We start from the raw sequence: 57,671 nt of genomic DNA, 5'->3' as shown, positions 1-57,671 counted from the left end.
CCCTGCACCTGGAGACCCGGCTGGTGTCGTTCAAGGCGGCGCTGCTGCTGGGCATCACCAAGCACTTCGGCGGAGCCCCCGACCACCTGCGGGTCGTCACTGCCACCATGCCGGGCGGCACGCAGGAACTGCGCCGCCGGTTCCTCGTCCTGCACGACTCCATGCCCGGCGGCACGGGCTACCTGGAACACCTCGCCGACCGCACCGTGCTGCACCGGGTGCTGACCCTCGCCCAGACCGCGCTGCGGGACTGCCCCTGCGGCAAGGAGAACGTCCGCACCCCCTGCCACCGGTGCCTGCTGCCGCACGTCAGAAGCGACGAGCACCCCCACGCGTCGCTGCGCGTCGCCAAGGAACTCCTCGACGAGATCCTCACCGACTGGGACACCGAGGACGTCGACACCCTGTCCGGCGTGCGCATCGACCAGCTCGCCGACAGCGAACTGGAGGCCCAGTTCGTCCGCACCCTCGTCGAGTGGGGCAGCCGCCCGCAGGAGACCGGCACGGTGACGCCCCGCGCCGGTGAACGCGGCATGGAGTACGAGCTGCGCTTCACCCGGCCCGACGGCGGTACCACCCGTTGGCTCTTCCAGGACCACGTACGCCAGCTGACCTCCGCACCCAGCGAACCGGACTACCTGCTGACCCGGATCGACGGGCCCTCCACCCGCATCGCGGTCTTCCTCGACGGCTACGCCTACCATGCCAGCGCCGGCATCAACCGGATCGCCGACGACGCGGCCAAGCGCGAGGCGCTGCGCGCCGACGGCACACAGGTGTGGCAGTTCACCCACGCCGACGTCATGGCCTGGAAGGCGGCCGTGGAGGGGACCTCGGCCGACCGAGAGGTGCGCACGCCCGCGGAACCGCTCCTCGGCGACAACGCGCTGAAGACGGCCCGGCAGATCCACCAGTCCCTGATCGGCGGTCCGCGCTCGGAGGACACCCTGGACCCGGTGCTGCGCAATCCGATCGAGACCCTGCTGGCGGTACTGGCCGACCCTGACGCGGAGAAGTGGTCCCGCAAGGCCGCCGCCCTCATCGGCGGCTTCGCCGGCGGCGGGGCGTCGCGACAGCCGGTCGACCGGCAGGCCGTGGGCGAACGACTGCCGCGGATACTGGCCGGTGACCCCCTGCCCACCCCCGTCGGCCAGTCAGCCCCCGACGCCATGGCGCTGGACGCCCGCACACCGGGCGGACTGCGCGTCATCGGCCTGCTCGACCGGCGGGCCGAGCCCTCGACCGGACAGCCCGGCATGTCCGCCTGGTCGGCCTTCACGGTCCTGGACGACCGCGACGAGGCCGTTGCCGAGCCCGCCCACCGCCGGCGCTGGGCCGACTGGCTGCGCTGGTCCAACCTTCTGCAACTGCTGACGGGCACCCACGGCCCCGCGCTCCCGCGCTCGTTCCACCAGGTTGCCGTGTCCACGGCCGGACAGGCGGACGCGCACGCGGTCGCCCTGCTCGCGGGCGCGCTGCCCACCACGAGCGGCGTGCCCGAGCAGCTGCCGCAACCGTGGGCAGAAGCGGTCGAGTGGGCTGCACCGCAGGTCGAGGAGTTGCTGTTCGCCCTGGTCAAGGAAGCCCACACGCGTCGCTACGGTGCTCCGGAGGTCGGCTTCGAACTCGACGAGCGGTTGCCGGACCAGGCGGAACTCGCCTGGCCCGACGCCAGGGTGGCGGTCTTCCTCGACACGAACGAGGACCGGGACGCGTCGTTCGCGGCGGCCGGCTGGCACGTCGCCCACGCGGAAACTGTTGATGTGGCCGAACTGGCCGAGCGTTTGGAGAACCGCTGATGTCCAAGGCCCAGGTCGTCATGGCTGACGTCTTCGGCAAGTACTACGACGCCCTGGACGGAGCCGTCCAGGCGCAGGTGCTGCAGTTCATCATGAAGATGCAGCGCGACCCGGACGCCAACGGACTCAACCTCAAGCCGCCGAAGGGCGGCCGGGACAAGCGGGTCCGCACGGCCAGGATCAACGACAACTTCCGGGCCGTGCTGATGCACTACGCCGACCGGATCTACTACCTGGTCGCGGTGCTGCCGCACGACGACGCCTACACCCTCGCCTCCCACATCATCTTCGACATCAACAAGGTCACCGGCGGTGTCGAGCTGATCAACCTGGCGAGCGTCGAAGGCACCCTCAGCGGACAGCCCGCTAAGGCCTCCGCCGAGCCGGCCGAGCCGTCGGTCTTCGCCGAGGTCTCCGACGCCGACTTCGACCGGCTCGGCGTCCACCCCTCGGTCGTCCCCGCCCTGCGGGAGATCCGCAGCGTTGACGCCATCCTCGGCTTCGTCGAACACCTGCCGAAACTCGCCCGGGACGTGATCCTCTGCCTCGCCGACGGCATGACCGTCGAGGAGGTCTGGGAACAGGTCAGCTCGGTGGCCGCCACCAGCGACACCGTCGACCCGGAGGACTACGAGGCCGCCAACGAACGCCCCGCGACCAAGGAGTCGTTCGTCATCACCGGCGACGTCGCCGAGTTCAAGCAGATCATGTCCGAGCCGCTGTCGGCCTGGCGGATCTTCCTGCACCCGGCGCAGCGCGCCCTGGCCGAGCGCAAGACCCCCAACAAGGGCTCGGTGCGCGTCACCGGCGGCCCCGGCACGGGCAAGACCGTCGTGGCCCTCCACCGGGTCAAGGCCCTCGCCGAACGGATGCCGCCGGGCCAGGCGATCCTGCTCACCACCTACACCACCACCCTCGCCGAACTGCTGCGCTCCCTGCTGGAGGACCTCGGCGGCGCACAGCTCACGGCGAAAGTCGACGTCCGCAACATCGACAAGGTCTCCTACGGCATAGCCAAGGACATCTTCGGCACCAAGACCCCGAAGCCCCTCGGTGACGACGAGATCCGCAAGCGCTGGGAGGAAGTCGCCGACGATCAGCAGTCACACCGCTGGGACGCACGCTTCCTCGAAGCGGAATGGAAGCAGGTCGTCCTGGCCCAGGACGTACGCAGCCGCGACGAGTACTTCGCCGCCAGCCGGGCCGGCCGCGGCCGACGCCTCAACCGCCCCGAGCGCGCCCAGGTGTGGGGGCTGATCGAAGCCTTCGAACACCGCCTGGACGCGGCCGGCGAGGTCGGCGTCACCCAGCTCGCCGCCCAGGCCGCCCGGATCGCCTCCGGCTGGAACGACGAGACGCGCCCGTACCGGCACATCGTCGTGGATGAGGCCCAGGACCTGCACGCCGCACACTGGAAGCTGCTGCGGGCACTGGTCCCGGACGGTGAGGACGACCTGTTCATCGTCGGCGACGCCCACCAGAGGATCTACGGCAACCAGACCCCGCTGAGCGCCCACGGCATCAACGTGCGAGGCAAACGCTCCAAGCGGCTCACCCTGAACTACCGCACGACCCGGCAGATCCTCGGCACATCCCTGAGCCTGCTGGGCGACGCGAAGTTCGACGACCTCGACGACTCGACCGAGGACCTGGCGGGCTACCGGTCCGTCCTCGGGGGAGCCAGGCCGGAGCTCGTCGAACACCCCTCCACCGCCGCCGAGATCGCCGGCCTGATCACCCGGATCGAGGGCTGGCTGGGCGAAGGGCTGAAGGAAGACGAGATCGTCGTCACCGCCCGGACCAACAAGCTCGTCAAGGCGGCGGTGGAAGCGCTGAACAGCGCGGGCATCAAGGCCGTCCAGGTGATGTCACGGCAGACCCCGGAGATCGGTGCCGGAGTGCATGTGATGACAATGCACCGGATCAAAGGGCTGGAGTACCGCGCGGTCGCGATCATCGGCGTCGGTGCGGACCATGTACCTCAGCCCGGTGCCATGACCCCCGCGTCCGAGGATCGCCTGCAGCACCAGCGTGACCTGCAGCGCGAGCGCTCCCTGCTGTTCGTCGCCGCCACCAGGGCCCGCGAACAGCTCGCCATCACCTGGGCGGGCACCCGCAGCCCGTTCCTGGAGGGTGGTCACTGACCTGGGATGTTTTGTCGGATCAGCACGTTACAGTCGCCGCGGAGCCGATCGCACATCGGCTCTCACCTCGGATCGGGATGCGGGCGGACGGGATATGTACCTCAAGAATCTGCGCCTACGGAACATCAGGTCGTTCCACGGCGCGCGCACAGTCGACCTGGACCTGACCCGACCCGACGGCTCCTATGCCGGCTGGACGGTACTGGCCGGCCGGAACGGCTCGGGCAAGACGACTCTGTTGCGCGCGCTCGCCCTTGCGATCAGTGGACCGGCCGTCGCCCGGAGCCTTGTCCCCGGGTTCGACACCTGGGTCGCCAGAGACGAGAGGGTGGCGAAGGCGGAGGTGTGCTTGGTCCACGACCCGGAGCAGGACGATTTCACCATGGAGCGGCGGCCGGCCCTGCCGATCTGGGCCGGGCTGCGGTGGACCGCGTCGAATGACGGGTCGCTGTCCGGCAAGCCGGGCTCCAGCAGGACCGGTCAGCCGTCGCTGATGCCCATCGGCTACCAGAAGGAGCGCCCCGTCGCTGTGCGCGGCCCATGGGCGGACAACCCTGTGGGATGGTTCTGCGCGGGATACGGCCCCTTCCGTCGACTGGCCGGTGGCTCCAGCGACATCCAACGGCTGATGTCCACGTCGGGTCCGGTCGCCCGGCTGACCAGCCTCTTTCATGAAGATGCTTCCCTCGCGGAGGGCGTGAGCTGGCTCATCGAGCAGCATCTGCGCGCCTTCGAGGACCGCGAGGGCGCCCAGGACCTCAAGGCTGCCGCCTTGGCCATCCTCGGCGACGACTTGCTTCCCGACAACTACCGCATCGACGGCGTCGACTCCGAGGGTCTATGGGTCATGAACCGGAACCACCGGTTCCCGCTGCGTGAGATGAGCGACGGATACCGGACGGTGGCTGCCCTGGTCGTGGACATCCTCAAGCAGATTCACGACGCCTACGGCGAACTCGTCCTCGATGCGACGGACGGTGTCCCGAACGTTCCGAGCACCGGAGTCGTCATCATCGACGAGATCGACGCTCACCTGCACGTCTCCTGGCAGAAGCGGATCGGTGGCTGGCTGAAGGCACACTTTCCGAACATCCAGTTCATCGTCACCACTCACAGTCCCTACATCTGCCAGGCGGCGGACCCGGGCGGCCTGATCCGGCTCCCGGGCCCGGACGAGGACAGCCCGGTGGAGGTCGTGCCTCAGCACCTCTACGACCGCATCATCTTCGGCAGCGGGGACGACGCGGTCCTCTCCGACCTGTTCGGACTCGACACCCCGTACTCGGAGAGGGCCGAGCAGAAACGGGAGGAGCTCATCGCCCTGGAGCTGGACGTGGTGCGCGGCCGCGCCAATGAGGAAGAGAAGGCCCAGTACCGGGCTCTGAAGCGCAAGTTGGCCAGCTCTCCGGCGACCCGTGTCGACGAGATTACGGCCCGGCGCCATTCGGGCCGCACACGAGGTGATTCGTGATCCGGATCACGCGAAGGGCCCTCCCGCAGCAGACCCTGACGGCAATGTCCGGCCACACGGACGACATCAGGCAGGCACCCGTCCCACGGCAGCGGGCCAAGCAGTTGTGGAAGCACACGACTGTACGGAGACATGTACACCCGGCCCTGCGCACAGCCCTGGCGGAGATGGCGCCAGGGCTGGAACGCTGCATGTACTGTGGAGACAGCCAGGGCACGGACATCGACCACTTCGAGCCCGTCCGCGAGAATCCGTTACGGACCTTCGACTGGAGCAACCACCTCCTGGCGTGCTCCTTGTGCAACAGCCACCTGAAGCGCGACGTCTTCCCGCTCGCCGACGACGGCACGCCCTTGCTCATCGACCCGAGCCGTGAGAACCCTGCGTCGCACCTGCACCTCTCGCTCGCCACCGGCGTCTACGTGCACCTCACGGACAAGGGCAAGGAGACGATCAAGGTTTTCGGTCTCAACCGCGGCCTTCTCGTTCGAGGGCGCCGCAACGCCTACCGGATCACCCCACTTTTACTCAGGGAATGGCGCGTGGCCGTCGACAAGGGCGACCTGGAGGACGCCGTGGACTGCGCGGCTGCCATCTGGGAGCAGCCGACCGCCGATGTCGTCCACGCCATGTTTCACCAGGCGCTCGCCCCGGGCGCCGAGGACATCTTCATGGACGAGCCCGAGGTCCTCACGCTGCTGTGTGACCCGGATGTCCGTACGGCGCTGCTTCCGGGACCTTGATGCCCACGCCTGCCTGCGTGAGGCCTGCCGACCGCTTGAAAAGCGAAGAAGGACCCTTGGTGGTCAAGGGTCCTTCTTCGATCCTGCTGGTGTCCGAGGGGGGACTTGAACCCCCACGCCCGATAAAGGGCACTAGCACCTCAAGCTAGCGCGTCTGCCATTCCGCCACCCGGACAAGGTGTCTTTCGCGCGGGTTTCCCCCGCGGCGACGACGTAAACATTACCAGGCTTTCCGGGGTGCCCGATCACAGCCCGCTCGACGCCCGATCAGGGCCCGCCCTCAGGGTCCGCACTCGGGGCCCGCACTCGGGGCCCGCCCGCCACCCGCCGTCCGCCGCGCCCGGCGTGAACGGCGCGTGACGGGCCGGGACCGGTCTTGGGCGCGGGCGCCGGGGAGGGGGAGGATGAGGGGAACCACCAGCAGTGACAGCGGGAGGAACCAGCGTGAGCGCGACGGACGACACGGCCAGCGGCGTCACCGGCGAGGACGAGGTCGTGGACCTCTGCCGCGAGCTGATCCGGTTCGACACCAGCAACTACGGCGACCACTCGGGTCCGGGCGAGCGCAAGGCGGCCGAGTACGTCGCCGAGAAGCTCGCCGAGGTCGGGCTCGAACCGAAGATCTACGAGTCCCACCCGGGACGCGCCTCCACCGTGGCCCGCATCGAGGGCACGGACCCCTCCCGGCCCGCGCTCCTCATCCACGGTCACCTCGACGTCGTCCCCGCCAACGCGGCCGACTGGACCCACGACCCCTTCTCCGGAGAGGTCGCCGACGGGTGCGTGTGGGGCCGGGGCGCGGTCGACATGAAGGACATGGACGCGATGACCCTGGCGGTCGTCCGCGACCGGCTGCGCTCCGGGCGCAGGCCGCCGCGCGACATCGTCCTCGCCTTCCTCGCCGACGAGGAGGCGGGCGGCACCTACGGCGCCCGGCACCTCGTGGACCGCCACCCGGACCTCTTCGAGGGCGTCACCGAGGCGATCAGCGAGGTGGGCGGGTTCTCCTTCACGGTGAGCGAGGAGCGCCGGCTCTATCTGATCCAGACGGCCGAGAAGGGCATGCACTGGATGAAGCTGAGGGTGGCCGGCACCGCCGGGCACGGCTCGATGATCCACCGGGACAACGCGATCACGGAGCTGTCCGAGGCCGTGGCCCGGCTCGGCCGCCACACGTTCCCGGTACGGGTCACCAAGACCACCCGGGCCTTCCTCGACGAACTGGGCGACGCGCTGGGCACCCCGCTGGACCCGGAGGACATGGAGTCCACCCTCGCCCGACTCGGCGGCATCGCCAAGCTGATCGGCGCGACCCTGAGCAACACCGCCAACCCCACGCAGCTGAACGCCGGCTACAAGGTCAACGTCATCCCCGGCGAGGCCACCGCCCACGTCGACGGGCGCTTCCTGCCGGGGCACGAGGAGGAGTTCCTCGCCGACCTCGACCGGATCCTGGGCCCGAAGGTGCGCCGTGAGGACGTGCACTCCGACAAGGCCCTGGAGACCTCCTTCGACGGGCCGCTGGTGGAGGCCATGCAGTCCGCCCTGCTCGCCGAGGACCCCACCGCCAAGGCGATCCCCTACATGCTCTCCGGCGGCACCGACGCCAAGTCCTTCGACGACCTCGGCATCCGCGGCTTCGGCTTCGCCCCGCTGAAGCTGCCGCCGGAGCTGGACTTCGCCGGCATGTTCCACGGCGTCGACGAGCGCGTGCCCGTGGACGGCCTCCGGTTCGGCGTCCGCGTGCTCGACCGCTTCATCGACGCCTCCTGAACGGCACGCCTCGTATTCGGCAGCATGTGCGGGAGCGACTGGAAAGAGTGAATGCGCCGATAAGCACGTAGCCCCATTACTTCCTCGTCGTTAGTGCTGGTGCGACCCGTTACCGGGGATCGCATTGCCAACAAGGAGGAATAATGCTCAAGAAGGTCGTTGCTGCTGCGGCTGCCACCGGTGGTCTGGTTCTCGCGGGCGCGGGCATGGCCGTCGCCGATTCCGGTGCCCAGGGTGCCGCCGTGCACTCCCCGGGTGTCGCTTCCGGCAACGTGATCCAGGTGCCCGTCCACGTTCCCGTGAACGTCTGCGGCAACACGATCTCGGTGATCGGGCTGCTGAACCCCGCCTTCGGCAACGTCTGCATCAACAAGTGACGTCGACCCGCTGAGGGGTCGTCCACACCGTCGGCCCCGGAGCGCACGCCGTGTGCTCCGGGGCCGACCGGTCTTTTCTCCTGCCATTCGTGCGAAATCCGAATGACATGAGAAAGGGAAGCGAAGAAGTCGTAGCACCCGGAAGCCTCGCGAAGCTGGAAGGATGCGAGCGATTCGGGACGAGAGTGAAAGCAGGGATTCAGGAATGCGACAGGTCACGCGCAAAGGCCTCATGACGGTGGCGGCGGCGACGGGGGTGATCGCCGCCGCAGGCGGATACGCCCACGCCGACTCCGGCGCGAGCGGCTACGCCTCCGACTCGCCCGGCGTCCTGTCCGGCAACAACGTCCAGGCGCCGGTGAACGTGCCGGTCAACGTGTGCGGCAACACCGTCGACGTCGTCGGGATCCTCAACCCGGCCATGGGCAACTCCTGTGCCAACCGGAGTACGGACCACGGCGGCGGCAAGGCCGGCGGCGGCAGCCAGGCCGGGCACGGCGGCGACTACGGCGGCTCCGGCTCGCACGGCGGCTCGGGCACACACGGCGGTTCCGGCTCGCACGCCGGCCCGGGCGGCGCGCATGCGGGCGGCCACACCGCCGGTTCGCCCGGCGTCGGCTCCGGCAACAACGTCCAGGCGCCGGTGAACGTGCCGGTCAACGTGTGCGGCAACACCGTCGACGTCGTCGGCATCCTCAACCCGGCCATGGGCAACGACTGCGTCAACGACAGCGGCCCCGGCCGCGACTACGGCACGCCTCCCGGCGGCGAGGAGGAGACACCCGTCACACCGGGCCCCGGCAAGCCCAGCCACCCCCAGGACGAGGTCACCCCCGCCAAGCCGGGGCACGCGACCCCGGCCGGACACTCCTCCGTCCACTCCCCGCAGCTCGCCCAGACCGGCAGCGGACTGCCGCTGGGCCTCACGCTCCCGGCCGGCGCCGGCGCGCTGCTCGCGGGCGCGCTCCTCTACCGCAAGGCGCGCGCCGCGGCCTGACGGTCCCCGGCACCGCACAACGGAGCGGGCCCCGCCTCGGCGGGGCCCGCTCCGTTTCCGTCATCTTCGGCTCACCACGTGGCGCGTACCTGACGGATGATCCGCCGGCGCAGCCGCACTCGGCGGCTGCCGTCCCGCAGCAGGCTCAGACGGTCCAACTCCCAGTGTCCGTACTCCGCATGGTCGGTCAGCAGACGTGTCGCGTCCTTGCGGGAGACCCCGCGCGGTACGTACACGTCGACAAATTCGTATTCCGGCATCGCATCTATTGTGCGGGCTGGGGCCCGGTACGGATAGCGTCTGCACTATGTCTGATGCTGCGCAGCCCACCGCTGCCGAGGTACGCGCCGCCGCCGAGGCGGTCAAGACCGCGCTCGACCGCCACCTTGCGGCGGTCGAACGCCGGACGGGTGAGGACGACCCGGCCGTCTACGAGGCGTTCAACGAGCTGGCCGCTGCCGCGGAGGCGTACGACGAACTGCTCTACGACCGTTACGACGAAGTCACCCCCTTCGAGATCCCCGGCGCCGACGACTCGCTGCCGCCCTACGCGGGACCCGAGGAGCCCAACGCCCTGAGCGTCCTGATCCGCCGCGACTACGCGGTGGTGGAACCGCAGCGGCTGCTGGCGCAGGCCCAGCGGGTCGAGGCGGCCGAGTTCGAGGACGGCGCGGACGCGGAGGCATCCGGGACCGTCCACGGCGCGCTGAGCCTGCTCTTCGGAGAGTTCGAACCCGACGAGATCGCCTCCCGGCACAAGGAGTTCGGCCTGGAGGAGGGCGACTCCACCCTGTGGGTGCTGGCGGCCGACGAACCCGCCGAGCCGGGCGAATGGCTGGAGACGCCCTTCGAGCAGCCGGACCCGCAGCAGGTGGTGTGCCGCTTCGACGTCAGCTCGGTCTTCGACGACGACATCGAGGACGAACTGGCGGACGACGAAGAAGAGGAAGCGGAGGACGACGAGGACGACGAAGCGGGGGAAGAAGAGGATCTGGAGCCGTCGGACGCCGAGCGGGCCGACCGCTAAGCGGGGAGGCCGCGTCGGACGCCGCGGGACGGCGGCGCACGGACGGCGACAGGCGGGAGACGGGGGGGGGGGGGGGGGGGGGCGGGGGGGGGGCGCCCCCCCCCCCCCCCCCCGCCGCCGTCCGCTTCTTCGCGACCGTCAGTCCGCCGCCGGGACCTGCGTGCGCAGCAGGACCGGCAACCGGGTCGTGCGGGGCTTCGCCGTGATCCCGGCGACCGCTCCGGGCAGCGCCTGCTCGACCCCGTGAACCACGGACAGGTGGCGCTCCGCCCGGCCGAAGGCCGTGTAGACCCAGGGGCGGGACAGGAGCTGTGCGGCATCACCGGGCAGCACCACGACCGCCGCCGGCCACCGGCTCCCCACCGCCTGGTGTGCCGTGAGTGCCCACCCGTGCCGGACGGAGTGCTCCACCCGCTCCTTCGGTACGACGACGGCGGCACCGGCGCAGGACAGGTGCAGCCCCTCCGCGTCGGCCGTCACCACCCGGCCCGTCACCGTACGGCCCGGGACGGGGGAGTAGGCGATCCGGTCGCCCGGGTCGAAACCGCCGAAGCGGCCGGGACCGGGGTTGAGACGTTCCTTCAGCGCCGCGTTCAGCGCGCGGGTGCCGGCCGCGCCGCCGTGGCCCGGGGTGACGACCACCGTCTCCTCGGCGGCGATGCCGAAGGCCCGCGGCACGGAGTCCGAGACGAGCTGCACCGTCCGGTGCACGGCCTCGCCGGCGTCCCGCACCGGCACGATCACGATCTCCTTGCCGGGCGCCTCGACCTGGTTAAGCTCACCGACACCCACTCCGGAGACCAGCTCGCCGAGCGGCCCCGGATCCGGGATGCGGGAGGCGACCTGCGGGCACACCCGGGCGGCGAGGAGGTCGGCGAAGACCCGGCCCGGCCCGGCCGACCAGAGCAGCGCCGGGTCGCCGCTGAGCACCAGCCGGGCGCCGTCCGGGAACGACTCCACCACCATCGCTGCGCTCTCCACGTCCAGCTGCGGCGCGTCCAGCAGGATCAGCAGGTCCAGGGCGAAGGCGCCCTCGGCGTCCCGGCCGGGGCCCTCGGCGCCGGACAGCAGTCCGGGGAGGGTGACGACGAAGCCGTCCGCCGCGTCGTCCGCCGCCTCCAGGTGTGCCGCCAGCCGGCGCCGCCCGTCCGGTGTGTGGCAGGCGGCGAACGCACGCATTCCCAGGGACCGGGCGGTGGCGAGCAGGGCGGCCGGTTCGGCGCGCGCCGCCTCTCCGCCGGTGTGCACGACGAGGCCGTGCCCGGCGACCGCGCGGATCAGGTCGGCCGTGCTGCCGGACACCCGGGCGGCGGCGGACTCCCACGGTGTCGAGGTCTCCTTGGCCAAACCGTTGGCCACACGGGCCAGCCCGTCGGCGAGGCTCTCCTCCGCGAGCGCGTACCGCTCGAGACCGACGAGGACCCGGACCGGGCCGGTCTCCTCGTCGTCGTCCTCGGACTCCTCGGACTCCTCGGTCTTCTCGCTCGCGGCCACCGGGGCCGGGGCGGCGCCGGGCTCCTCCAGGGCGTCCTGGAAGGCGAGGGCCTCGCCCTCGGCGAGGGTGCTCTGCACGGCCGCGTCCGCGTCCGGCACCCCTTGCCGGACGAGCGCGGCCGTCAGCGTCGGCAGTTCCAGGGCGGTGTGCCCGGCCAGGGCCGCCTGCTCCAGCAGCCAGACGGTCACCGCCCGGCCCCGCCGCTCGTCGTCCGGGGCGCACTCCGCCCCGAGCAGCGCCCGTGCGAAGCCGTCCGCCTGCTCGGGGCGCACACCGGGGACGCGCAGCAACTGCCAGGGGTCCTCGCCCAGGGCCTCCGCGGCCCCCTCGCCGAGAGCCGCCGCTGCCTGCGGCGCCAGCGCCTCGGGAGCACCGCCACCGGCCAGCACACGCCGTACGGACGCGACGGTGTCCGGTGCCGGTGCGGTGGCGACGGGATCCGCGGCCGCCGGCTGCGGGCGCCGCACGGGCTCCGGGGCGGCGCGGGGCGGGGCGGGCTCCGGATCGGCGAACACGGTGGCGGTGGGCTTCTCCCCGCTCTCCACGGCCCGTACGGCCGCGAGGAGGTCGGCGGCCCTGCCGCTCAGCTTGGTCCCGGCGGGGATGGGCCCCTGCTTCTCCGCCTTGCGCCGCTCGATCCGCTCCCGCTCCAGCTTCTGGGCGGCGATTTCGGCCTCGGCCTCGGACAGCTTCCGGGCGGACTCCTCGGCCGCGGACTCCGGCACGGCGGCGCCGTCGGATCCCGGCACGGTGGCGTCGGCCGTCGCGGACCCGGGCGTCGTCCCGTCGCCGCCGGCCGGGGCCGCCGCGGAGCCGGTCCGCGGTGAGTCCTCGGCGGGCGGGGCGTCGTCCGGGGTGCCCGGCCCGGTGTTCTCCGTGGTGCTGGGGGGCTCCGGCTCCGTGCTCACAGCGTGCTCCAGTCGTGATCGGGATAGCGGTGCACGGGCGCCGACACGTCGTCGAGCGCCCGGCAGATCTCGTCAGGAAGACTAAGGGCCTCCACCGACAATGCGGCCGTGAGCTGCTGCGCGTTGCGCGCGCCGACGATCGGGGCGGCCACCCCGGGCCGGTCGCGGACCCAGGCGAGGGCGACCTGGAGCGGGCTCACCGCGAGCCCGTCCGCCGCGGTCGCCACGGCGTCCACGATGCGGCTCGCGGTCTCGTCGAGGTAGGGCTCGACGAACGGCGCGAAGTGGTCGGAGGCGGCGCGGGAGTCCGGCGGCAGGGCATCGCCGCGGTACTTGCCGGTGAGGACGCCCCGGCCGAGCGGGGAGGAGGGCAGCAGACCGATGCCCAGGTCCAGCGCGGCCGGCAGCACCTCGCGCTCCACACCGCGCTGGAGCAGGGAGTACTCCATCTGCGTGCTGGCCAGCCGGGTGCGCGCACCCGGTGCCGCGATCTGCCAGGTGGCCGCCTTGGCGAGCTGCCAGCCGCAGAAGTTGGAGATGCCGGCATAGCGGGCGCGACCGCTGGCGACCGCGATGTCGAGGGCCTGGAGGGTCTCCTCCAGCGGGGTGTCGGGGTCGAAGGCGTGCACGTGCCACACGTCGACGTGGTCGGTGCCGAGCCGGGCGAGCGAGGCGTCCAGGGCCGCCAGGAGATGACCGCGCGAACCGTCGAAGCGCCGGTCCGGGGCGGGCACGCTGCCGGCCTTCGTGGAGATGATCAGGTCCCGGCGCGACACCAGGCCTTCCATGAGCCGCCCCAGCACGTACTCGGCCTGCCCGTCGCCGTACACGTCCGCCGTGTCGACGAGGGTGCCGCCCGCCTCCCAGAACGTCTTCAAGAGGTCCGCCGCGTCGTGCTCGTCGGTGTCACGGCCCCAGGTCAGGGTGCCGAGCCCGATGCGGGACACGCGCAGGCCGGTGCGACCGAGATGCCTCTGCTCCATGGACGCCGAGATTACTGGCCGGAACTGGGCCGCGGGTTGCCTGTGGACAATGGAATTCCGGGCGGGCCGGGACCGGTTCGGGCAGGCCGGGACCCCGCGGGCCGCCGCGGCCCTCGCCGCACCGCCCTCCCCCGGGGGCCGCCCCCGCGCTACTGTCTCCGCAACAGCGTCGTTACTGATCAGTAAGGGGAATCGGCCATGCAGCTCGGGATCAACCTCGGCTACTGGGGTGCCGGAATGGACGGGGACAACCTGGCCGTGGCGCAGGAGGCCGACCGGCTGGGGTACGCGGTCTGCTGGGCCGCGGAGGCCTACGGCTCGGACGCCGCCACCGTGCTCAGCTGGGTCGCCGCCCAGACCGAGCGCATCGACGTCGGCTCGGCCATCTTCCAGATCCCGGCCCGCCAGCCGGCGATGACCGCGATGACCGCCGCCACCCTCGACTCGCTGTCCGGCGGCCGCTTCCGCCTCGGCCTCGGCGTCTCGGGCCCGCAGGTCTCCGAGGGCTGGTACGGCGTCAAGTTCGACAAGCCGCTGTCCCGCACGCGCGAGTACGTCGAGATCGTCCGCAAGGCGATGACGCGCGAGCGGCTGTCGTACGAGGGCGAGCACTGGACGCTGCCGCTGCCGGGCGGCCCCGGCAAGCCGATCAAGCTGACCGTGCACCCGGAGCGCGAGCACATCCCGCTGTACATCGCCGCGATCGGCCCGAAGAACCTGGAGCAGACCGGCGAGATCGCCGACGGCGCCCTGCTGATCTTCCCGTCCGCCGACCACATCGAGGACACCGCGATCAAGCACCTGCGCGCGGGGCGCGAGAAGGCCGGCAAGACGCTGGACGGCTTCGACGTCTGCCCGACGCTGCCGCTCGCCGTCGGCGCCGACGACGACGTCGAGCGCCTCGCCGACACCTTCCGGCCCTACACCGCGCTCTACGTCGGCGGGATGGGAAGCCGCAAGCAGAACTTCTACAACCAGCTCGCCCGGCGCATGGGCTACGAGCAGGCCGCCGACGAGATCCAGGACAAGTACCTCTCCGGGGACAAGCAGGGCGCCGCGGCGGCCGTTCCGCACGAGCTGATCGACCGGACCACGCTGCTGGGCTCCAAGGAGCGCATCGCCGACCGGATGAAGGCCTACGCGGCGGCGGGCGTCACCACCCTCACCCTCGCCCCCGCCGGCTTCACCCTCGACGAGCGGCTCGCCTCGCTGCGGGCGGGAGCCGAGGCGCTGGAGCTGGCCGGGCTGGCGTAGCGAGGGGGGAAGTCAGCGGCCGTGGTGGGGGCTCGGGGGTCTTCCCCGCCACGGCCGTCACGGGGAACAACGCCCCGCGGAGCGCGCGGTTACGCCTTCGGCGCGAGCTTCTCGGGTCATCCGTTCGGCGCAGTCGTTCCGGCACAGCTGTTGCAGCGCGCCTCTCTCCGCACTTGACTCGTTCTTCGCGGAACCTGCGGAATCCCCCGGGATGCGGAGAGGTGCCCCACGATGCTTTCGGCCAAGAGTCTGTTCCAGGAGATCCTGGACGACGACGAGTCCTTCCGGCTGTTCTGTTCCATCGCCGCGAGCGGGGAGTCCCAGGGCGGCTGGGAGAACGCCAGGATCGCCGCGCTCCTCCCACCGGACCAGCGCGACCTCGCCCCCAAGGTCACGCGGCACGGCGCCGACGAGGACAAGCACGGGCGGATCTTCCACGCCCTGCTGAAGAAGCGCGGCCTGCTGCCCGTCCCCGTCCCGCCCGACACCGACTACACGATGCTCCTGGAGCGTGGCGGCATCGGCCTCGCCCACGACAAGCTCAAGGCCGACCGGCCGCTGACCGTGCAGGACGTCGTCACCTACCTCGCCCACAGCCGGGTCACCGAGCAGCGCGCCTCCGAGCAGATGGAGCTGCTGCGCAGGCACTTCGCCGACCACCCCGACATCGGCCGCGCGGTGCGGATGATCTCCCACGACGAGGACAACCACCTCGCCTACTGCCACGAGGAACTGCTGCGCTTCGCGCGCGCGGGGCACGGCCGCGCGATCCAGCGCACGCTGCGCGAGTCCGCGCTCGCGGAGATCCGCGTCTACCGCGACGTCAGCCTGGCCGTGATGTCCCACATGGGCCGCATCCTCGGCTGGTCCCGGCCCAAGGCGGCCCTCCTCGCCGTCGGCATCCACGCCGTGTACACGTGGGAGCGGCTGGCGGGCTGGCGCCGCATGGTCACCCTGAGCATGCCCGAACGCCGCGACGCCCTGGGCGGCCCGGCCACCACGGCCCCCGAGTTCGCCTGAGCGACGCGCCACCACCCGCGTGTGGCGCTCGAACCGCCCGGTACCGGCGTGTGGCGCTCGAACCGCCCGGTACCCGCGTGTGGCGCCCTCGCCTCCTACAGCCACCCCCGCCGCTTGAACATCCGGTACAGGACCACCTCCAGGGCGGCCATGATCGCGATCACCGCCGGATACGACCAGGTCCAGCGCAGCTCCGGCATGTGCTCGAAGTTCATGCCGTAGATCCCCGCGATCATGGTGGGGACCGCGGCCATGGCCGCCCACGCGGAGATCTTCCGCATGTCGTCGTTCTGCCGGACGCTCATCTGCGCCAGGTGCGCCGAGAGGATGTCCGACACGAGCCGGTCCAGGCTCTCCACGGACTCGTTCACGCGCGCGAGATGGTCGCTGACGTCACGGAAGAAGGGCCGCGCCTTGTCGTTCACGAACGGCAGGCCCGTCCCGGACAGGCCCGCCCCGGACCCTCCGGTACCGGCCAGCCGGGACACCGGGGGCGCCAGCGGGACCGTGGCCCGGCGGAACTCCAGGACCTGCCGCTTGAAGGTGTAGATCCGGGAGGCAGTGTTCCGTGACCCGCCGCCGTCCGGCGAGAACACCTCCGCCTCCAGTTCCTCCAGGTCGGTCTGCAGCTCCGTCGCCACGTCCAGGTAGTGGTCGACGGTGGCGTCGGCTATCGCGTAGACCACCGCCGTCGGTCCCTTCGCCAGCATCTCCGGCTCGTGCTCCAGCCGCCGCCGCACCGCTGCGAGGGGCGCGCCCTCGCCGTGCCGGACGGTCAGCACGAAGGAGTCGCCGAGGAAGACCATGACCTCCCCGGAGGACACAGCGTCGCTCTCCGGCTCGTACACGACCGGCTTCAGCACCAGGAACAGCGAATCGTCGTACACCTCCAGCTTGGGCCGCTGGTGGGCCTTGAGGGCGTCCTCCACCGCCAGTGGGTGCAGCGCGAACTCCTGCGTGACGTGGGCGAACTCCTTCTCGGTGGGCTCGTGCAGCCCGATCCAGACGAAGCCGCCCGCGGTACGCGCCTCGTCCAGCGCGTCGGAGAAGTCCTGCGGACCCTCCGTCCGGCGCCCGTCCCGGTAGATGGCGCAGTCGACGATCACGAAGCACTTTCTCCCTTCCGCGGTTCCCCGTGCTCCCAGGAGTACCCCTACCCTGGGCGGCATGCCCACGCTGATCCTGGTCCGGCACGGTCGGTCCACCGCCAACACCTCCGGAGTGCTCGCCGGCTGGACGCCCGGCGTCGCCCTCGACGAGCGCGGCGCCGCACAGGCCGCCGCGCTGCCGGCCAGGCTCGAGGGCCTGCCGATAGCCGAGGTCGTCGCCAGCCCGCTGCAACGCTGCCAGGAGACGATCCGGCCCCTGCTCGACGCCCGTCCCGGCCTGCCCGTCCACTCCGACGAGCGGATCGGGGAGGCCCACTACGGCGACTGGTCCGGACGCAAGCTCGCGGAGCTGGCGGACGACCCGCTGATGGAGGTCGTCCAGGCGCACCCCTCCGCGGCCGTCTTCCCCGGCGGCGAGTCCATGCGGGCCATGCAGACCCGCGCCGCCGAGGCCGTGCGCGAGTGGAACGCGCGCGTGGAGCGCGACCACGGCCCCGACGCCGTCTACCTCATGTGCTCGCACGGCGACATCATCAAGTCGCTCGTCGCGGACGCGCTGGGACTGCACCTCGACCTCTTCCAGCGCGTCTCCGTCGAACCCTGTTCCGTCACGGTGATCCGCTACACCCGCCTGCGGCCCTTCCTCGTCCGCCTCGGCGACACCGGCGACTTCGCCTCCCTCCTGCCGCGCGAGGAGCCCCCGCAGCAGGACGCCGCGGTCGGGGGTGACGCGGGCGCACCGTGATCGTCGACCGCAGTAGGGTGAAGCGGTCCGCATACGCGCGCGTTCACGCATGGACGTTCCGTACCCACGATTCCCATGGAGACAGGACGTGTCCCGTCAGGTGTTCCTCTACGACCCCCCGGACCGCTTCGTGGCCGGTACGGTCGGACTGCCCGGGCGCCGTACCTTCTTCCTCCAGGCCACGGCCGGCTCCCGGGTGACCAGCGTGGCCCTGGAGAAGACCCAGGTCGCCGCGCTCGCCGAGCGCATGGACGAGCTGCTGGACGAGGTCGTACGCCGTAGCGGCGGAAGTGCCGCGGTACCCGCCGTCACACCCACCGAAGTAGCCGACTCCGCCCCCCTCGACACCCCCGTCGAGGAGGAGTTCCGGGTCGGCACGATGGCCCTCGCCTGGGACGGCGAGGAGCAGCGCATGATCGTCGAGGCGCAGGCCCTCGTGGAACTCGACGCCGAGACCGACGAGGACCTCGCCGAGGCCGAGGAACGGTTGCTCCAGGACGAGGAGAACGGGCCCCCGATGCTGCGGGTCCGCCTCACCGGCGCGCAGGCCAGGGCCTTCGCCAAGCGTGCCCTCGACGTCGTCAACGCCGGCCGGCCGCCGTGCCCGCTGTGCAGCCTGCCGCTCGACCCGGAAGGACACGTATGTCCGCGCCAGAACGGATACCGCCGCGGGGCGTGACGACCACCGGCCGGGCCGACGCCGACCTGCTCGCGCGAGGCGAGCTGACCGTGCGCGGCCGCATCCGGGAGGCGTCCAACGCGGCCCTGTACTGCACCGTCGCGCACGAGGGCCGCGAGGCGGCCTGCGTCTACAAACCGGTCGCCGGCGAGAGACCCCTGTGGGACTTCCCCGACGGCACCCTCGCCCGGCGGGAGGTCGCCGCGTACGCGGTCTCCGAGGCGACCGGCTGGGGGCTCGTCCCGCCGACCGTGCTGCGCGACGGGCCGTACGGCGAGGGCATGTGCCAGCTGTGGATCGAGGTGTTCCCGCAGGCCGAGCTGCTCGCCCTGGTCGACGCCGAGGAGCCCGAGCCGGGCTGGAAGGCGATCGGTTTCGCCGAGGCCGGTGAGGGGCGGACCGCGCTGCTGGTGCACGCCGACGACGAGCGGCTGCGCCGGCTCGCCGTCCTCGACGCGGTGATCAACAACGCCGACCGCAAGGGCGGCCACCTGCTGCCCACCGCCGACGGGCGGCTCTACGGCATCGACCACGGCGTCACCTTCAACGCCGAGGACAAGCTGCGCACCCTCCTGTGGGGATGGGCGGGGGAGCCCCTGACCGGGGAGGCCGTCGAGGTGCTCAAGGGCCTTTGGGACGCCCTGGAAGCGGGCGGGGCGCTGGCGGCCACCCTGGCCGCGCTCGTCACCCCGGCCGAGGTCGACGCCACGCGCGCGCGTGTCGGAGCGCTGCTGGAGTCCGGCAGGCACCCCGAGCCCGGCGGCGACTGGCCGGCCATCCCCTGGCCACCGGTCTAGCCCTGCCCGTCCAGCCCAGCCCAGCCCGTCTTGCCGGCCCCGCCCGTCCGGTCCGTCCCGTCTGGTCCGTCCCGTCTGGTCCGTCCCGTATGCAGGCCCCCTGTATGCGGGACGGAACCGTACAAGAGTGCCTTCCCGGTCATCCGGCCCGCTCCGGTTCGTACCCGGCGGAGCCCTCCGGTTAGGCTCATGACATGCATGCCTGGCCCGCTTCCGAGGTCCCCGCCCTGCCTGGTCAGGGCCGCGACCTGAGGATCCACGACACCGCGACCGGCGGCCTCGTCACCCTCGACCCCGGTCCCGTCGCCCGTATCTACGTCTGCGGCATCACGCCGTACGACGCGACCCACATGGGTCACGCGGCGACCTACAACGCGTTCGACCTGGTTCAGCGCGTGTGGCTCGACACCAAGCGGCAGGTTCACTACGTCCAGAACGTCACCGACGTCGACGACCCGCTCCTGGAGCGCGCGGAGCGGGACGGCCTCGACTGGGTCGCCCTCGCCGAGAAGGAGACGGCCCTCTTCCGCGAGGACATGACGGCCCTGCGGATGCTGCCGCCGCGGCACTACATAGGCGCCGTCGAGGCCATACCCGGCATCGTCCCGCTCATCGAGCGGCTGCGCGAACTCGGCGCCGCCTACGAACTCGAGGGGGACGTCTACTTCTCCGTCGGGTCCGACCCGAACTTCGGCAAGGTCTCCGGTCTGGACGCCGCCGCCATGCGGCTGCTGTCCGCCGAGCGCGGCGGGGACCCGGACCGGCCCGGCAAGAAGAACCCGCTCGACCCGATGCTGTGGATGGCGGCCCGCGAGGGCGAGCCCAGCTGGGACGGCGGCTCACTGGGCCGCGGCCGGCCGGGCTGGCACATCGAGTGCGTCGCCATCGCCCTGGACCACCTCGGCATGGGCTTCGACGTGCAGGGCGGCGGTTCCGACCTCGCCTTCCCGCACCACGAGATGGGCGCCTCACACGCCCAGGTGCTCACCGGCGAGTTCCCCATGGCCAAGGCGTACGTCCACGCCGGCATGGTCGCGCTGGACGGCGAGAAGATGTCCAAGTCCAAGGGCAACCTCGTCTTCGTCTCGAAGCTGCGCCAGGACGGCGTCGACCCCGCCGCGATCCGGCTCACGCTCCTCGCCCACCACTACCGGGCCGACTGGGAATGGACCGACCAGGTCCTCCAGGACGCCGTGGACCGGCTCGGACGCTGGCGCGCGGCCGTCTCCCGGCCCGACGGTCCGCCCGCCGAAACCCTGGTGGACGAGATCCGCGCGGCCCTGGCGAACGACCTGGACGCCCCGGCCGCGCTGGCCGCCGTCGACCGCTGGGCCGCGCTCCAGCAGGAGCGGGGCGGCACGGACATCGGGGCGCCCGGCGTGGTGTCGCGAGCGGTGGACGCGCTGCTGGGCGTGGCGCTGTAGCCCACCACCGGAGCCGTGCGACCGGGGCGCCGGCCGTGCGACCGGGATGCCATCCGTACGACCGGGGCGTTTCCTCCGTGCGAGGAGGCGCCCCGGTCGTGTGGTCGGCTCCGGGTGACTCCCGTCGTGTGATGGGGGGTGAGCGTTCGTCACCGTCCCGTCGGCCACCGCCGGCCCACCGTACGGAAGGACGCGCGCACGTGACACCCGCACCCTGCTCCCTCGCCCGCCGCGGACTCCTCACCGCGGCCGCGCTCTGCGGAGCCGCCCTGATCGGTACCGGCGGCGCGCGGGCCGCCGAAGCGCACGGGACCGCCCGGCCGGACCGGTCCCCGCTGCCCGACGCTTCCAGCCCGAGGGCGTCGCCCTCGGCGGCCGCCCGTTCGCCCACGTCGGCTCCCGCGCCGACGGAAGGTCCACCGGGCGGGCCTCGTCACCGGCCGCGGCGCGGTCGTCGTCCCCGGCCTCGGTGCCGGGCACCCCACCGTCGGCCTGAAGACCGACCGAGGCGGCCGGCTCCTCCTCGCCGGCGGCGACAGCGGTGACATCCGCACCGCCGACATCCGCACCGCCGACATCCGCACCGCCGACGCCCGCACGGGCGAGGCGGAGCAGGCGTACGCCACCGGCGGCACCTTCGTGAACGACGTCGTCCGCACGCCGGGCGCCGCCTGGTTCACCGACTCCTTCGCGCCGCGGCTGTACAAGGTGGTCCTCGGGCGGCACGGCGCCCCGCGGACCGTGGAGACCGTGCCGCCGGCCGGCGGCCGCCTGGACCTGCCCGACGCGCGCTTCGACGTGGAGCCGACGCCCGCCACCGACCACGACGCGGTGGCCGTGGACCGGGTCGGACGGCGACGGGGCGGTGCGCTCCCCGCACCGCCCCGTCCGGCCCCGCTCAGCCTGCCCCGCCCGGCCGACCATGTGCCGTCGATCCGCTCAGTCCTCCGACGAATCGTCCTCGTCGGCGCTGTCCCCGCTCGGCTTCGGCGGCTTCGGAGGCCGCGTCCGCTCCCCGGGGCCGGGCGGCCCGCCGCCGTCCCGGCGCCGCAGATACCGCTCGAACTCCCGGGCGATCGCCTCACCCGAGGCCTCCGGCAGCTCCGCGGTGTCACGGGCCTCCTCCAGCGTCTGGACGTACTCCGCGACCTCGCTGTCCTCCGCGGCCAGTTGGTCCACCCCCACCTGCCAGGCGCGCGCGTCCTCGGGCAGTTCGCCCAGCGGGATGCGCACGTCGATCAGGTCCTCCAGCCGGTTGAGGAGAGCCAGCGTGGCCTTCGGGTTCGGCGGCTGCGACACGTAGTGCGGTACGGCGGCCCAGAGGCTGACCGCCGGTACGCCCGCGTGCGTGCACGCCTCCTGGAGGACGCCGACGATGCCCGTGGGACCTTCGTACTTCGTCTCCTCCAGGTCCATGCGCCGGGCCAGGTCCGCGTCGGACGTGGTCCCGCTGATCGGCACCGGACGGGTGTGCGGGGTGTCGCCCAGCAGGGCGCCCAGGATGACGACCAGCTCCACGCCCAGCTCGTGCGCGAAGCCGAGCAGCTCGTTGCAGAACGAGCGCCAGCGCATGGACGGTTCGATGCCGCGCACGAGCACCAGGTCGCGCGGCTTCTCGCCGCCGACCCGCACCACCGACAACCTTGTCGTCGGCCACGTGATCTTGCGTACTCCGGCGTCCAACCACACCGTGGGCCGGTTCACCTGGAAGTCGTAGTAGTCCTCGGCGTCCAGCGCCGCGAACACCTCGCCCTTCCACTCCCGCTCCAGATGCGCGACCGCGGTGGAAGCGGCGTCGCCTGCATCGTTCCAGCCCTCGAACGCGGCCACCATGACCGGGTCGATCAGCTCGGGAACCCCCTCGAGCTCGATCACCCAGCGCCTCCTTCCGACGTGCCCTCGCCTGACCACCCAACCTTACGGCGTCCGGCGGGGGCGCCCGCAGCCCCCTTGCGCGGGCCAGTGAACGGATCACTGCCCCGTTCACCACCCCCGGACACCCCTCGCCGGACGCCGCTCACAGGCTCGACCTCAGCCACTGTTCCACGCTCGCGATGTGCACCGTCGCCCACGACCCGGCCGCCTCCGCGTCCCGGTCGCGCAGCGCCGAGAGGATCGCCCGGTGCTCGCGCAAGGTGCCCGCGACCGCGTCCTCCTGGGTCAGACCGCGCCAGATCCGGGCCCGCGTGGTGGGTCCGGACAGACCGTCGAGGAGGGAGCACAGCACCGAGTTGCCGGCGCCGCGCACGATGCCCCGGTGGAACTCCACATCGCAGGCGACGAGTTCGGCCACCGAGGGCGTGGCGCCCAGTCCGCCCAACCGGGCTTCCAGGGAGTCCAGTTGCTGATCGCTGATGCGCAGGGCGGCCATCGCCGTCGCGGCCGGCTCCAGGATGCGGCGCACGGCCAGGAATTCCAGGACCGTGTCGTCGCGGTGGAAGTCGACGACGAAGCTCAGTGCCTCCAGCAGCAGTTGGGGATCGAGACTGGTCACGTACGTGCCGTCGCCCTGCCGCACGTCCAGGATCCGGATCAGCGACAGGGCGCGCACCGCCTCGCGCAGGGAGTTGCGGGACAGGCCCAGCTCGGCGGCCAGTTCGCTCTCCTTGGGGAGCCGGTCCCCGGGGCGCAGCGCACCGGAGACGATCATGCCCTTGATCTTCTCGATCGCCTCGTCGGTGACTGCCATGACCGGCCTCCCTGGCGCGCATCGCCGCTGTCCCACGCTCAGACATCGGATGTCTGGCGGACATTATGGTGTGGCGCGGTCGCGTCGGCAGCCGGTCCCTCTCCTCCCGCCACGGGAAGGGGACGGCCCCTCGCCGAGGAGCCGTCCCCTTCCTGCCGCAGCGGCTACTTCCTGTCGAGCAGGTCCTGCACCTTCGCGCGGACGTCGTCCGTGGCCAGGCCGCGGATCGTCAGGGTCGTGCGGCGGCGCAGCACGTCGTCCTGCGTCTCGGCCCACTCGTGGTCCCGGGCGTACACGACCTGCGCCCAGATCTCCGGAGCGTCGGGGTGCACGCGCTCGCCCAGCTCCGGGTTCTCGTTCGCCAGCCGGGCGATGTCGAAGGCCAGCGAACCGTAGTGCGTGGCCAGGTGCCTGGCGGTGTCGGCCGCCATGCGCGGACCCGGCGCCGGGTGGTCGACGAGCAGCCGGTGGGCCACCGCGCGCGGGTTGGCGACCCCGGGCAGCGGCAGCTTCTTCGGCAGCGCGGAGACCGGCTCGAAGTCGTCACCGAGCGGGTGGCCCGGCAGCGCCTGAAGCTTCTGCATGACCGTCCGCCCGATGTGCCGGAAGGTCGTCCACTTGCCGCCCGCGACCGACAGCATCCCGCCCCTGCCCTCGGTCACCACCGTCTCCCGCTTGGCCTTCGCGGTGTCACCGGGGCCACCCGGCAGCACCCGCAGACCGGCGAACGCGTACGTGATCAGATCACGGTCGAGCTGCTGGTCACGGATGGAGAACGCGGCCTCGTCGAGTATCTGCGCGGTGTCCTTCTCGGTGACCGCGACGTCCGCCGGATCACCCTCGTACACCTCGTCGGTCGTGCCGAGCAGCAGCATGTCCTCCCAGGGGAGGGCGAAGGTGATCCGGTACTTGTCGATGGGGGTCGCCAGCGCGGCCTTCCACGGGGACGTCCGCTTCAGGACCAGGTGCGCGCCCTTCGACAGCCGGATCGACGGCGCGGCCTGGGGGTCCTCCATCCGGCGCAGGTGGTCCACCCAGGGCCCGGTCGCGTTGAGCACCAGCCGGGCGTTGACGCCGAACTCGTCGCCGGAGAGACGGTCGCGCAGCTCGGCGCCCGTCACCCGGCCCTTGGTGAAGCGCAGTCCGGTCACCTCGGCGTGGTTGAGCACCACCGCGCCCGCCTCGACGGCCGCGCGCACCGTCATCAGCGCCATCCGGGCGTCGTTCATCTGGTCGTCGCCGTACACGGCCACGGCCTTGAGGTTCTCGGTGCGCAGTTCGGGCACGTCCTGCTGGGCCTTGGCCGGCGACAGCAGGTGGCCCACGCCGTCGCCGAAGGCCGACAGCGCGGAGTAGGCGAAGACGCCCGCCCCGAGCTTCGCCGCGCCGTGCGGCCCGCCCCTGTACACGGGGAGGTAGAACGTGAGCGGGTTCGCCAGGTGGGGGGCCACCTGGCGGGAGACCGCACGGCGCTCGAAGTGGTTCTCCGCCACCAGCTTCACCGCGCCGGTCTGCAGGTAGCGCAGACCGCCGTGGAGCAGCTTGGAGGAGGCGGAGGACGTGGCGCCGGCGAAGTCGCCGGCGTCGACCACTGCCACCCTGAGGCCGGACTGCGCGGCGTGCCAGGCGGTGGAGATGCCCAGGATGCCGCCGCCGATCACGAGGAGGTCGTACGACGCCTTGGCGAGCTGCTCCCGGGTCTCGGCACGGCTCGGGTTCGATCCGGAGACCGGGCGCGCACCGAGGGCGGGCACGGACTTCAGGGGGGACTCAGTGGTCATTGCGGTTCTTACTCCTCGTCAGTCTTCGTCGGCGATCCAGCCCATGGTCCGCTCGACGGCCTTGAGCCAGCTCTTGTACTCACGGTCGCGGGTGTCCGCGTCCATGCGGGGGGTCCACTCGGCGGCCCGCCGCCAGTTGGCGCGCAGGTCGTCGGTGCTGGTCCAGAAGCCGACGGCGAGGCCGGCGGCGTAGGCGGCGCCGAGGCAGGTCGTCTCGGCCACCATCGGACGCACGACCGGCGCGTCCAGGAAGTCCGAGAGGGTCTGCATCAGCAGGTTGTTGGAGGTCATGCCGCCGTCGACCTTGAGGGCCGCCAGCTCGACGCCGGAGTCCTTGGTCATGGCGTCGCTGATCTCACGGGTCTGCCAGGCGGTCGCCTCCAGGACGGCGCGCGCGAGGTGCGCCTTGGTGACGTACCGGGTGAGGCCGGCGATCACGCCGCGGGCGTCGGGGCGCCAGTAGGGGGCGAACAGGCCGGAGAAGGCCGGCACGAAGTACGCGCCGCCGTTGTCCTCGACCGACAGCGCGAGGGTCTCGATCTCGGCGGCGGTGGAGATCAGGCCCATCTGGTCGCGCATCCACTGCACCAGCGAACCGGTGACGGCGATGGAGCCTTCCAGGGCGTAGACCGGCTTGTCGTCGCCGATGCGGTAGCCGACGGTCGTCAGCAGGCCGGAGTACGAGTTGATGATCTTGTCACCGGTGTTCATCAGCATGAACGTGCCGGTGCCGTACGTCGACTTGGCCTCGCCCTCCGCGAAACAGGTCTGGCCGAAAAGGGCCGCCTGCTGGTCGCCGAGCGCGGAGGCGACCGGGATGCCGCCGAGCAGGTCGCCCAGCTTGCCGCCGGTGATCTCGCCGTAGACCTCGGCGGAGGAGCGGATCTCCGGGAGCATCGCCAGCGGAACGCCGATGGACTCGGCGATCTTCGGGTCCCACTCCAGGGTGTGCAGGTTCATCAGCATGGTGCGCGAGGCGTTGGTGACGTCGGTGACGTGCCGGCCGCCGTTGACGCCGCCGGTCAGGTTCCAGATGACCCAGCTGTCCATGGTGCCGAACAGGATGTCCCCGGCCTCGGCGCGCTCGCGCAGGCCCTCGACGTTGTCGAGCAGCCAGCGGGCCTTCGGGCCGGCGAAGTACGAGGCCAGCGGCAGGCCGGTCTCACGGCGGAAGCGGTCCTGGCCGACGTTGCGGCCGAGTTCGCGGCAGAGGGCGTCGGTACGGGTGTCCTGCCAGACGATGGCGTTGTGGACGGGCTCACCGGTGTTCTTGTCCCACAGCAGAGTGGTCTCGCGCTGGTTGGTGATGCCGATGGCCTTGATGTCGTCGCGGGTGATGCCGGCCTTCGCGATGGCGGAGGCGACGACCTCCTCGACGTTGGCCCAGATCTCGGTGGCGTCGTGCTCGACCCAGCCCGGCTTCGGGAAGATCTGCTCGTGCTCCTTCTGGTCGACGGAGACGATCCGGCCGTCGCGGTCGAAGACGATGCAGCGCGAGGAGGTGGTGCCCTGGTCGATCGCGGCGATGAACGGGCCGGCGGTGTGGGCGTCGGTCACAGTGTGCTCCAGGAGATTCCGTGGTTGAGGGGCGGTACGTACGGCGCGCGCTCGGGGTGCGGCGTGAAACTCATGTTCCTAAGCGAATGCGACGTTGTAGATACCCGCGGCGATCGCTCCGCCGATCAGCGGACCGACCACCGGGATCCAGGCGTAGCCCCAGTCGGAACCACCCTTGTTGGGCAGGGGCAGGAGGGCGTGCACGATGCGCGGACCGAGGTCACGGGCCGGGTTGATCGCGTAGCCGGTCGGGCCGCCGAGGGACAGGCCGATCGAGACGACCACGAGCGCGGTGATCAGCGCGCCCAGGGTGCCGAGGCCGTTGCCCTTGTCGTTCAGGCCCTGCGTGAGGACGGCGAGCACCAGTACGACGGTCCCGATGATCTCCGTGGCGAGGTTCTGCACCGCGTTGCGGATCTCCGGACCCGTGGAGAAGATGCCGAGCACCGGACCGGCACCCTTCTCCTGGGCCTCCACGGCCTTGGCCGTCGTGTCCTGCGCACCGGGACCGCCGACGATCTCGCGGTCGGTGAGGTGCGCCTGGAACTGGCCGTAGTAGGCGACCCACACCAGGGCCGCGCCGATGGCGGCGCCGAGCAGCTGACCGGCCCAGTAGACCGGGACGTTGCCCCAGTCGCCGTCCTTGATCGCGAGCGCCAGGGTCACGGCCGGGTTCAGGTGGGCACCCGACAGCGGCGCCGAGGTGTAGACCGCCGTGAGAACGGCGAAACCCCACCCGAAGGTGATGGCGAGCCAGCCGGCGTTTCGTGCCTTGGAGGCCTTCAGCGTGACGGCGGCGCAGACACCGCCACCCAGCAGGATGAGTATGGCGGTACCGATGGTCTCGCCGATGAAGATGTCGGAGCTGGACACCCGCGACTCCTTTGTCCTTCGTCCAGGGGACCGAACCCCGGGTCCCTCCGGGAGTTCGAACTGCCCTCGGGATGAGAGCGATGTCGGCCCTTGGCGTTGTCACACTCTAACGCGTATTGCCGGTAGGTGTTCGACAATGCCGACCGATGGACGGGAGTCTTGCTCCGGCGTCACGGGTGCGTCAAGGGTCCTGTTATCGAAAATGCGATCGTTATTGATCGTCGGCGCCTATCGGCCGGAGCGGCGGAACCTCGCCCACCTGAGCCGCGCGGGGCGCCCGTCCCGCCCTGAACGTCCCTCGCCGGGTACGACGACGGCCGGAACGCCGTCCCGACGTCCCGGTGTGCTCCCGCGCAGGTCTCAGAACCGCCCGGCGCCCAGGTCCCGCGACACGGCGCGGGCGCAGTCCCGTACGGCCGCGATCAGCTCGGGCCGCACCTCGCCGTCCCGGCACACGCGCTCCACGGCGCCGGTGATGCCGACCGCCCCCACCGGCATGCGCCGCCGGTCGTGGATGGGCGCGGCGATGGAGGCGACGCCCTCCCAGGTCTCCTCGACGTCCGCCGCGTAGCCCCGCGCGCGCGTGAGGTCGAGGAGCTGCTCGAAGCCCTCCGGCTCGCACACCGTGCGTTCGGTGAACGGCTTGCGGTCGGCCTCCACGGCCTCGCTGTGCGCGACCGGGTCGTACGCCGACAGCACCTTGCCCAGGGCGGTCGAGTGCAGCGGCTGCATGGCCCCGATCTCCAGGACCTGCCGGCTGTCGTCGGGCCGGAAGACGTGGTGCACGATCAGCACACCCTGCTGGTGCAGCACACCCAGATGCACGCTCTCGCCGCTGGAGCGGGCCAGGTCGTCCGTCCACACCAGGGCACGCGCGCGCAGCTCGTGCACGTCCAGGTAGGTGGTGCCCAGGCGCAGCAGCTCCGCGCCCAGCTGGTAGCGGCCGGAGGCGTCGTCCTGTTCGACGAAACCCTCGTGCTGGAGCGTGCGCAGGATGCCGTGGGCGGTGCCCTTGGCCAGGCCCAGGGCCGAGGCGATGTCCGACAGGCCCAGCCGCCGCTCACCGCCCGCGAGCAGTCGCAGCATCGCGGCCGCCCTTTCGAGCGACTGGATGTTCCGTGCCATCGCCGTTCCGCCTCCGTCCCCTTCGGCCGTCCACGCGCAGCCAGTACTGCCGTCGTTCGGCATTGTCGAACACTACCGGTCCATGCCGACCTCCCGCTAATGGTTCGGTCGCCATCCCGTCATCCCGTCGCACCACACGTCCCCCGCCGGCAACAGGGGGAGATCCCGGTCCGGCCCGTGGACGCCCTGACCATAAGCCCCCCGTCCCGGCTACCCTGGCCGCGAGCGCCCCGCACGGGAAGCTCCCGGACCGTCCCCGCGGGGACGGTCCGGGAGCCACCACGGGGCGCCGTGAAGCCGACAGCCGTCGCACCCGAGGGAGCCCTTACATGGCCTCTGTGCCGCCGACCCCTTCCGCCGACAGCCGGACCCGTGTGTCCGAGCTCCGCGAGGCCCTCGCCACCCGAGTGGTGGTGGCCGACGGAGCGATGGGCACGATGCTCCAGGCGCAGGACCCCACCCTTGAGGACTTCCAGAACCTCGAGGGCTGCAACGAGATCCTGAACGTCACCCGGCCCGACATCGTGCGCTCGGTGCACGAGGAGTACTTCGCCGCCGGCGTGGACTGCGTGGAGACGAACACCTTCGGCGCGAACTTCGCCGCCATGGCCGAGTACGACATCCCCGAACGGGTCCACGAACTGTCCGAGGCGGGCGCCCGCATCGCCCGCGAGACGGCGGACTCCTTCGCGGCACGCGACGGCCGGACCCGCTGGGTCCTCGGCTCGATCGGCCCCGGCACCAAGCTGCCCACCCTCGGGCACGTCGCCTACACCACCCTGCGCGACGCCTACCAGCAGAACGCCGAAGGCCTCCTCGCCGGCGGCGCCGACGCCCTGATCGTCGAGACCACCCAGGACCTGCTCCAGACCAAGGCCGCCGTGCTCGGCGCCCAGCGCGCCCGCCGCAACGCCGGACTGGACGTACCGCTCATCGTCTCCGTCACCGTGGAGACCACCGGCACCATGCTGCTCGGCTCCGAGATCGGCGCCGCCCTGACGGCCCTGGAACCGCTCGGCATCGACATGATCGGCATGAACTGCGCCACCGGCCCCGCCGAGATGAGCGAGCACCTGCGCTACCTGGCCCGCAACGCCCGCATCCCGCTCGCCTGCATGCCGAACGCGGGCCTGCCGGTGCTCGGCAAGGACGGCGCCAGCTATCCGCTCACGGCCCCCGAGCTGGCGGACGCACAGGAGAACTTCGTCCGCGACTACGGCCTCTCCCTGATCGGCGGCTGCTGCGGCACCACCCCCGAGCACCTGCGCCAGGTCGTCGAGCGCGTCCGCGGCCTCACCCCCGGCGAGCGCGACCCCCGCCCCGAGCCCGGCGCCGCCTCGCTCTACCAGAACGTCCCCTTCCGCCAGGACACCGCCTACCTGGCCATCGGCGAGCGCACCAACGCCAACGGGTCCAAGAAGTTCCGCGAGGCCATGCTGGAGGGCCGCTGGGACGACTGCGTGGAGATCGCCCGCGAACAGATCCGCGAAGGCGCCCACATGCTCGACCTGTGCGTCGACTACGTCGGCCGCGACGGCGTCGCCGACATGGAGGAACTCGCCGGCCGCTTCGCCACCGCCTCCACCCTGCCGATCGTCCTGGACTCCACCGAGGTCGAGGTCATCAGGGCCGGCCTGGAGAAGCTCGGCGGCCGCGCGGTCATCAACTCCGTCAACTACGAGGACGGCGACGGCCCCGAGTCCCGCTTCGCCAGGGTCACCCGGCTGGCCCAGGAGCACGGCGCCGCGCTGATCGCCCTCACCATCGACGAGGAGGGCCAGGCCCGCACCCCCGAGAAGAAGGTCGAGATCGCCGAACGGCTCATCGACGACCTCACCGGGAACTGGGGCATCCGCGAGGAGGACATCCTCATCGACACCCTGACCTTCACCATCTGCACCGGTCAGGAGGAGTCGCGCGGGGACGGCGTCGCCACCATCGAGGCGATCCGCGAGCTCAAGCGCCGCCACCCCGACGTCCAGACCACCCTGGGCCTGTCGAACATCTCCTTCGGCCTCAACCCGGCGGCCCGCGTCCTGCTCAACTCGGTCTTCCTCGACGAGTGCGTCAAGGCCGGCCTGGACTCGGCGATCGTGCACGCGTCCAAGATCCTCCCGATCGCCCGCTTCACCGAGGAGGAGGTCACCACCGCCCTCGACCTCATCCACGACCGCCGCAGGGAGGGCTACGACCCCCTCCAGAAGCTCATGGCCCTGTTCGAGGGCGCCACCACCAAGTCCCTCAAGGCGGGCCGCGCCGAGGAACTGGCCGCCCTGCCGCTGGACGAGCGCCTCAAGCGCCGCATCATCGACGGCGAACGCAACGGCCTGGAGGCGGACCTCGACGAGGCCCTCACGAGCCGCCCCGCCCTGGAGATCGTCAACGAGACCCTCCTGGACGGCATGAAGGTCGTCGGCGAGCTGTTCGGCTCCGGCCAGATGCAGCTGCCGTTCGTCCTGCAGTCGGCCGAGGTCATGAAGACCGCGGTCGCCCACCTCGAACCCCACATGGAGAAGGTCGAGGGCGAGGAGGGCAAGGGCACCATCGTGCTGGCCACCGTCCGCGGTGACGTCCACGACATCGGCAAGAACCTCGTCGACATCATCCTGTCCAACAACGGCTACACCGTCGTCAACCTCGGCATCAAGCAGCCGGTCTCCGCGATCCTCGAGGCCGCCGAGGAGCACCGCGCCGACGTCATCGGCATGTCCGGACTCCTGGTCAAGTCCACGGTGATCATGAAGGAGAACCTGCAGGAGCTCAACCAGCGCGGCCTGGCGGCGAACTACCCCGTCATCCTCGGCGGCGCCGCCCTGACCCGCTCCTACGTCGAGCAGGACCTGCACGAGGTCTACGAGGGCGAGGTCCGCTACGCACGCGACGCCTTCGAGGGCCTGCGCCTGATGGACGCCCTCATCGGCGTCAAGCGGGGTGTCCCCGGTGCCGCGCTGCCCGAGCTCAGGCAGCGCCGGGTCCGCGCGAGCGCCACCGCCGTCGAGGTCGACGAACGCCCGGAGGAGGGGCACGTCCGCTCCGACGTAGCCACCGACAACCCCGTCCCCGAGCCGCCGTTCTGGGGCACCCGCGTCATCAAGGGCATCCAGCTGAAGGAGTACGCCTCCTGGCTCGACGAGGGCGCCCTCTTCAAGGGCCAGTGGGGCCTCAAGCAGGCCCGCGCCGGTGACGGCCCGACGTACGAGGAACTCGTCGACACCGAGGGCCGGCCGCGGCTGCGCGGACTGCTGGACCGGCTCCAGACCGAGAACCTGCTCGAAGCCGCCGTCGTCTACGGCTACTTCCCCTGTGTGTCCAAGGACGACGACCTGATCATCCTGGACGAACAGGGCAACGAGCGGACCCGCTTCACCTTCCCCCGCCAGCGCCGCGGCCGCCGGCTGTGCCTGGCGGACTTCTTCCGCCCGGAGGAGTCGGGGGAGACCGACGTGGTCGGCCTCCAGGTCGTCACCGTCGGCTCCCGCATCGGCGAGGAGACCGCCAAGCTCTTCGAGTCGAACGCCTACCGCGACTACCTCGAGCTGCACGGCCTGTCCGTCCAGCTCGCGGAGGCCCTCGCCGAGTACTGGCACGCGCGCGTGCGGTCGGAGCTGGGATTCGCCGGTGAGGACCCGGCCGACGTCGAGGAGATGTTCGCCCTCAAGTACCGCGGCGCCCGCTTCTCCCTCGGCTACGGCGCCTGCCCCGACCTGGAGGACCGCGCCAAGATCGCCGAACTGCTGCGGCCCGAGCGGATCGGCGTCCACCTCTCCGAGGAGTTCCAGCTCCACCCCGAGCAGTCCACGGACGCCATCGTGATCCACCACCCGGAGGCGAAGTACTTCAACGCACGGTGAGGCGCCGGGCACCGTCCGGTGCATCTCGTTCTGCACATTGATCGGACAAGTCGTACACTGGTCGGTCCACTGCAGGCCGGTTCCCCCGGGGGAACCGGCCTGCTCGTCCCTCAAGGAGGTACGTGGATGACCAGCACGGTCCCCGCGATCGGAACCCGGACGGCCGAAGGCTCGGCCCTCGAGGCGGTGCTCCTCGACATGGACGGCACCCTGGTGGACACCGAGGGATTCTGGTGGGACGTCGAGGCCGAGGTCTTCGCCGGACTCGGCCACACCCTCGACGACTCCTGGCGCCACGTCGTGGTCGGCGGCCCCATGAGCCGCAGTGCCGGGTTCCTGATCGAGGCGACCGGCGCCGACATCACCCTCGCCGAACTCAGCGTCCTGCTCAACGAGGGCTTCGAGCGGCGCATCGGACGCGACCTGCCCCTGATGCCGGGAGCCGCCCGGCTGCTGGCCGAGCTGGCGGCGCACGAGGTCCCGACGGCCCTCGTCTCCGCCTCGCACCGGCGCATCATCGACCGCGTCCTGACCTCGCTGGGCTCCCAGTACTTCGCGCTGACGGTGGCCGGCGACGAGGTGTCGCGCACCAAGCCGCACCCCGACCCCTATCTGTTCGCCACCGCCGGCCTGGGCGTGGATCCCACCAGGTGCGCCGTCGTCGAGGACACCGCGACCGGGGTCGCGGCGGCGGAGGCGGCGGGTTGCCACGTCGTCGCCGTACCCTCCGTGACACCCATCGCCCCGGCCCGTCGACGGACCGTCGTCTCCTCGCTGGAACAGGTCGACCTGACATTCCTGCGCGGCCTCATGCCGCTCGAATGATCGCCGGGAAGATCAACCGTGAACCCCGATGACGGAAATGCGATAGCCGTTCACCCAGCGTGCACCGCCGATAGCAAGGGAATTCGACGCCCGCACGCGCGGTGAATTCATCCCGCCACGGACGGCCGAATTCCGCTACGTGCGACCGTTGCCGAATCTGTGAGCTTCGCCACGCCCAAGGGTCTCGACAGGGATGCGCGGGTGTGCAGTCCACCCCCGTGCGGGGGGTGTGGGCGTGTCCTTGTGTCCCGATTGGTGTGACGCTGCACGAATCATTCCGCTGTCGGGTTTTCGGTGCGTCCGCGCCCGGTTTCGCTCCGTGATGAGCTTTCAACTCCGGTGGCTGCGAACCCTCGTGCAGGTGCGGACTAATCTCGTCGCGAGAACATCGCCCCTACCCCCGTGATCCGCCGCGACACCCCTGCATGCCGGGTACACGGACCTGACAGCTCTGGAGAAACTCGAGCATGAACCGCAAGACTTTGGTGCTGCCGGCCGTGGCAGGTCTGCTCGCGCCCGTGCTCGCCGCCTGTGGCGGGTCCGACAGCGGCAGCGGCAGCGGCGACGCCATCGTCGTGGGTACCACCGACCGGTTCACCGCCACCAAGGACGCCCCGGCGCCCCTCGACCCGGCCTACTCCTACGACGTCGGCACCTGGAACATCCTGCGCCAGACCGTGCAGACCCTGATGATCCAGCCCAAGGGGGAGGGCGAACCCGTCCCCGAGGCCGCCGAGAGCTGTGGTTTCACCGACACCGGCAACGAGCGCTACGCCTGCAAGCTCCGCAAGGACCTGAAGTTCGCCAACGGCGACGCCGTCACCGCCGAGGACGTCAAGTTCTCCATCGACCGGGCCCGCGCCATCAAGGCCGACTCCGGCGTCTTCGCCCTGCTGTCGACCGTCGACACCGTCGAGGCGAAGGGTGACAACGAAGTCATCTTCCACCTCAACACCGCCGACGCCACCTTCCCGTTCAAGCTGTCGACCCCGGTCGCCGGCATCGTCAACCCCGACGACTACGACAAGGGCAAGCTGCGCGACGGCTTCGAGGTCGACGGCTCCGGCCCGTACACCCTCAAGGCCGAGACCGACGGCGACGAGATGACCCGCGCCGTCTTCACCAAGAACCCCGACTACAAGGGGGCCCTCGAGGTGAAGAACGACAAGGTCGAGATGGTCTCCTTCGCGGACGCCGAGGAGATGGGCACCGCCATCGACAAGGGCGACATCGACGTGATGACCCGCACCATGTCGCCCGAGCAGATCCAGAAGCTCTCCGACGCCTCCTCCGACAGCAGCGTCGACATCGTCGAACTGGCCGGCCTCGAGATCCGCTACCTCGCCTTCAACACCGCCGCCCCGACGGTGAAGGACAAGGCGGTCCGCCAGGCCATGGCCCAGATCATCAACCGCGGCGAGCTCGTCACCGACGTGTACGGCTCCCAGGCCGAGCCCCTCTACTCGCTGGTCCCGGCCTCCGTCACCGGCCACTCCAACTCGTTCTTCAACAAGTACGGCGACGCCAGTGTCAGCAAGGCCAAGACCCTGCTGTCCAAGGCCGACATCACCACCCCGGTGAAGCTGACGCTGCACTACACGACCGACCACTACGGCCCGGCCACGAAGAAGGAGTTCGAGCTGCTGAGGAAGCAGCTCAACGACAGCGGCCTGTTCGACGTCTCCATCGAGGGCGCCGCCTGGGACGCCTTCGTCCCGGCCGAGCGCAAGGGCGAGTACGACGTCTGGGGCATGGGCTGGTTCCCCGACTTCGCCGACGGCGACAGCTACATCGCGCCGTTCCTCGACAAGGACAACTTCCTCAAGTCGCCGTACCAGAACCGCGAGGTCATCGACAAGCTCATCCCCGAGTCCCGCCGCGAGGCCGACCGCCTGTCCGCCGGCAAGACGCTGACGGAGATTCAGGACATCGTCGCCGAGGACGTCCCGATCCTGCCGCTGTGGCAGGGCAAGCAGTACGTCGCCTCCCGCGACGACGTCACGGGCACCGCCTACGTGCTCAACTCCTCCGCCACCCTCCAGCTGTGGGAGCTGTCCCGCGGCGTCAGCGAGTGACGGAACCCTCGTTCCCGGGGCCGTCCACGACGGCCCCGGAAGCACCGGCACGGCGGTGGGGGAACCGCACGTGAACATGCGCGACCAGTGGCCGGTCCCGTCCGTCGCGGCGGGGCCGGCCTCCGTCCTGCCGAACGCCGCAGGACGGCCGTACCGCCGGTGGCGGTGACGCCCCGGCCGCAGGCCCGCACGAACGCGGAGGGCGCCCCTTGTCAGGAAGGGGCGCCCTCCGTGCCGTCCGGGGACGGGACCGGCGCCACTGCGCTCCGGACTACCGCCAGCTACTGCGCTCCGGGACGCACCAGACCGCTCTCGTAGGCGTACACCGCGGCCTGCACCCGGTCGCGCAGACCCAGCTTGGTCAGCACATGCCCGACGTGCGTCTTCACGGTCGTCTCACTGACGAACAGGTCCGCGGCGATCTCCGCGTTCGACAGACCCCGCGCCACCAGCTTGAGCACCTCGACCTCGCGGTCGGTGAGCGTGTGCAGCGTGTCCGGCACCGGTTCGTCGCCCGAGGGCAGATGCGCGGCGTACTTGTCCAGCAGCCGCCGGGTGATGCTCGGCGCGAGCATCGCCTCGCCGCCCGCCACCACCCGGATCGCCTGCACCAGCTCGTTGGCGGGCGCGTCCTTGAGCAGGAACCCGCTCGCCCCGGCGCGCAGCGCCTCCACCACGTACTCGTCGAGGTCGAAGGTCGTCAGCACCAGCACCTTCGCCGGCCCGTCCCGGCCCGGCCCGGTGATCTGCCGCGTCGCCTCCACCCCGTCCATGCGGGGCATACGGATGTCCATCAGAACCACATCGGGCTGCAGAGCCCGCACCTGGTCGAGGGCCTGGAGGCCGTCGCCGGCCTCACCGACCACCGCGATGTCCTGCTCCGCCTCCAGAATCATCCGGAAGCCGGTACGCAGCAGCGGCTGGTCGTCGACCAGTAGGACGCGGATGGCCACGTAAGTCTCCTTCGGTAGTCCGGCCCCATTCTGCCCTGCGCGACAACGCCGGACCCGGCCGCCCTCACCGACGCCTACGCCGAAACGGTCCCCCCGCCCGCGGCCGGAGGAGCCCCGGCCGGCCGCACCGGCAGCGGATACGGCGGGGGAGTGCCGCCGAACTCCGGGCAGTGCGCCTGGTGGTCGCACCACCCGCACAGCTTCGTCGGACGCGGCCGCCACTCGCCCGTCTCCGTCGCGAGCCGGATCGCCTCCCACAGCGCGAGCAGCTTGCGCTCGACCCGCTCCAGATCGGCGCGCACCGGGTCGTACGTCAGCACGTCACCGCTGCCCAGGTACACCAGCTGGAGCCGCCGGGGGATCACGTTCTTCAGCCGCCACACCACCAGCGCGTAGAACTTCATCTGGAACAGCGCGCCCTCGGCGTACTCGGGCCGGGGCGCCTTGCCCGTCTTGTAGTCGACGATCCGCACCTCGCCGGTGGGGGCCACGTCGACCCGGTCGATGATCCCGCGCAGCTTCAGCCCCGACTCCAGCTCGGTCTCCACGAACAGTTCCCGCTCGGCGGGCTCCAGCCGTGTCGGGTCCTCCAGCGTGAACCACCGCTCGACCAGCCGCTCGGCCTCGGCCAGCCAGCCGGCCAGCCGCTCGCCCTCGGGATCGTCGGCGAACAGCTCCACGACCTCCGGCCGGGACTCGCGCAGCCGCTCCCACTGACCGGGGACCAGCGACCTGGCCCGCGGGGCGGTCCGCTCCGCGGCCGGCGCGTCGAACAGACGCTCCAGCACCGCGTGCACCAGCGTGCCCCTGGTGGCCGCCGCGCTCGGCTTCTCCGGCAGCCGGTCGATCACCCGGAACCGGTACAGCAGCGGACACTGCATGAAGTCCCCGGCACGCGACGGCGACAGCGAGGCGGGCGCCGCCGGGACGACGGCCCTCCCGCCGGCGGCCCGCACCGCCGCCACGTCCGTCTCCCCGGCCGCCACCCCCGGCGGGCTCCCCACACCGTCCCCGTCGCCGGACCGGGCGACACCCTCGCTGCTGCTCTCCATGCCACAGACCTTACGGCCCGCCACCGACAGTGACCCCACACCGCCGACGGCAGGGGCGACAGCCGTGAAAACACAGGGGTGCCGGAGCCGAACGCGTCCCGACGGACGCATACCATCGGTCCCAGACCCTCCCGCCCGGCAGGAGCGGGAGTCGCAACCAACGAGGGGACACCGTGGTGGAAAGCGGCGGGAGCGGGCGGCCGCGGCCGGGCAGCGAAGAGTCGGCCGGGCACCACGTGACACCTGCGCCCCCGGTGGCCTCCGAGGAGACCACCGCCGAGGCCGACGGCACCCCCACGGAGCGGCAGGCCGCTCCTGCGAAAGAGACGGCGGACGAGACGCCCCGGCAGGAGCGGTGGGACCGCGGGGGCCAGGGGGGCCAGGAAGGCCAGGCGGCGCGGGAGACCGGGCGTGCCGGGACGGACCGGCAGACGACGGAGCCGGCCACGACGGAGCCGGCCGGAAAGCCCGGGGCGCAACCAGACAGCGCCCCGGACCCGACGGCCCGCCGGACCCCGGCCGTCCCCGACGTCCACGACGTCCACGACCTCCACCCGGACCGCCCCCACGCCCACAGCACCCCCGCCCTCGGTGAAGCCCCCACCCCCGCCAAGGGCCGCCGCCCCCCGCGCCCCTCGGAGTCCCGCGGCGGCCTGCTGATGGGACGCCCCTTCGGCGTCCCCGTCTACGTGGCGCCCAGCTGGTTCCTGGTCGCCGCACTGATCACCTGGGTGTTCGGCGGCCAGCTCGACCGCGTGCTGCCCGAGCTGGGCGCCGCCCGCTACCTCGTCGCGCTCTTCTTCGCGGTCGCCTTCTACGCCTCCGTCCTCGTCCACGAGCTGGCGCACACCATCGCCGCCCTCCGCTTCAAGCTCCCGGTCCGCCGCATCCAGCTCCAGTTCTTCGGCGGCGTCTCCGAGATCGAGAAGGAGGCCGAGACCCCCGGCCGGGAGTTCGTGCTGGCCTTCGTCGGCCCCCTGCTCTCCCTGCTGCTCGCCGGCCTCTTCTACCTCGCCATGCAGACCGTGGAGCCCGGCACCGTCCCCGGTGTCCTGCTGGCCGGGCTGATGGTCTCCAACCTCATCGTGGCGATCTTCAACCTCCTGCCGGGACTCCCGCTCGACGGCGGCCGCATGCTCCGCGCCGTCGTCTGGAAGATCACCGGCAAGCCCATGACCGGCACCGTCGCCGCCGCCTGGGTCGGCCGCGCCCTTGCCGTCTCCGTCCTCATCGGCCTTCCGCTCCTCACCCAGTCCGGGGCGCTCGGCTCCCAGGCCGAGGACAGCGTCGGCATGGACACCGTCCTGGACGCCCTGCTCGCGGCCATCCTCGCCGCGATCATCTGGACCGGCGCCGGCAACAGCCTGCGCATGGCCCGCCTGCGCGAGCACCTCCCCGAACTGCGCGCCCGCAACCTCACCCGCCGCGCGGTCCCGGTCGAGACGGACACCCCGCTCTCCGAGGCACTGCGCCGGGCCAACGACGCCGGCGCCCGCGCCCTGGTCGTCGTCGACGCCCACGGCGAACCCCTCTCCCTGGTCCGCGAGGCCGCCATCGTCGGCGTACCCGAACACCGCCGCCCCTGGGTCGCGGTCAGCGGCCTAGCCCAGGACCTCACCGAAGGCATGCGGGTCTCCGCCGAACTCGCCGGCGAGGACCTCCTGGACGCCCTGCGCGCCACCCCCGCCACCGAATACCTGGTGGTCGAGGAGACCGGCGAGATCTACGGCGTCCTCTCCGCGGCCGACGTGGAGCGCGCCTTCGTGAAGGCCATGGCCAGGCCCTCCTAGCGGCGGCCCCGGTGGTCGGCGACCCCCGCAGATCCCGGTAGGCTGTTCACATGTCCGAACCGACCGGTGCCGCCCGCAGGCGCGGGCCCTTCAAGGTCGGGGACCAGGTTCAGCTGACCGACCCCAAGGGCCGCCACTACACGTTCACGCTCGAGGCCGGGAAGAATTTCCACACCCACAAGGGTTCCTTCCCGCACGACGAACTGATCGGTGCTCCCGAGGGCAGCGTCGTCCGCACCACCGGGAACGTCGCCTACCTCGCGCTGCGCCCCCTGCTCCCCGACTACGTCCTGTCCATGCCCCGCGGCGCCGCCGTGGTCTACCCCAAGGACGCGGGGCAGATCCTCGCCTTCGCCGACATCTTCCCCGGCGCGCGCGTCGTGGAGGCCGGCGTCGGCTCCGGCTCACTCAGCAGTTTCCTGCTGCGCGCCATCGGCGACCAGGGCATGCTGCACAGCTACGAGCGCCGCGAGGACTTCGCGGAGATCGCCCGGCAGAACGTGGAGCGCTACTTCGGCGGCCCGCACCCCGCCTGGCAGCTCACCGTCGGAGACCTCCAGGACAACCTGAGCGACACCGACGTGGACCGCGTCATCCTCGACATGCTCGCCCCCTGGGAGTGCCTGGAGGCCGTCTCCAAGGCACTCGTCCCCGGCGGCATCCTGTGCTGCTACGTCGCGACCACCACCCAGCTCGCCCGGACCGTCGAGTCCATCCGCGAGATCGGCTCCTTCAACGAGCCCACCTCCTGGGAGACGATGATCCGCAACTGGCACGTCGAGGGCCTGGCCGTCCGCCCCGACCACCGCATGATCGGCCACACCGGCTTCCTCCTCACCGCCCGCCGCCTGGCCGACGGCGTCGAGCCGCCGATGCGCCGCCGCCGCCCCGCCAAGGGTGCCTACGGCGAGGACTACACCGGCCCCAACGCCGACGGAGGCACCCGCTAGCCACCCGGGGCGACCGAACGCCGCACCAACGAACCGACGCCGTGGCCCAGTTCCCGCGAACCTGCGGAACTGGGCCACGGCATCGTCGGTTTGGCGCCGCCCCAGGGCACCGCCCGGTATCGCCGACCCCCCTGTTCCCCGCACTGTGACGTGTGGCACGATGCAGGCCCCCCAACGGCACAGCCCCCTACCGGCACAGCCCTCACAGGAGACGCTCCTCGTGCAGCAATCCGCCGTCCCGGAACTGGCACACACTCACACCCGGCCGATCCACTGGATCGCGACGGCCACCGCCGTCGCCGGCGTCGTGGCCCTGTCCTCGGTGTTCCAGCCCGGCCCCGCGACCGCCGCCCAGGCGAGCGCCCCCGGCGCGACCCCCGCGCCCGTCACCGCGGCCGCCCCGGCCACCACGGGCGTCGACTTCCCCATCGAGTGCGGCCCGGTGAAGGCACTGGTGATGAAGAAAGCCTCCGGGGACCTGGACGGCGACGGCAGGCCGGAAACAGTCGCCGTGGTCCACTGCGACGCCCCCATGGGCACCCCGCCCGACGGCGTCTACGTCCTCACCCAGGCCACCGGCGCCACGAACCCCCGGGTCGTCGCCACACTCGTCGACCCCAAGGAACGCCGCACCGTCACCGCCCTGTCCGTCGACGACGGCGCCGTCCTCGCCGACTACCTCGGCTATTCCTCGGCCGACGTGCCCAGTTGCTGCCCGGACGTCGAGGAGAGCGCCAAGTGGCGGTGGCAGGACCACGCGTTCGTCCGCTCCACCCCCGCCGCCACCCACAGCGTCTGAACCAGGCCACCGACCGCTGTGGGAAACCAGACAGCCGTCACAGCCGGTACCCGACCGCTCACCCGGCGTCCGGGCCGTAGACCTCGACCCCGTCCGCGACCCTCCGCACATGGATGCAGTCGCCCGGACACTCCCGCGCCGAGTCCACCACGTCCGTCAACAGCGGCAGCGGAACCGGCGCCGTGGCGCCCTTGTCCTGCAGAAGCTCGTCATCAGGGCTCTTGACGTACGCCAGACCGTCGATGTCCAGCTCGAACACCTCCGGCGCGTACTGCGCGCAGATGCCGTCACCGGTACAGAGATCCTGGTCGATCCAGACCTCCAGCGCCTCGCCACCGACACCGGCTTCCTGCTGTACGCCCATAACTCCTGCCGATTGTTTGCCGAGCCGTACGGGAACGATGAGGGCTCTGACGGGTGTTGAACACTTCGACCCTACCTCCGGCAGCTTTCCAATCATGTTCGGTGGGTATTCCCCTGGCGTGAGGGAGAGCGCAAGGGTGAAGATCGGACACACCCCGACAGTCTTTGTGATCTAGGGGTTTCAATCGACACCCACCCAGGTAGGGTCTGGAAGCGTCCAGCTCCCCTTGGAGGAGGTGAGGACCGTGGCAGCCCACGACGACGACATGAACCGCGGCATCCGCCCGGGACGAGGGTCCGACGACCCCGCCGGGCAGATTGCCTACCTTGAGCAGGAGATCGCCGTCCTGCGACGCAAGCTCGCCGACTCTCCGCGACACACGAGGATTCTCGAAGAGCGGATCGTCGAGCTGCAGACCAACCTGGCCGGCGTGTCCGCCCAGAACGAACGACTGGCCAACACACTCCGTGAGGCCCGCGACCAGATCGTGGCCCTCAAGGAAGAAGTCGACCGGCTCGCACAGCCGCCCGCCGGCTTCGGTGTCTTCCTCCAGGCGAACGAGGACGGCACCGCCGACATCTTCACCGGGGGCCGCAAGCTCCGGGTGAACGTCAGCCCCGGCGTCGAGCTCGAGGAGCTCCGGCGCGGCCAGGAACTGATGCTCAACGAAGCACTCAACGTGGTCGAGGCCATGGAGTACGAGAGCGTCGGCGACATCGTCACCCTCAAGGAGATCCTCGAGGACGGCCAGCGCGCCCTGGTGGTCGGACACACCGACGAAGAGCGGGTGGTCAGGCTCGCCGAGCCCCTGCTCGACGTCGTCATCCGGCCCGGCGACGCCCTGCTCCTCGAACCCCGCTCCGGGTACGTCTACGAGGTCGTCCCCAAGAGCGAGGTCGAAGAACTCGTCCTCGAAGAGGTACCGGACATCGGGTACGAGCAGATCGGCGGTCTCGGCGGCCAGATCGAGGCCATCCGCGACGCGGTCGAGCTGCCCTACCTCTACCCGGACCTGTTCCGGGAGCACGAGCTGCGGCCCCCCAAGGGCGTCCTGCTCTACGGCCCCCCCGGATGCGGCAAGACACTCATCGCCAAGGCCGTCGCCAACTCGCTGGCCAAGAAGGTCGCCGAGGTCACCGGCCAGGCCGCCGGCAAGAGCTTCTTCCTCAACATCAAGGGTCCCGAGCTGCTCAACAAGTACGTCGGCGAGACCGAGCGGCAGATCCGCCTGGTCTTCCAGCGCGCTCGTGAGAAGGCCAGCGAGGGCACCCCCGTCATCGTCTTCTTCGACGAGATGGAGTCCCTCTTCCGCACCCGCGGCTCCGGTGTCAGCTCGGACGTGGAGAACACCATCGTCCCGCAGCTGCTCGCCGAGATCGACGGCGTGGAAGGCCTCCAGAACGTGGTCGTCATCGGTGCCTCCAACCGCGAGGACATGATCGACCCGGCCATCCTGCGCCCCGGCCGGCTCGACGTGAAGATCAAGATCGAACGTCCGGACGCCGAAGCGGCCAAGGACATCTTCGGCAAGTACCTCACCGAACGCCTCCCGCTCCACTCGGACGACCTCGGCGAGCACGCCGGCGACCGCACCACCACCGTCGAAAGCATGATCCAGACGGCGGTGGAACACATGTACGCCGAATCCGAGGAGAACCGCTTCCTGGAAGTCACCTACGCCAACGGCGACAAGGAAGTCCTCTACTTCAAGGACTTCAACTCCGGCGCCATGATCGAGAACATCGTGGGCCGGGCCAAGAAAATGGCGATCAAGGACTTCCTGGAGAAGAACCAGAAGGGCCTCCGCGTCTCCCACCTCCTCCAGGCCTGCGTGGACGAGTTCAAGGAGAACGAGGACCTCCCCAACACCACCAACCCCGACGACTGGGCCCGCATCTCCGGAAAGAAGGGCGAGCGGATCGTCTACATCCGCACCCTGATCACCGGAAAGCAGGGCTCCGACACCGGACGCTCCATCGACACGGTGGCGAACACCGGGCAGTACCTGTAGAACCAGGGCGGCTGCGGGTGCCCTTTCCGGGTACCCGCAGCCGACTGCTTTTCGGGCCACGGCTGGAGCAGGCAATGACGCAAATGATCTCCCCACCGGCACAGAGGCGTTCTAGGCTCATCCGTACCGCCGGGCGCAGTGCGGGGACGGGCACCGCACACGCACCGGAGCACCCGCGGTACTTGAGCGGCGCCCACGACCGAGGGAGCCGCCGGGCAAGGAGGGCCGCATGACCGTACGGCGAGTAATGGGCATCGAGACGGAGTACGGGATCTCCGTCCCCGGTCACCCGAACGCCAATGCCATGCTCACCTCGTCCCAGATCGTCAACGCCTACGCGGCGGCGATGCACCGGGCCCGCCGGGCCCGCTGGGACTTCGAGGAGGAGAACCCGCTGCGGGACGCCCGAGGCTTCGACCTCGCCCGCGAGGCCGCCGACTCCACCCAGCTCACCGACGAGGACATCGGCCTCGCCAACGTGATCCTCACCAACGGCGCCCGCCTCTACGTCGACCACGCCCACCCCGAGTACAGCTCGCCCGAGGTCACCAACCCGCGCGACGCCGTCCTGTGGGACAAGGCAGGCGAACGGATCATGGCCGAGGCCGCCGAACGGGCCGCGGCACTGCCGGGCGCCCAGCCGATCCACCTCTACAAGAACAACACCGACAACAAGGGCGCCTCCTACGGCACGCACGAGAACTACCTGATGAAACGGGAAACCGCCTTCTCGGACATCGTGCGCCACCTCACGCCCTTCTTCGTCTCCCGCCAGGTCTTCGCCGGGGCCGGCCGCGTGGGCATCGGTCAGGACGGACACGAACACGGCTTCCAGCTCAGCCAGCGCGCGGACTACTTCGAGGTCGAGGTCGGCCTCGAGACCACACTCAAGCGCCCCATCATCAACACCCGCGACGAACCGCACGCCGACGCCGAGAAGTACCGCCGCCTCCACGTGATCATCGGGGACGCCAACCTCTCGGAGATCTCCACCTACCTCAAACTCGGCACCACGGCCCTGGTGCTGTCGATGATCGAGGACGGCTTCATCGCCGTCGACCTGGCGGTGGACCAGCCCGTCCGCACCCTCCACCAGGTCTCCCACGACCCCACCCTCAAGCGCCTGGTCACCCTGCGCAGCGGCCGCACACTCACCGCGGTCCAGCTGCAGATGGAGTACTTCGAGCTGTCGCGCAAGTACGTGGAGGAGCGTTACGGAGCGGACGCCGACGACCAGACCAAGGACGTCCTGGCGCGCTGGGAGGACACCCTCACGCGCCTGGAGAACGACCCCATGAGCCTGGCCGGCGAACTGGACTGGGTGGCCAAGCGCGAACTGATGGAGGGCTACCGGCGCCGCGACGGCCTCGACTGGGACGCCGCCCGCCTCCACCTGGTCGACCTCCAGTACGCCGACGTACGGGCCGAGAAGGGCCTCTACAACCGCCTGGTGGCCCGCGGACGCGTCAAGCGGCTCCTGGACGAGGCGGAGGTCCAGCGGGCCGTGGGCAAGCCCCCGGAGGACACCCGCGCCTACTTCCGCGGCCGCTGCCTGGAGCAGTACGCCGACGACGTGGCGGCGGCCTCCTGGGACTCGGTCATCTTCGACCTGCCGGGCCGCGACAGCCTCCAACGGGTTCCAACCATGGAACCGCTTCGCGGAACGCGAAATCACGTCAAGGCGCTCCTGGACCGCTGCCGCACGGCGGAAGACCTGGTCAGGGTCTTGTCCGGGCACTGAACGGGTACTCGGCCGGACCTCGGCGCGGGGGTGGAAACCCCCGCGCCAGGGAATCATCGAGATGGCCCCCGCACGTTGTCGCAACTGCGGGGCCGATGTCGGACCCGGCTTGTAGGGTCTGATCATCACCGATCGGCAGGAATGCCGACCTGTCGACCATGTCGGGCGAACTGAGCGGGGTGAGGGTTATGGCGACCAAGGACACCGGCGGCGGCCAGCAGAAGGCGACGCGCTCCACCGAGGAGACCGAGGAGCAGGCGGCGGAGACGCAGGCCTCGGACGACCTCAAGGAACGTCAGGAGAAGCTGAGCGACGACGTGGACTCGGTTCTTGACGAGATTGACGATGTACTCGAGGAGAATGCCGAGGATTTCGTGAGGTCCTTCGTTCAGAAGGGTGGGGAGTGATTTCACCTTTGATTCAAAGGTGAACTCCGGGGGCCTTGGAGTGATCGAAGAGTCGACGCTGAGGCGATGCTCACGGTGCAAGCAATGCTTGCCTGGAGCGGCGTTCGCCAGCAACAAGTCCATGCCCGACGGTCTCCAGGCGTACTGCCGGGAGTGCTCCGCTGAGTACTACCGGCAGCGCCAGGAGGCCAGAGGGAAGAAAGTTCGAGAGAAGGTTCCTGTCCCACTGGGACACAAACGGTGTCCGCAGTGCGAAGACGTGAAGCCGCACTCCGAATGGGAGCGCAACAAGGCGTCGTCGGACGGATGGGCGAGTTACTGCCGTGTCTGCCGAGCGGAGCGGAACCGGATCAGCTACTTCAAGCGCAAGTACGGCCTGACGCCGGCGGAGTTGGACGCACTCGTCGCGGAGCAGCACGGCGTCTGCTGTATATGTCTTGCTGCCCCGGCCGAGCATGTGGATCACTGCCACAAGACGGGTAGGGTCCGAGGCGTACTGTGCTTCAGCTGCAATGCCGCACTGGGGCAGTTCAAGGATCGGCCCGATGCCATAAGGCGGGCTGCTGCTTACGTGGAAGGAATCGCGTGGAAGCCAACACTCGTAGCACCGGGCGTCTACCAGCTGCCTTCCTGACGCCTGGGTCCTCGTCCTTCATGGACTTCCTCTCCGACCACCAGCCGGAGCTGCTGCCCGGCAACCGGCAACTCCCCGCGCTGCAGGGGGTGATCGAGGCGCCGCACGGCACGACGATCGTGGCCGTGACCTTCCCCGGTGGTGTGGTGCTCGCCGGTGACCGTCGCGCGACCATGGGCAACGTCATCGCGCAGCGCGACATCGAGAAGGTGTTCCCGGCGGACGAGTACTCGGCCGTCGGCATCGCGGGCACCGCGGGTCTGGCCGTCGAGATGGTCAAGCTCTTCCAGCTGGAGCTGGAGCACTTCGAGAAGGTCGAGGGCGCCCAGCTGTCGCTGGAGGGCAAGGCGAACCGGTTGTCGACGATGATCCGCTCCAACCTGGGCATGGCCATGCAGGGCCTGGCCGTGGTGCCGCTGTTCGCCGGGTTCGACGTGGACCGCGACAAGGGCCGGATCTTCTCCTACGACGTCACCGGCGGCCGTTCCGAGGAGCACCACTTCGCTGCGACCGGCTCGGGTTCGATTTTCGCGCGTGGCGCCATGAAGAAGCTGTACCGCCAGGACCTGAGCGAGGAGGAGGCCACGACGCTCGTGGTCCAGGCGCTCTACGACGCGGCAGACGACGACTCGGCGACCGGTGGTCCCGATGTCGCCCGCCGGATCTACCCCATCGTCACCGTGATCACCGACGACGGTTTCCGCCGGCTCACCGACGACGAGTCCTCCGGGATCGCCCGCTCGGTGCTGGCGCGCCGTCTCGAGCAGCCGGACGGTCCCCGGGCCGCGCTGCTGTAGCGGGCCGGCCTCCTGGCAAGGTGATCGAGTGACTTCCACAGAAAGGGACGGATAACCGGTGTCGACGCCGTTCTATGTCTCACCCCAGCAGGCGATGGCGGACCGCGCGGAGTACGCGCGCAAGGGCATCGCCCGTGGTCGGAGCCTGGTCGTGCTCCAGTACGCCGACGGCATCGTGTTCGTCGGTGAGAACCCGTCCCGTGCGCTGCACAAGTTCAGCGAGATCTACGACCGGATCGGTTTCGCCGCCGCCGGCAAGTACAACGAGTACGAGAACCTCCGGATCGGCGGGGTGCGCTACGCGGACCTGCGTGGTTACACCTACGACCGGGACGACGTGACCGCCCGCGGTCTGGCCAACGTCTACGCGCAGACGCTCGGCACCATCTTCTCCTCGGCCGGCGAGAAGCCGTACGAGGTGGAGCTGGTGGTGGCGGAGGTCGGTGAGACGCCGGACGGTGACCAGATCTACCGGTTGCCGCACGACGGGTCGATCGTGGACGAGCACGGTTCGGTCGCGGTCGGCGGCAATGCCGAGCAGATCGGCAGCTACCTGGACCAGCGTCACCGGGACGGCATGAGTCTCGCGGAGGCTCTGAAGCTCGCCGTGCAGGCCTTGTCCCGTGACACCAACGGCACGGAGCGGGAGATTCCCGCCGAGCGCCTGGAGGTGGCTGTGCTGGACCGTACGCGTCCGCAGTCGCGCAAGTTCAAGCGGATCGTCGGGCGGCAGCTGGGTCGCTTGCTGGAGACCGACGGGGCGTCGACGGAGGCGGAGAGCGCCGAGGAGCCGGACGAGAAGTAGCCTGGCCCGTTCTCGCCTGTGCCCCGGCCGTTTTCCGGTCGGGGCACAGGCGTTTTCCCGGAGGGCGTCTCTCAGGCCCTGGGCGGGGCCGTGGAGCCCCGGACGACCAGGTGGACCGGGATCTGCCCGGCCTCGGGTGTTCGGCCGTCCAGGACCGCCAGCAGGGCCCGCATGCCGTGTTCTCCGAAGAGTTCGGCGTCCAGGCGTACGGTCGTCAGCTCCGGGTCGAGCGCGGCGGCGAGCGCGATGTCGTCGACGCCGGTGACGGAGATGTCGTCGGGCACCCGCAGTCCGCGTCGGCGTGCGGCCTTGTAGACGCCGGCGGCGAGTTTGTCGTCGTCGCAGACGACGGCGGTGGGCCGGGGGCCGGGGGAGGCCAGGGCGGCTTCCGCGGCCGTGCGGGCGCCGTCGATGGTCATGGGGGTGGGGGCGGTGCGCAGGGTGGTGCCGGGCACGGCGTGCACGCGTGCGGCCAGCTCACGCGCGCGTACCTCGAAGGTCCAGGAGGGGACGTCGGACGCCAGGTGCAGGAAGTGGCGGTGGCCGAGGTCCAGCAGGTGTGCGGCGACCTGGCGGGCGCCGTCGGCGATGTCGAGGTTGACGGTGGCGGCGCCGAGGCTGCCGTCGGGGTCGCTGTCGAGCATGACGAGGGGCAGTTGGTCGCCGCGGATGGCGGTGAGGGCGTCGGCGGCCATGGAGGAGGCCAGGACGCCGTCCAGGGCGGCGGGGGCGGAGGCGAAGGGGTCGGGGGCGGGGCCGATGCCCTCGGGGGAGGGGTAGAGCACGACGCCGAAGCCGTGGGCGGCGGCGAGTCGCGCCGCGCCGGTGTAGACGCCGGCGAAGAACTCGGTGGTCAGTTCCGGGACGACCAGCAGGACGGTGCGGGTGCGGCCCAGGCGCAGGTTGCGGGCGGCCAGGTTGGGGCGGTACCCGAGGTCGCGGGCGGCCTGGCGTACCCGTTCCGCGGTGGTCTCGGAGACGCGGCCGCGCCATTTGTCGCCGAGCACCAGGGAGACGGCGGCCTGGGACACTCCCGCGGCCCGGGCGACGTCACGGCTCGTCGGGCGCGTGCTGGCTCGTGCCACCGTGGGCCTGCTCTTTCGTCTGGACGTGTGAACAGCGCACATGGTACGTATGACCGAGAAGCGTTATACGTAAAACCTTGACGGGGCCGACCGCCTCGGGGAGCCGACGGAGGCGGGACATGGCCGCGGGATACCTGGAGATCCTCAGGGCGCGACACGCGGCCCGGCTCCTCGCCGGCACCCTCCTGGGACGGCTGCCCAACGCCACGGGTGCCATCGCGATCGTGCTGTTCGTGCGCGCCGAGGGCGGCAGCTACACCCTCGCGGGCGCCCTGGCGGCCGTGTACGGCGTCGCCAACGCCGTCGGTCAGCCGCTGCTCGGCCGCCTGGTCGACCTGTACGGCCAGCCGCGCGTGCAGTTGCCCGCCGCGCTCGCCGCGGCCCTCGCCATGGGGGCCTTCGCCTTCACCGGCATCGTCCCGCTCCCGCTCGCCCACGCCCTGGTCGCGGCCGCCGGTCTGTTCACCCCGCCCCTGGAGGGCGGTCTGCGGGCGCTGTGGCCGTCGGTGCTGCGCCGGGAGGACCAGGTCCACGCCGCGTACGCCATGGACGCGGTGGCCCAGGAGGTGATGTTCACCGTCGGGCCGCTGCTGGTGACGCTGTGCACCTCGCTCTGGTCGGCGCAGGCCGCCCTGCTGGTCCTGAACGCGCTCGGTGTGCTCGGGGCGCTGTCCGTGGTCGTCTCGCCGCCTTCGCGCGCGTGGCGCTCCGCTCCGCGTGAGGCGCACTGGCTCGGCGCCCTGCGCTCGCCCGGTCTGCTCGTGCTGCTGGGCGCCTTCCTGTTCGTCGGCATCGCGCTGGGCTCCATCACGGTGGCCGCCGTGCCGTACGCCGACGACCACGGCGGTGACGTGGTGTACGGCTGGCTGATGGCCGCCCTCGGCCTCGGCGCGCTCGTCGGCGGGGTGGCCTACGGGGCGCGGCGGTGGGTGGGCGTGCCGGAGCGGCGACTGCGGGTGCTGGTGGCGTTCCTGGCGGTGTGTTATCTGCCGCTCATGCTGATGCCGGGCGCGGTCGCGATGGTGGCGCTCACCGCGTTGGCCGGTGTGTTCCTCGCGCCCGCGCTCGCCTGCGCCTTCGTCCTCATCGACCGGCACGCGCCGCGTGGCACGGTCACCGAGGCGTTCTCCTGGCTGGTGACCACCTTCACGGTCGGTCACTCGCTCGGAACGGCCGTGGCGGGCCCGGTCGTCGAGGCGGGCGGCGCCCGGTGGGGCTTCGCCGTGCCGGGCGCGGCGGGTGCCGTGGCATTGGTGGTTTTGCTGGCCACGGGGCGGGTACTGGCAGTTCCCGCCGGAAGTGGGGTTGTTGCGGCTTCATCGGAAAATGATCCGAACCGTGCCGTCGAACCCCGTTTCAGTTCAGGGGATCGGGCGTAATGTTCACTCATGGACCGCCGCATTTTCGGGCTGGAGAACGAGTACGGCGTCACGTGCACGTTCAGGGGACAGCGCCGCCTGTCGCCTGACGAGGTGGCGCGGTACCTCTTCCGCCGTGTCGTGTCATGGGGCCGAAGCAGCAATGTCTTTCTGCGGAACGGCGCCCGCCTCTATCTCGACGTGGGATCGCATCCGGAATACGCGACACCCGAATGTGACAACGTGACCGAACTGGTCACCCACGACAAGGCCGGCGAGCGCATTCTCGAGGGACTCCTGGTGGACGCGGAACGACGCCTGCACGAGGAAGGAATCGCGGGCGACGTCTACCTCTTCAAGAACAACACCGACTCGGCGGGCAACTCCTACGGTTGCCACGAGAACTACCTGGTGGCCCGGCACGGGGAGTTCTCCCGGCTCGCGGACATCCTCATTCCCTTCCTGGTGACCCGGCAGCTGCTGTGCGGGGCCGGCAAGGTGCTCCAGACGCCCCGCGGGGCCGTCTACTGCGTGAGCCAGCGGGCCGAGCACATCTGGGAGGGCGTCTCCTCGGCGACGACCCGTTCCCGGCCCATCATCAACACCCGGGACGAACCGCACGCCGACGCCGAGCGCTACCGTCGCCTGCACGTCATCGTGGGCGACTCGAACATGTCCGAGACGACCATGCTGCTGAAGGTCGGCGCCACCGACCTGGTGCTGCGCATGATCGAGGCGGGCACCGTGATGCGCGACCTCACCCTGGAGAACCCGATCCGGGCGATCCGCGAGGTCAGCCACGACATCACCGGCCGGCGCAAGGTGCGCCTGGCCAGCGGCCGTGAGGCCTCCGCGCTCGAGGTGCAGCGCGAGTACTACGAGAAGGCCGTGGACTTCGTCGAGCGCCGCGGCATCCGTACCGGCACCGTCGACCAGGTCCTGGAGCTGTGGGGCCGCACGCTGGACGCGATCGAGGCCGAGGACCTCGACCGCATCGGCACCGAGATCGACTGGGTGATGAAGTACAAGCTCATCGAGCGGTACCGGGCCAAGCACAACATGACCATGTCGCACCCGCGCGTGGCGCAGATAGACCTCGCCTACCACGACATCCACCGCCGTCGTGGTCTCTACTACCTGCTGGAGCGCAAGGGGCAGGCCGCCCGGATCTGCAACGACTTGAAGATCTTCGAGGGCAAGTCGGTTCCCCCGCAGACCACTCGGGCGCGGTTGCGCGGCGACTTCATCCGCCGGGCGCAGGAACAGCGGCGGGACTTCACCGTCGACTGGGTCCATCTCAAGCTCAATGACCAGGCGCAACGCACCGTGTTGTGCAAGGACCCGTTCCGTTCGGTGGACGACCGGGTGGAGAAGCTGATCGCCGGAATGTGACCGGGTACCGCGTTTCCCGGTAGAGCCGGAACGCAACAGGGGCGCCGTACGTTTCCCGTACGGCGCCCTTCTCACGCCGTCAGTGCCGCCCCCGGGGACAATCCCGGAGCCCCGGCCGGGACGGAACCGGGCCGGAACCTGAATCGGCACGGAATCGTCAGTAAGGTAGCGCGCACGCCATCAGCAAGATCAACCGATTACGAGGCCCCCACCGTGCGCCGACGCTCACTCATTCTCGCCGCCGTACCCGCAGGACTGGTCACGCTCGCCGGATGCGGGGACGACGACTCGTCCGACTCGTCGGGCAAGGTGGACAGCAGCGCGTCGCCCTCCGCCTCGGCCCCCTCCGCCGCGCCCGCCCCCAAGATCGTCGACGGGCCGCTGCCGGCCATCACCGCGGGCACGAAGTTCGGGGAGAAGCCGACGGTCGCCAAGGGCAGCGGCGAGCCCTCCGACCAGCTCGCCGTGAAGACGGTCATCGCGGGCGGCGGCCGTACCGTCGCGGAGGGCGACTACATCCAGGCCCAGTACCTCGGCCAGATCTGGGACACCGGCAAGGTCCTCGACAACTCCTACGACCGCGGGGCGCCGCTGCTCACCCAGCTCGCGCAGGGCAGCACCATGGAGGGCTGGCGCTACGCCCTGACCGGCAAGAAGGCCGGCAGCCGGGTGCAGTTCGCCGTCCCGCCCACCTGGGGCTTCGGCAAGGAGGGCAACGCGGAGGCGGGCATCAAGGGCACCGACACGCTGGTGTTCGTGTTCGACGTCCAGGACACCTTCAACGCCAAGAGCTCGGCCAAGGGCAAGGACGTCCCCCAGGACGACGCCGCCCTGCCGAAGGTCGGCACCAACACCGACGGCAAGGCGCCCTCCGTCGAGATCCCGAAGACCGATCCGCCGAAGAAGCTGGTGTCGGGCTACGTCATCGAGGGCGACGGCGAGGCGCTCGCGGCCGACGACACCGTTCTGGTGCAGTACAAGGGCGTCATCTGGGACACCGGCAAGGAGTTCGACTCGACGTACAAGCGGTCCGCGCTGACCTCGTTCTCCCTCCAGCAGGTCGTCAAGGGCTGGGCGCAGGGTCTGACCGGCAAGAAGGCCGGCAGCCGCGTCGTCATCGTCATCCCGCCCGACCTGGGGTACGGCGACCAGCCGCCGGCCGGCAGCGGCATCGAGAAGGACTCCACGATGGTCTTCACGGTGGACATCCTCGCGAAGATGTGACGCCGCCGTGATGTAAGACTGTGCTGTTGCCTTTCCGCGAACAAGCAGGAGCGTAAGACGTGAGCATCGAGAAGCCCGAGATCGACTTCCCGGGCGGCGAGCCCCCGGCGGACCTCGAGATCAAGGACATCTGGGAGGGCGACGGTGAGGTGGCGCAGGCGGGCCAGACCGTCTCCGTGCACTACGTCGGTGTCGCCTTCAGCACCGGTGAGGAGTTCGACGCCAGCTGGAACCGCGGCACCCCGTTCCGCTTCCCGCTGGGCGGCGGCCGGGTCATCAAGGGCTGGGACCAGGGCGTGCAGGGCATGAAGGTCGGCGGCCGTCGCCAGCTGACCATCCCGGCCCACCTCGCCTACGGCAACCAGAGCCCGACCCCGGCGATCAAGCCGGGCGAGACGCTGATCTTCGTGGTCGACCTGCTCGGGGTCTGATCGTCGTACGACCGGTCTCGACCAGCTGGGGCCCATGCCTGTCCGGGCGTGGGCCCTCGGCTTTTGCCCGGGCGCCGCGGAGCGGTACGGTCATCCGTCGGAAGCACCACAGGAGAGGCGAAGGGCGTCGATGGCCATTGCCAAGGCAGAGCGGCTGATGAACCTGGCGCTGTGTCTGCTCGGGACGCGGCGACCGCTCAGCAAGCGCGAGCTGCGTGACTCCATCGAGGCCTACGTCGAGGCGTTCGGTTCGGGCAGGGGCGGTGCCGGATCGGACGACTCCTTCAACCGGATGTTCGAGCGGGACAAGGACGACCTGCGCGAGCTGGGCCTCGTCATCGAGACCGTCGAGAGCCTGGACGGCGAGATCGGCTACCTCGCCCGCCGCGACAGCAACCGGCTGCCGGCCATCACCCTCGACGCCGAGGAGGCCGCCGCCCTGGGCCTGGCCGCCAAGGTGTGGCAGCAGGCCAGGCTCGCCGGCGCGGCCAGCGGCGCCCTCCAGAAACTGCGCGCGGCGGGCCTGCCCGAGGACGTCGACCCCTATGAGCCGCACAGTGCCCTGGAACCGCGCATCCCCGTCCACGAGGCCGCGTTCGAGCCGCTGATGCTGGCCTGCCGCGACCGTCGCCCCGTCGTCTTCGACTACCGCAAGGCCACCGCCGCCCGTCCCGAGCCCCGGCACGTCGAGCCGTGGGCCCTGGAGTGCTGGCGCGGCCACTGGTACCTCGCGGGCTGGGACCGCGACCGGGGTGCCGAGCGGGTCTTCCGGCTGTCCCGCATCACCGGCAAGGTGCGCTCGCGCGGGACGGCGTTCAGCGCGCCCGTGCCCGACGTCGTCACCGTCCGCGAGACCGTGGCCGGCTGGGCGGGGGAGACCGCCGACCGCAGCGCGCTGATCCGGCTGCGCGGCGGCTGCGGCTACCCCTTGCGGGCGAGGGCCACGGCGGTGCGGGAACTCGGCGACGGCTGGGACGAGTTGGAGATTCCGTACGGGCACGGCCTGGACGCCTGGCTGGTGGAGTTCGGGCCGGACGTGGTGGTGCTGGAGCCCGCGGAGCTGCGGGCGGACGTGGTGGACCGGCTGCGCGCCGTGGCCAAGGGCTGAGGGGGAGCGAGCAACACAGTGGCAGGCAAACCGGTCAGGCCGGCGAACGCGATCGACCAGACCCGGAGGATGCTCTCCCTGGTGACGTATCTGCGGGAGCGCCCGGGAGCACGCATCGAGGACGTCGCCCGCGCCTTCGGGATCACCGAGGACGAGCTGGTCTGCGACCTCGACGTGCTGCCCATGTGCGGCACCAGCTTCCGCGGCGGCGACCTGCTCGACATCGACACCGACGGCGAGCGGATCTGGTGGCACAACCCGGCCGCCCTCGGCGCGGACGCCGCCGAGCCGCTGCGGCTGGCCGCCGACGAGGCGACCGCGCTGCTGGTGGCCGCCCGTGCGGTGGCGACCCTGCCCGGCCTGCGCGAGAGCGACCGCCAGGCGCTGCTGCGGGCCACCGCCAAGGTGGAGACCGCGGCCGGGGAGGCGGCGGGCGCCAGCTCCCGCCTGTCCGTGACCTTCGAGTCCGAGGGCGGGGTCTTCGCCGACGTCGACCGGGCGATCTCCGAGCGCCGCCGGCTGTGGATCCGCTACTACTCGCCCGCCCGCGACGAGGTCACCGAGCGCGAGATCGACCCGATCCGTCTCGTCAGCGTCGGGCACACGTACGTGGAGGCCTGGTGCCGCCGCTCCGAGGCGCGCCGCACCTTCCGTCTCGACCGGGTCGCCGAGATCAGGATCCTCGACGAGCCCGCCGCGCCGCCGGAGGTCGAACTGAGGGACCTGTCGGAGGGGCTGGTCCAGCCCGCCGCCGAGGACCCGGAGGTCGTCGTCGAGGTGGGACCCGGCGGGCGCTGGGTCGCCGAGTACTACCCGCACGACAGCGCCGACGAACTTCCCGACGGCGGTCTGCGTATCACCCTGCGCACGCCCGAGCCGGCCTCGCTGCGGCGTCTGGCACTGCGACTCGGCCGCGACGGCCGCATCGTGGCGCCGCAGGACCTCGCCGACAGCGCCCGCCGCGCCGCCCGTGAGGCGCTGGCGGCGTACGACGGAGTGGAGGCCGAGGGGGCCGCGGAGGACGGCAGGACCGCCGACCCCGTCGGCGGGCAGGGCGGCGCGGAGCGGGCCGGGCAGGCGCGGGAGCGGACCGAGGGGCGGGAGCGGCAGCGGTGAGCGAGTCGGCGACGACGTCCGGTGTGCGGGGCATCTCGGTGGCCTCGGCGTTCTCGGGCATGACCAGTGTGGCCCCGGTGGTCTTCAGGGCCGGATGCCCGGACTGCCGCGGTCGTTTCGAACTCGCCGCCGGTGCGCTGCGCCTGGTCGTCGGCGCCTCCAGCCGCACCACCTTCTACTCCTTCACCTGTCCCGACTGCGGCGCCGCCGTGCGCAAGCCGGCCGGGGAGCGGGTGGTCGAGCTGCTCACCGGGGGCGGGGTCAGGACCCTGCGGCTGCACACGCCGTAGGAAGGTCTAGGCTCGGCGTCATGTTCTGGCCGATGTTCGCGGTAGCCGTGGGTTTTATGGGTCTCGCCGTCCTCGCGGTGTTCGCCGTCCGGGTCTTCCTGGAGGCGCGGCGTCTCGGCCGGCAGGTGTCGGACTCCGCGCAGCGCATCAACCGGGCCGCGGAGGAGCTGGAGCGGGCGTCCCTGAGCGCGGCCCGGGCCGTGGACACCCTGTGAGTGCCGCTGTGGCCCTCCTGTGAGTCCCGCACGGAATGCGTTTTGGGACACTTCGCCCTCCCGTCGCGGTGGCCCCGACAGGTACGCTGCTGGTCGCGGACCGGAGAACGAGGCCCGGATCGCGGACCGGGAGTACGCACGGGGATTGCCTCACGTTCACCCCTGAGCGTTACGATCGCTGCCAGCACGATCGTTCGGACAACTGTCCGACCGGTCGGACAGCAATCCCACCCAGCCGCCTCGGTGAGAAGGTAAAGACTTATGTTCGGAAGGCTCGGCGCCCCCGAGATCATTCTCATCCTCGTCGTCATCATCCTGCTGTTCGGCGCGAAGAAGCTTCCGGACATGGCGCGCTCGCTCGGCAAGTCCGCGCGCATCCTCAAGAGCGAGGCCAAGGCGATGAAGGACGACGGCAGCAGCACCGCCACCCCGGCCGGCCCGCCCAACGACGGCGAGCAGCCGCCTGCTCAGCGCACCATCCAGGCTTCCCCCGGCGACGTGACCAGCTCGCGCCCGGTCAGCGAGCCGACGGATTCGACCAAGCGCTGACGCAGGGCCGGTGACCTCCGGCCCGCCGCACGAGATGGGAACGTGGGTTGCTCAAGTCCGCCCGCAAGAAGGAGAAGGACCCAGAGGGGCGGATGCCCCTCGCGGAGCACCTTCGTGAGTTGCGCAACAGGCTCGCGAAGGCGCTGCTGGCCATCGTGGTCGTGACGATCGTCGCCGCCTTCTTCTACAAGGACATCATCGAGTTCTTCACGAACCCGATCCTGACCGCGGTGGGGTGTGATTCGACCTTCTCGGAGCTGGCGCAGCAGAGCAGCGGCAACTGCGCCCGCATCGTCCTGAACGGTCTGCTCACCCCGTTCACGCTCGCCCTGAAGGTTTCCCTGATGGCGGGTGTGATCTTCGCTTCGCCGGTCTGGCTCTACCAGCTGTGGGGCTTCGTCGCGCCGGGTCTGCACCAGCACGAGCGCAAGTACGCCTACGCGTTCGTCGGCACGGGCGTCCCGCTGTTCCTCGGCGGTGCCTTCTTCGCGTACAAGACGCTGCCGACGATGGCGAAGGTGCTCCTGGAGTTCTCGCCGGCGGACCTGGACAACCAGCTGCCGCTCGACGACCTGCTCGACCTCATCGTGCGCATGGTGCTCGTCTTCGGCCTCTCCTTCGAGCTGCCGCTGCTGCTGGTCATGCTCAACCTGACCGGGGCGCTGACCGGGCGGCGCATGATGAGCTGGTGGCGCGGCATGATCATCGGCATCACGGTCTTCGCCGCCGTGGCCACGCCCAGCACCGACCCGTTGACGATGCTCGCGCTCGCCGGGCCGATCTGGATCCTCTACTTCTTCGCGACCGGCTTCTCCCTGCTGAACGACCGCCGCAGGCGCCGCCGGGACGCCCTGGGCCCCGCCGACGACGAGGCCTCCGAGCTGGACCTCACCCCCGAGGACATCGGCGAGATCGAGGCGGTGACCCCGAGCCGGGCGCTGCCCGGACAGACGAACGCGGAACGGGTCAACGGCTACGACGACGTGACCTGAGCACCGGGACGGATCTCCGCACGGCCGGAGCGCCCCTACGGCGCCCCGGCCGCGCCGTGCACCCGGGCTGCGACGCACCGTGAGGCC

At 70.9% G+C, this 57,671-nt stretch carries 50 protein-coding genes and 1 tRNA gene (1 of these 51 only partly in view); 36 read left to right on the top strand and 15 right to left on the bottom strand.

The window, feature by feature from the left end; genetic code table 11:
* The 4 genes from ACGFQC_RS26850 to ACGFQC_RS26835 form a co-directional block, all read left to right on the top strand.
* Window positions 1–1,799 carry the 3' end of a DEAD/DEAH box helicase gene (locus ACGFQC_RS26850; protein WP_363089251.1) on the top strand. Its footprint begins 4,846 nt before the window's first position, so only the last 1,799 of its 6,645 coding nucleotides appear in the window; its start codon lies beyond the left edge, outside the window; the stop codon is at window positions 1,797–1,799.
* Window positions 1,799–3,943, top strand: a complete 2,145-nt coding sequence (locus ACGFQC_RS26845) for a UvrD-helicase domain-containing protein (protein WP_363089250.1) — start codon at window positions 1,799–1,801, stop codon at window positions 3,941–3,943. Before ACGFQC_RS26850 ends, ACGFQC_RS26845 begins: the two co-directional genes overlap by 1 nt.
* A 94-nt stretch (window positions 3,944–4,037) precedes the next feature.
* Window positions 4,038–5,414, top strand: a complete 1,377-nt coding sequence (locus ACGFQC_RS26840; protein ID WP_363089249.1) for an AAA family ATPase — start codon at window positions 4,038–4,040, stop codon at window positions 5,412–5,414.
* Between the two features lie 191 nt (window positions 5,415–5,605).
* Window positions 5,606–6,157, top strand: coding sequence for an HNH endonuclease (locus ACGFQC_RS26835; protein WP_363089248.1), 552 nt, complete (start codon window positions 5,606–5,608; stop codon window positions 6,155–6,157).
* 87 nt (window positions 6,158–6,244) lie between these two features.
* On the opposite strand, the gene ACGFQC_RS26830 is transcribed toward ACGFQC_RS26835, so the two are convergent.
* A tRNA-Leu gene (locus tag ACGFQC_RS26830) sits at window positions 6,245–6,332 on the bottom strand.
* Between the two features lie 269 nt (window positions 6,333–6,601).
* Here ACGFQC_RS26830 and ACGFQC_RS26825 point away from each other — a divergent pair.
* From ACGFQC_RS26825 to ACGFQC_RS26815, 3 genes are all read left to right on the top strand, one after another.
* Window positions 6,602–7,930 (top strand): M20/M25/M40 family metallo-hydrolase, encoded by a 1,329-nt coding sequence (locus ACGFQC_RS26825; protein ID WP_363089247.1) that lies wholly within the window; start codon window positions 6,602–6,604, stop codon window positions 7,928–7,930.
* A 143-nt stretch (window positions 7,931–8,073) separates the two neighbouring features.
* Complete coding sequence (gene chpH, locus ACGFQC_RS26820; protein ID WP_363089246.1) at window positions 8,074–8,307, top strand: chaplin ChpH; 234 nt, start codon at window positions 8,074–8,076, stop codon at window positions 8,305–8,307.
* Between the two features lie 205 nt (window positions 8,308–8,512).
* Entirely contained in the window at window positions 8,513–9,304 is a 792-nt protein-coding gene (locus ACGFQC_RS26815) for a chaplin (protein WP_363089245.1), read from the top strand.
* Window positions 9,305–9,375: 71 nt separating this feature from the next.
* Here ACGFQC_RS26815 and ACGFQC_RS26810 read toward each other — a convergent pair whose 3' ends face one another.
* Window positions 9,376–9,564, bottom strand: a complete 189-nt coding sequence (locus tag ACGFQC_RS26810; RefSeq protein ID WP_005485166.1) for a DUF5703 family protein — start codon at window positions 9,562–9,564, stop codon at window positions 9,376–9,378.
* 47 nt (window positions 9,565–9,611) lie between these two features.
* Here ACGFQC_RS26810 and ACGFQC_RS26805 point away from each other — a divergent pair, with 47 nt between their 5' ends.
* Window positions 9,612–10,331 (top strand): hypothetical protein, encoded by a 720-nt coding sequence (locus ACGFQC_RS26805; protein WP_363089244.1) that lies wholly within the window; start codon window positions 9,612–9,614, stop codon window positions 10,329–10,331.
* A gap of 138 nt (window positions 10,332–10,469) precedes the next feature.
* On the opposite strand, the gene ACGFQC_RS26800 is transcribed toward ACGFQC_RS26805, so the two are convergent.
* Together ACGFQC_RS26800 and ACGFQC_RS26795 are read right to left on the bottom strand one after the other, a co-directional pair.
* Window positions 10,470–12,734, bottom strand: a complete 2,265-nt coding sequence (locus ACGFQC_RS26800) for a helix-hairpin-helix domain-containing protein (RefSeq protein ID WP_363089243.1) — start codon at window positions 12,732–12,734, stop codon at window positions 10,470–10,472.
* Window positions 12,731–13,717 carry an aldo/keto reductase gene (locus tag ACGFQC_RS26795; protein WP_363089242.1) on the bottom strand — a complete coding sequence of 329 codons (987 nt, stop codon included), beginning with the start codon at window positions 13,715–13,717 and terminating at the stop codon, window positions 12,731–12,733. Before ACGFQC_RS26795 ends, ACGFQC_RS26800 begins: the two co-directional genes overlap by 4 nt.
* Before the next feature lie 198 nt (window positions 13,718–13,915).
* Here ACGFQC_RS26795 and ACGFQC_RS26790 point away from each other — a divergent pair, with 198 nt between their 5' ends.
* Together ACGFQC_RS26790 and ACGFQC_RS26785 are read left to right on the top strand one after the other, a co-directional pair.
* Entirely contained in the window at window positions 13,916–14,971 is a 1,056-nt protein-coding gene (locus tag ACGFQC_RS26790; protein WP_363089241.1) for an LLM class F420-dependent oxidoreductase, read from the top strand.
* Between the two features lie 231 nt (window positions 14,972–15,202).
* Complete coding sequence (locus tag ACGFQC_RS26785; RefSeq protein WP_363089240.1) at window positions 15,203–15,991, top strand: ferritin-like domain-containing protein; 789 nt, start codon at window positions 15,203–15,205, stop codon at window positions 15,989–15,991.
* Window positions 15,992–16,086: 95 nt separating this feature from the next.
* On the opposite strand, the gene corA is transcribed toward ACGFQC_RS26785, so the two are convergent.
* Window positions 16,087–17,097, bottom strand: coding sequence for a magnesium/cobalt transporter CorA (gene corA / locus ACGFQC_RS26780; protein ID WP_363089239.1), 1,011 nt, complete (start codon window positions 17,095–17,097; stop codon window positions 16,087–16,089).
* A 61-nt stretch (window positions 17,098–17,158) separates the two neighbouring features.
* Here corA and ACGFQC_RS26775 point away from each other — a divergent pair, with 61 nt between their 5' ends.
* The 4 genes from ACGFQC_RS26775 to mshC all read left to right on the top strand — a co-directional run bounded on the left by ACGFQC_RS26775 (window position 17,159) and on the right by mshC (window position 20,745).
* On the top strand, window positions 17,159–17,845 hold the full coding sequence (locus tag ACGFQC_RS26775) for a histidine phosphatase family protein (RefSeq protein WP_363089238.1): 687 nt from the start codon (window positions 17,159–17,161) through the stop codon (window positions 17,843–17,845).
* Window positions 17,846–17,933: 88 nt separating this feature from the next.
* The gene (locus ACGFQC_RS26770) at window positions 17,934–18,524 is read left to right on the top strand and encodes a DUF3090 domain-containing protein (RefSeq protein ID WP_363089237.1); all 591 of its coding nucleotides are present in this window, start codon (window positions 17,934–17,936) and stop codon (window positions 18,522–18,524) included.
* Entirely contained in the window at window positions 18,488–19,321 is an 834-nt protein-coding gene (locus tag ACGFQC_RS26765) for an SCO1664 family protein (protein ID WP_363089236.1), read from the top strand. Before ACGFQC_RS26770 ends, ACGFQC_RS26765 begins: the two co-directional genes overlap by 37 nt.
* 194 nt (window positions 19,322–19,515) lie before the next feature.
* Window positions 19,516–20,745, top strand: a complete 1,230-nt coding sequence (mshC, locus tag ACGFQC_RS26760; RefSeq protein WP_363089235.1) for a cysteine--1-D-myo-inosityl 2-amino-2-deoxy-alpha-D-glucopyranoside ligase — start codon at window positions 19,516–19,518, stop codon at window positions 20,743–20,745.
* Between the two features lie 939 nt (window positions 20,746–21,684).
* On the opposite strand, the gene ACGFQC_RS26755 is transcribed toward mshC, so the two are convergent.
* From ACGFQC_RS26755 to ACGFQC_RS26730, 6 genes are all read right to left on the bottom strand, one after another.
* Window positions 21,685–22,620 (bottom strand): PAC2 family protein, encoded by a 936-nt coding sequence (locus ACGFQC_RS26755; protein WP_363089234.1) that lies wholly within the window; start codon window positions 22,618–22,620, stop codon window positions 21,685–21,687.
* Window positions 22,621–22,762: 142 nt separating this feature from the next.
* On the bottom strand, window positions 22,763–23,434 hold the full coding sequence (locus ACGFQC_RS26750; RefSeq protein ID WP_363089233.1) for a FadR/GntR family transcriptional regulator: 672 nt from the start codon (window positions 23,432–23,434) through the stop codon (window positions 22,763–22,765).
* A 164-nt stretch (window positions 23,435–23,598) separates the two neighbouring features.
* Window positions 23,599–25,215, bottom strand: a complete 1,617-nt coding sequence (locus ACGFQC_RS26745) for a glycerol-3-phosphate dehydrogenase/oxidase (RefSeq protein ID WP_363089232.1) — start codon at window positions 25,213–25,215, stop codon at window positions 23,599–23,601.
* A gap of 18 nt (window positions 25,216–25,233) precedes the next feature.
* Complete coding sequence (gene glpK / locus ACGFQC_RS26740) at window positions 25,234–26,772, bottom strand: glycerol kinase GlpK (protein ID WP_363089231.1); 1,539 nt, start codon at window positions 26,770–26,772, stop codon at window positions 25,234–25,236.
* A 78-nt stretch (window positions 26,773–26,850) separates the two neighbouring features.
* Entirely contained in the window at window positions 26,851–27,645 is a 795-nt protein-coding gene (locus tag ACGFQC_RS26735) for an MIP/aquaporin family protein (RefSeq protein ID WP_363089230.1), read from the bottom strand.
* A gap of 360 nt (window positions 27,646–28,005) precedes the next feature.
* Window positions 28,006–28,770 carry an IclR family transcriptional regulator gene (locus ACGFQC_RS26730; RefSeq protein WP_363089229.1) on the bottom strand — a complete coding sequence of 255 codons (765 nt, stop codon included), beginning with the start codon at window positions 28,768–28,770 and terminating at the stop codon, window positions 28,006–28,008.
* 329 nt (window positions 28,771–29,099) lie between these two features.
* Between ACGFQC_RS26730 and metH the strand changes: the two genes are divergently transcribed.
* From metH to ACGFQC_RS26715, 3 genes are all read left to right on the top strand, one after another.
* Window positions 29,100–32,621, top strand: coding sequence for a methionine synthase (gene metH / locus ACGFQC_RS26725; RefSeq protein WP_363089228.1), 3,522 nt, complete (start codon window positions 29,100–29,102; stop codon window positions 32,619–32,621).
* 126 nt (window positions 32,622–32,747) lie between these two features.
* Window positions 32,748–33,446: an HAD family phosphatase gene (locus ACGFQC_RS26720; RefSeq protein ID WP_363089227.1), complete on the top strand. Its 699-nt coding sequence runs from the start codon at window positions 32,748–32,750 to the stop codon at window positions 33,444–33,446.
* A gap of 467 nt (window positions 33,447–33,913) precedes the next feature.
* Window positions 33,914–35,521, top strand: a complete 1,608-nt coding sequence (locus ACGFQC_RS26715) for an ABC transporter substrate-binding protein (RefSeq protein WP_363089226.1) — start codon at window positions 33,914–33,916, stop codon at window positions 35,519–35,521.
* A gap of 281 nt (window positions 35,522–35,802) precedes the next feature.
* Here the strand turns inward: ACGFQC_RS26715 and ACGFQC_RS26710 are convergent, their stop codons facing one another.
* Both ACGFQC_RS26710 and ACGFQC_RS26705 read right to left on the bottom strand, forming a co-directional pair.
* Entirely contained in the window at window positions 35,803–36,474 is a 672-nt protein-coding gene (locus ACGFQC_RS26710; RefSeq protein ID WP_363089225.1) for a response regulator transcription factor, read from the bottom strand.
* 74 nt (window positions 36,475–36,548) lie between these two features.
* Window positions 36,549–37,526 (bottom strand): RecB family exonuclease, encoded by a 978-nt coding sequence (locus ACGFQC_RS26705; RefSeq protein WP_363089224.1) that lies wholly within the window; start codon window positions 37,524–37,526, stop codon window positions 36,549–36,551.
* 173 nt (window positions 37,527–37,699) lie between these two features.
* Between ACGFQC_RS26705 and ACGFQC_RS26700 the strand changes: the two genes are divergently transcribed.
* The 3 genes from ACGFQC_RS26700 (at window position 37,700) to ACGFQC_RS26690 (ending at window position 41,065) form a co-directional block, all read left to right on the top strand.
* Window positions 37,700–39,316, top strand: coding sequence for a site-2 protease family protein (locus tag ACGFQC_RS26700; protein ID WP_363089223.1), 1,617 nt, complete (start codon window positions 37,700–37,702; stop codon window positions 39,314–39,316).
* 50 nt (window positions 39,317–39,366) lie between these two features.
* Window positions 39,367–40,266, top strand: coding sequence for a tRNA (adenine-N1)-methyltransferase (locus ACGFQC_RS26695; RefSeq protein WP_363089222.1), 900 nt, complete (start codon window positions 39,367–39,369; stop codon window positions 40,264–40,266).
* Between the two features lie 220 nt (window positions 40,267–40,486).
* Entirely contained in the window at window positions 40,487–41,065 is a 579-nt protein-coding gene (locus tag ACGFQC_RS26690; protein WP_363089221.1) for a hypothetical protein, read from the top strand.
* Between the two features lie 58 nt (window positions 41,066–41,123).
* On the opposite strand, the gene ACGFQC_RS26685 is transcribed toward ACGFQC_RS26690, so the two are convergent.
* Entirely contained in the window at window positions 41,124–41,429 is a 306-nt protein-coding gene (locus ACGFQC_RS26685) for a ferredoxin (RefSeq protein WP_363089220.1), read from the bottom strand.
* Window positions 41,430–41,673: 244 nt separating this feature from the next.
* Between ACGFQC_RS26685 and arc the strand changes: the two genes are divergently transcribed.
* From arc to prcA, 6 genes are all read left to right on the top strand, one after another.
* A complete protein-coding gene (gene arc, locus ACGFQC_RS26680) occupies window positions 41,674–43,440 on the top strand; it encodes a proteasome ATPase (RefSeq protein ID WP_363089219.1) in 1,767 nt (588 codons plus the stop codon).
* Window positions 43,441–43,669: 229 nt separating this feature from the next.
* Window positions 43,670–45,181: a depupylase/deamidase Dop gene (gene dop / locus ACGFQC_RS26675; protein WP_363089218.1), complete on the top strand. Its 1,512-nt coding sequence runs from the start codon at window positions 43,670–43,672 to the stop codon at window positions 45,179–45,181.
* A gap of 188 nt (window positions 45,182–45,369) precedes the next feature.
* On the top strand, window positions 45,370–45,588 hold the full coding sequence (locus ACGFQC_RS26670) for a ubiquitin-like protein Pup (RefSeq protein ID WP_363089217.1): 219 nt from the start codon (window positions 45,370–45,372) through the stop codon (window positions 45,586–45,588).
* Between the two features lie 121 nt (window positions 45,589–45,709).
* Window positions 45,710–46,222, top strand: coding sequence for an endonuclease VII domain-containing protein (locus ACGFQC_RS26665; protein WP_363089216.1), 513 nt, complete (start codon window positions 45,710–45,712; stop codon window positions 46,220–46,222).
* Window positions 46,174–47,019 (top strand): proteasome subunit beta, encoded by an 846-nt coding sequence (prcB, locus tag ACGFQC_RS26660; protein ID WP_363089215.1) that lies wholly within the window; start codon window positions 46,174–46,176, stop codon window positions 47,017–47,019. The genes ACGFQC_RS26665 and prcB overlap by 49 nt, the downstream gene beginning before the upstream one ends.
* A 58-nt stretch (window positions 47,020–47,077) precedes the next feature.
* Window positions 47,078–47,824: a proteasome subunit alpha gene (gene prcA / locus ACGFQC_RS26655; protein WP_363089214.1), complete on the top strand. Its 747-nt coding sequence runs from the start codon at window positions 47,078–47,080 to the stop codon at window positions 47,822–47,824.
* A 71-nt stretch (window positions 47,825–47,895) separates the two neighbouring features.
* On the opposite strand, the gene ACGFQC_RS26650 is transcribed toward prcA, so the two are convergent.
* Window positions 47,896–48,909, bottom strand: coding sequence for a LacI family DNA-binding transcriptional regulator (locus ACGFQC_RS26650; RefSeq protein WP_363089213.1), 1,014 nt, complete (start codon window positions 48,907–48,909; stop codon window positions 47,896–47,898).
* A gap of 119 nt (window positions 48,910–49,028) precedes the next feature.
* Between ACGFQC_RS26650 and ACGFQC_RS26645 the strand changes: the two genes are divergently transcribed.
* The 10 genes from ACGFQC_RS26645 to tatC all read left to right on the top strand — a co-directional run bounded on the left by ACGFQC_RS26645 (window position 49,029) and on the right by tatC (window position 57,584).
* Window positions 49,029–50,288: an MFS transporter gene (locus tag ACGFQC_RS26645; protein WP_363089212.1), complete on the top strand. Its 1,260-nt coding sequence runs from the start codon at window positions 49,029–49,031 to the stop codon at window positions 50,286–50,288.
* Window positions 50,289–50,297: 9 nt separating this feature from the next.
* On the top strand, window positions 50,298–51,659 hold the full coding sequence (gene pafA / locus ACGFQC_RS26640) for a Pup--protein ligase (RefSeq protein WP_020117715.1): 1,362 nt from the start codon (window positions 50,298–50,300) through the stop codon (window positions 51,657–51,659).
* A gap of 213 nt (window positions 51,660–51,872) precedes the next feature.
* The gene (locus tag ACGFQC_RS26635; RefSeq protein WP_363089211.1) at window positions 51,873–52,883 is read left to right on the top strand and encodes an FKBP-type peptidyl-prolyl cis-trans isomerase; all 1,011 of its coding nucleotides are present in this window, start codon (window positions 51,873–51,875) and stop codon (window positions 52,881–52,883) included.
* A gap of 59 nt (window positions 52,884–52,942) precedes the next feature.
* Window positions 52,943–53,314, top strand: coding sequence for an FKBP-type peptidyl-prolyl cis-trans isomerase (locus ACGFQC_RS26630; protein WP_073495330.1), 372 nt, complete (start codon window positions 52,943–52,945; stop codon window positions 53,312–53,314).
* A gap of 130 nt (window positions 53,315–53,444) precedes the next feature.
* The gene (locus tag ACGFQC_RS26625; protein ID WP_363089210.1) at window positions 53,445–54,422 is read left to right on the top strand and encodes a WYL domain-containing protein; all 978 of its coding nucleotides are present in this window, start codon (window positions 53,445–53,447) and stop codon (window positions 54,420–54,422) included.
* An 18-nt stretch (window positions 54,423–54,440) separates the two neighbouring features.
* Window positions 54,441–55,538 (top strand): WYL domain-containing protein, encoded by a 1,098-nt coding sequence (locus ACGFQC_RS26620; RefSeq protein WP_363089209.1) that lies wholly within the window; start codon window positions 54,441–54,443, stop codon window positions 55,536–55,538.
* Window positions 55,535–55,828 carry a hypothetical protein gene (locus tag ACGFQC_RS26615; protein ID WP_363089208.1) on the top strand — a complete coding sequence of 98 codons (294 nt, stop codon included), beginning with the start codon at window positions 55,535–55,537 and terminating at the stop codon, window positions 55,826–55,828. The genes ACGFQC_RS26620 and ACGFQC_RS26615 overlap by 4 nt, the downstream gene beginning before the upstream one ends.
* A 20-nt stretch (window positions 55,829–55,848) precedes the next feature.
* Window positions 55,849–56,043: a hypothetical protein gene (locus ACGFQC_RS26610; RefSeq protein WP_363089207.1), complete on the top strand. Its 195-nt coding sequence runs from the start codon at window positions 55,849–55,851 to the stop codon at window positions 56,041–56,043.
* A gap of 261 nt (window positions 56,044–56,304) precedes the next feature.
* Entirely contained in the window at window positions 56,305–56,592 is a 288-nt protein-coding gene (gene tatA, locus ACGFQC_RS26605) for a Sec-independent protein translocase subunit TatA (protein ID WP_363089206.1), read from the top strand.
* Window positions 56,593–56,639: 47 nt separating this feature from the next.
* Window positions 56,640–57,584: a twin-arginine translocase subunit TatC gene (tatC, locus tag ACGFQC_RS26600; protein ID WP_363089205.1), complete on the top strand. Its 945-nt coding sequence runs from the start codon at window positions 56,640–56,642 to the stop codon at window positions 57,582–57,584.
* The last annotated feature ends 87 nt before the right edge of the window (window positions 57,585–57,671 follow it).

This window comes from Streptomyces sp. NPDC048734, assembly GCF_043198675.1.
GTDB lineage: Bacteria > Actinomycetota > Actinomycetes > Streptomycetales > Streptomycetaceae > Streptomyces.
This window is presented reverse-complemented; position numbering and strand designations above follow the sequence as displayed.

Bases quoted from the DNA above. Each gene is read 5' to 3' on its own strand.
- ACGFQC_RS26845 (WP_363089250.1), top strand. From the start codon at position 1,799: ATGTCCAAGGCCCAGGTCGTCATGGCTGACGTCTTCGGCAAGTACTAC.
- ACGFQC_RS26840 (WP_363089249.1), top strand. From the start codon at position 4,038: ATGTACCTCAAGAATCTGCGCCTACGGAACATCAGGTCGTTCCACGGC.
- ACGFQC_RS26835 (WP_363089248.1), top strand. From the start codon at position 5,606: ATGTACTGTGGAGACAGCCAGGGCACGGACATCGACCACTTCGAGCCC.
- chpH (WP_363089246.1), top strand. From the start codon at position 8,074: ATGCTCAAGAAGGTCGTTGCTGCTGCGGCTGCCACCGGTGGTCTGGTT.
- ACGFQC_RS26815 (WP_363089245.1), top strand. From the start codon at position 8,513: ATGCGACAGGTCACGCGCAAAGGCCTCATGACGGTGGCGGCGGCGACG.
- ACGFQC_RS26810 (WP_005485166.1), bottom strand. From the start codon at position 9,564: ATGCCGGAATACGAATTTGTCGACGTGTACGTACCGCGCGGGGTCTCC.
- ACGFQC_RS26805 (WP_363089244.1), top strand. From the start codon at position 9,612: ATGTCTGATGCTGCGCAGCCCACCGCTGCCGAGGTACGCGCCGCCGCC.
- ACGFQC_RS26795 (WP_363089242.1), bottom strand. From the start codon at position 13,717: ATGGAGCAGAGGCATCTCGGTCGCACCGGCCTGCGCGTGTCCCGCATC.
- ACGFQC_RS26790 (WP_363089241.1), top strand. From the start codon at position 13,916: ATGCAGCTCGGGATCAACCTCGGCTACTGGGGTGCCGGAATGGACGGG.
- ACGFQC_RS26785 (WP_363089240.1), top strand. From the start codon at position 15,203: ATGCTTTCGGCCAAGAGTCTGTTCCAGGAGATCCTGGACGACGACGAG.
- ACGFQC_RS26775 (WP_363089238.1), top strand. From the start codon at position 17,159: ATGCCCACGCTGATCCTGGTCCGGCACGGTCGGTCCACCGCCAACACC.
- ACGFQC_RS26765 (WP_363089236.1), top strand. From the start codon at position 18,488: ATGTCCGCGCCAGAACGGATACCGCCGCGGGGCGTGACGACCACCGGC.
- mshC (WP_363089235.1), top strand. From the start codon at position 19,516: ATGCATGCCTGGCCCGCTTCCGAGGTCCCCGCCCTGCCTGGTCAGGGC.
- ACGFQC_RS26750 (WP_363089233.1), bottom strand. From the start codon at position 23,434: ATGGCAGTCACCGACGAGGCGATCGAGAAGATCAAGGGCATGATCGTC.
- ACGFQC_RS26745 (WP_363089232.1), bottom strand. From the start codon at position 25,215: ATGACCACTGAGTCCCCCCTGAAGTCCGTGCCCGCCCTCGGTGCGCGC.
- ACGFQC_RS26730 (WP_363089229.1), bottom strand. From the start codon at position 28,770: ATGGCACGGAACATCCAGTCGCTCGAAAGGGCGGCCGCGATGCTGCGA.
- metH (WP_363089228.1), top strand. From the start codon at position 29,100: ATGGCCTCTGTGCCGCCGACCCCTTCCGCCGACAGCCGGACCCGTGTG.
- ACGFQC_RS26720 (WP_363089227.1), top strand. From the start codon at position 32,748: ATGACCAGCACGGTCCCCGCGATCGGAACCCGGACGGCCGAAGGCTCG.
- ACGFQC_RS26715 (WP_363089226.1), top strand. From the start codon at position 33,914: ATGAACCGCAAGACTTTGGTGCTGCCGGCCGTGGCAGGTCTGCTCGCG.
- ACGFQC_RS26705 (WP_363089224.1), bottom strand. From the start codon at position 37,526: ATGGAGAGCAGCAGCGAGGGTGTCGCCCGGTCCGGCGACGGGGACGGT.
- ACGFQC_RS26695 (WP_363089222.1), top strand. From the start codon at position 39,367: ATGTCCGAACCGACCGGTGCCGCCCGCAGGCGCGGGCCCTTCAAGGTC.
- ACGFQC_RS26685 (WP_363089220.1), bottom strand. From the start codon at position 41,429: ATGGGCGTACAGCAGGAAGCCGGTGTCGGTGGCGAGGCGCTGGAGGTC.
- dop (WP_363089218.1), top strand. From the start codon at position 43,670: ATGACCGTACGGCGAGTAATGGGCATCGAGACGGAGTACGGGATCTCC.
- ACGFQC_RS26670 (WP_363089217.1), top strand. From the start codon at position 45,370: ATGGCGACCAAGGACACCGGCGGCGGCCAGCAGAAGGCGACGCGCTCC.
- ACGFQC_RS26665 (WP_363089216.1), top strand. From the start codon at position 45,710: ATGCCCGACGGTCTCCAGGCGTACTGCCGGGAGTGCTCCGCTGAGTAC.
- ACGFQC_RS26645 (WP_363089212.1), top strand. From the start codon at position 49,029: ATGGCCGCGGGATACCTGGAGATCCTCAGGGCGCGACACGCGGCCCGG.
- pafA (WP_020117715.1), top strand. From the start codon at position 50,298: ATGGACCGCCGCATTTTCGGGCTGGAGAACGAGTACGGCGTCACGTGC.
- ACGFQC_RS26625 (WP_363089210.1), top strand. From the start codon at position 53,445: ATGGCCATTGCCAAGGCAGAGCGGCTGATGAACCTGGCGCTGTGTCTG.
- ACGFQC_RS26610 (WP_363089207.1), top strand. From the start codon at position 55,849: ATGTTCTGGCCGATGTTCGCGGTAGCCGTGGGTTTTATGGGTCTCGCC.
- tatA (WP_363089206.1), top strand. From the start codon at position 56,305: ATGTTCGGAAGGCTCGGCGCCCCCGAGATCATTCTCATCCTCGTCGTC.